The organism is Helicobacter pylori SA37A (genome assembly GCF_000476015.1).
Taxonomy (GTDB): domain Bacteria; phylum Campylobacterota; class Campylobacteria; order Campylobacterales; family Helicobacteraceae; genus Helicobacter; species Helicobacter pylori_DB.
In genome coordinates, this window is the sequence record NZ_CBOO010000008.1 from 1 (window position 1) to 54,161 (window position 54,161).

Sequence of the window (54,161 nt, forward strand, 5' to 3'; positions counted from 1 at the left end):
AATAGATTTTTCTTTGATACAAAGAAACTTCATATTATAAGCAATAAATGGAATTTTATGGCTAATTTTAGCTCTAAATTTTAGAGATTTTGTTTTTTTTTTTTGTAAATTGCGAAAAATAGGGGTTTTGGCCTAACTTTTAAGGCTTAAAAACCGCCCTTAAAAGAAAGACTAATCAGTCTTCTTTCAAGCTATAAGCGATAGGGATTTTTAGATGCACGGTTTCTTCTGGTTTAGGGAATAGATGTGCCGCGCTTTTAATGGCCTCTAAAGCCGCATGGTTTAAAATATCTGTCGTGTTGCTTTTGACGACTTTAATGTCTGTAACGCTCCCATCAGCATTGATCGTAAAGCTCACCAACACTTCGCCCTCAATGCCCCTAATCTGTGCCATTTTAGGGTAGCGGTTTTTAGAAGAAATAGCGGTTTGGATCTTCATTAAAAATTCGTTGCTCACCCCTGGGTTATACGCTTGAGCTTCAGAAGTTGCACCCTCAGAGGTTTTGTTAGACTCTTCTTGCTTGTCTTTTTCTTTGACTACATCTTTAGTCGTTACTTGTTTAGGAGTGCTTTTTTCTTTATCTTCCTCTTTAGCTTCTTCTTTTTTGGGTTCTTCTTTAGGCTCTTCTTTTTTAACCTCTTCAACTTTAGGTTCAGGTTTTGGCTCTGGCTTTGGTTCAGGTTTGGGTTTGGGTTCAGGCTTAGGTTTTGGTTTTGGCTTAGGCTTAGGCTTAGGCTTTGGAATCTCTTTTTTGGGTTCTTCTTTTTTTGGTTCTTCTTTCTTGGGTTTTTCTTTAGGCTCTTCTTTGGGTTTAGCGGATTCGGCATTCGTCTTCACTTTAGAATTGGTGTTAATGCTGGCTAAACTCATGGTAACCTTAGTGGTCCCAGCTTGTGCTAAAGGCTCTGGGGCGTCTTCGCGCAGTAAAAAATAGCCAAACCCTATAGCGTATAGGGCAAAAGAGATTAAAAAGCTAACACTCGTTGAGACTTTACTTAGTTTCTGTGGAGATGGAGAAATTTTCATGATTATGCTCTTTTAAAATATCCATAATGCTGATAAAAGTTTCAAAACGAGAGCTTTTGTCGCTTTTTAAGTCTATAAGGGTTTTAGGGTCTGTTTGTTTGACTACAGCGCTCAAAGCTTCTAAATTCGTCGGTTTGTCATCTACGAAAATATTGTCATGCTCATCCACGGAGATGACCACCACTTTTTGATCGTTTGGTTGGGATTTTTCCGCATTTTTAGCGTTAGGGAGACTGACTTTAATCTTACCTTGCGCGATAAAAGTAGAAATGCTCAACACAATCGCTAGCAAAACGAGCATAATATCAATAAAAGGGACAACATTCAGCCCATCGCCTCTTCTGATGCTTTTCATTTTTTCATGATCCTGAATTTTTCGCTCAAAACATCGGATTTTCTCAATAAGCTATTATAAGCGATCAAAGTGGGAATCGCCACAGCAAGCCCTAGAGCGGTCGCTTTTAAAGCCAAAGACAAACCTACCATGATCGTTTTAGCGTCCATCCCGCCGCTCACACCCATGTCATAGAAAATCACCATGATCCCTAAAACCGTCCCTAATAAGCCCACATAAGGCGCGTTAGAAAAAATCACATAGAGAATGGTTAGATTCTTGGTTAAATCCAAATTCAGGGCATCTATATCGTCATAAGCCTTCAAATCGACTTTAGAATAAAAAATAACCCTTTCAATCACAAACCACAAGGCTAAAAAACTGGCCACGCCAAGCACCGCAAAAACAAATATGTCCACATAATCTTTCAACATTCCCACTGAAAAACCGCCCATAAAAACTCCTTGTCTATGATAAAACAATTCCCTTAAGATTAAAGCAACATGCGATACAGACATACTCTAAAGAGCATGCACTCTTTAAGAAGCATCCGTTCGCATAAACGCTCCAAAATGATAAAGGAATGTTGGTTTGTTGATTATATTGTTTTAATAATAACAAGTCAATGATGATTAAGCTAATAATTACAATCAAATTCAAACGCTCTTATGGCCAACCATTTAAATCCAATCTGTATTATAATTGTTCATTTTAAATTAATTCAATCATACTAGCATGAGCGGCTTTTAACAAACTCATGCCAAAAAGGATTTTCTCAAATGGATACACACAATAAAGACGATTCAATCATCCGCTTTTCGGTTTCTTTGCAACAAAATTTATTGGACGAATTAGACAACCGCATCATTAAAAACGGCTATTCTTCTCGCTCAGAATTGGTGCGCGACATGATTAGAGAAAAATTAGTAGAAGACAATTGGGCAGAAGACAATCCTAGCAATGAAAGCAAGATCGCCGTGCTGGTAGTGATTTATGACCACCACCAAAGAGAATTAAACCAGCGCATGATAGACATTCAGCATGCCAGCGGGACGCATGTTTTATGCACCACGCACATTCATATGGATGCACATAATTGCTTAGAGACCATTATTTTGCAAGGCAATTCGCATGAAATCCAACGCTTGCAATTAGAAATTGGGGGGCTTAGGGGGGTTAAGTTTGCTAAATTGACTAAGGCGTCTAGTTTTGAATACAACGAATAGCGCATTAGGAAGCCAAGAATTAGTGCTCTATGGAGGGAGTTTTGATCCCTTGCACAAGGCTCATTTAGCCATTATTGAGCAAACTTTAGAATTATTGCCATTCGCCGAGCTGATCGTCTTGCCCGCTTATCAAAACCCTTTCAAAAAGCCATGTTTTTTGGACGCACAAACCCGTTTTAAAGAATTAGAATCAGCCTTAAAAGGCATGCCTAGGGTGTTGTTGAGCGATTTTGAAATCAAGCAAGAAAGAGCTGTGCCTACGATAGAAAGCGTTTTGCATTTTCAAAAACTCTATGGTCCTAAAACGCTGTATTTAGTCATAGGGGCGGATTGTTTGAGGCATCTATCTTCTTGGACAAACGCCACAGAGCTTTTAAAAAGGGTGGAACTAGTGGTTTTTGAAAGGATTGGCTATGAAGAGATCCAATTTAAGGGGCGTTATTTCCCTTTAAAAGGCATTGATGCACCGATTTCTTCTAGCGCGATTAGAGCTAGTTTGGGGCTTTAAGCGTGTTTTTTGATGTGGCGATACGCTTCTTGAATGATCGCAAAACGCTTGGCATAAAGAGCCTTTTTTTCTTTCAGATCGCATAAATCAGGGTGGTAGGTTTTAGCCAACTCTAAATAGCGCTTTTTGACTTCGCTGAAATTTTCATGTTTGATAAACCCTAGCGTTTTATAGCATTCTTTTAATTTGCGTTCAGCCATAGTGGTGTAGCTGTCTTTGCCAAAGCCATTAGGGTAGATGAAATCTAAGCATGCGTTATGGACGATTCTATTTTCATTGAGCGTTACAATGAGTTCCCAAAAACGCTCTGAATCGCCTCTTATATGCAATTCATCTTGAGTTTCTAAAAACACACAGCCGCTGAATTTTTGGCGTAAAAACCGCTTGGCGACAGGGTGCTTGGTGATAAAAAGCGCGTATTCTGCCCCAAAGGTTAAAACTTTCACTTCTATCTTTTCTAAAAGCGTGTTTTGATTGATGATTTTGATGCGTATGGGCAAGCGGCTTTTTTGTAAAACCTCTTCTAAAGAATGCATGCTAATATCTTTTTCATGCGTGCATTCAAGGGCATGATAAACCCAATTAAGCAAGTAGTTTTTTTTAAAACATTCTGTGTCGTTTAAGATGAGTAACGATGAAGAGAGCATGTGGCACTGGCTGAAATGTTTTTTAGCGTAGTTTAAAACTTTTTTCAACAAAGGGTGGCTGTTAGGGAGCGCGATTTGCGTGAATTTGGCTAACAATTCAATTTTGGCCATTGCCCTTATTTCTCCATGCGTTTTGATGCGATTTTTAAAAATCTTTAGGTATTTTAGCATGCCAATGGTTAAAAAAAGGTGGTTATGAATGGTTTTTGCGCTAGACTACGAGCCATAACTCATAATGAAAGATTAAAAATGAAAATAGCGGTATTACTCAGTGGGGGGGTGGATAGCTCTTATAGCGCTTATAGCTTAAAAGAGCAAGGGTATGAATTAGTGGGGATTTATTTAAAACTCCATGCGAGTGAAAAAAAACATGATTTATACATCAAAAACGCTCAAAAAGCATGCGAGTTTTTAGGCATTCCTTTAGAGGTGTTGGATTTTCAAAAGGATTTTAAAAGCGCAGTTTATGATGAATTTATCAACGCCTATGAAGAAGGGCAAACCCCTAACCCATGCGCATTGTGCAACCCTTTAATGAAATTTGGGCTAGCTTTGGATCACGCTTTAAAATTAGGGTGTGAAAAGATCGCTACCGGGCATTATGCGAGAGTCAAAGAAATTGACAAAATAAGTTATATTCAAGAGGCTTTGGATAAAACTAAAGATCAGAGTTATTTTTTATACGCTTTAGAGCATGAAGTTATCGCTAAATTGGTGTTCCCTTTAGGGGATTTGTTAAAAAAGGATATTAAGCCTTTAGCCTTGAATGCGATGCCTTTTTTAGGCACTTTAGAGACTTATAAGGAATCTCAAGAAATTTGCTTTGTGGAAAAAAGCTACATTGACACTTTAAAAAAGCATGTTGAAGTGGAAAAAGAGGGCGTGGTGAAGAACCTACAAGGCGAAGTCATTGGCACGCATAAGGGCTATATGCAATACACGATTGGCAAACGCAAAGGCTTTAATATTAAGGGTGCGTTAGAGCCGCATTTTGTGGTGGGGATTGACGCTAAAAAGAACGAGTTGATTGTGGGCAAAAAAGAAGATTTAGCCACGCATTTCCTTAAGGCTCAAAACAAATCTTTAATGAAAGATTTTAAAGATGGCGAATACTTCATCAAGGCTCGTTACAGGAGCGTGCCTGCTAAAGCGTTTGTCAGCTTGAAAGATGAGGTGATTGAAGTGGAATTTAAAGAGCCTTTTTATGGCGTGGCTAAAGGGCAAGCCTTAGTGGTTTATAAAGATGACATCTTGCTTGGCGGGGGCGTGATTGTTTAAAAATTAAAAAACTAAGAGATATGCCTTTTGGCAGTCTCTTAATGTTTTATTGAGTGGCGTTATTGTTGTCGTTTTTTAAAGTGTTGCAATCTAGTGGTTAAATAATCAATATGTTCTTCTAGATCCTCTCTAATATGATTTCCCATAGGATCAAGAGTGAAAATGATGCCTTCAACTCGAGCAAGTTTTGAAGCAGGGACAAAATCGCTATCGCCAGAAATTAAAACGATTTTTTGCACTAATTTTTTCAACGCTAAAGTGGCTATATCAAGTCCTATCTTTATATCAACGCCCTTTTGCTTTGCGTGATAGATAAAATAATCATTTTGAAATTCCTCTATACTTATTATCCTACCAAAAAGTTTCTTTTCTTTTTCTTGGTCACGAATGACCCATCTGGCATTTTTCTCGTCAAGATACCCCAACCTTAACGCCAAGCAAGGTTTAGAAATTAAGTGTTTGTGTAACTCTTCCCTTTCTTTATAGGTTGGGCTTTTGGATAGATTTAGAGCTTTTTTGGTGTATGGATAATGAACCGTTTTCTTTAATGGCTTGCAATCGTAAAAAAATATGCGGTATAATTCTTCACCATTCTTTTTATTGATATGCTTTAGGCAATAAGTATGAATACGGTGTGCTAATTTTTCTGGGTTAAGATCTTCATATTTGTCACCAAACTGCTTTTTAAGATGAGATTTGTAGCATCTTATAAAAAAGTTTCCATCCACAAGTATAGCTACTTTTTTTGACATTCTTAAATCCTAAGTAATATAAGGAAAGCTCCGCCCCTTTCAACCCTTTCAATATTGGGCGACAAGAAACGGATAAAAAATATCTAGGGTTCGCACTTGTATTCTATAGGGTCACAAGGGTCGTGGGATCTCTTGATAAAAGAGATCCTTCCTAGAAGTTATGCCTTTATTTTACTCTAATCTTTTTTGCTTGTCAAGTATTGTCTTACTCCCGCTTAAAATTTTCAAAGCTAGGGAATCCATGCGGATCTAGGCGGATATTTTTAATGGAAGCCTTTTTATCGCTCAAATCACCGCTCAAATTGAAAGGCTTTGGCGTTTTGGCATGCTGTTTGGCTAAAAGGGCTAAAACTCGGGCGTTTAGTGCCATGGTTTCATTCAAAAACGCCATTTGCTTATTTAATTCGCTTAAAAATTCTATATTCAAGGTTTTTAAAGTGTGCTCGTAATTGGCTAAGATTAAAGCATGCTTTTCTTTATTGTTTTTAGCGTCTTTTAATTCTTTGTCCCGCTCTATAAGGGCGTTTTGGTAGCGTTGGTGCAATTCTTTAGCGCATGATTTGAGGTTTTCTTTATCGCATAAAAAATGCGTTTTTAAAGTTTCTAGGCGTTTTTCTAAGGGTAAAAAGGTTTTTAGGGCGTCTTCTTGGGCTTGGATTTGGCTTTGAAGCTTGTTTTTAAATTTTTTCAAACGCATGGCTTTATAGGCTTGAAAATCATGGTTTATGAGAGCGTTGTATTCTAGGGTTTTGTTATGGGATTGTTGGTTATGGGCTTGGTTTTCTAAAACCTGATCGCATAAGGCGTTTAAAGCGCTCATCAAATCCAATTGCGAGAGCAAATGGGCGAGTTTGGGCTCTTTGAGTAAGAAAAGGGCGTTGTTTTGCTCTTGGACTTCTAAAGCGTTTGAAGCCTCTTCTAAATTCTTAACACCGCTCAAATAAGGGCAATGTTCTTGCAAGAAAAGCGTTTGGGATTCTTTGATTAAGCGTTCTTGTTCCATGCTCTCTTTTAAGCGTTTTTCTAAAGCTTGTAATTTTTCTAATTCCAAAGCACTTTGCTTCAATAACGCATCAGTGTCCATAAGGCGGATTTGGCTGGCGTTAAAAAAACGCCTTTGGCTAGTTAGGGTGCTGTTAGCCTTTTTAATTTCTTTAAGTTGATCTTGGTTGTTGGAAAGCACGCTTTGATAGATCCTTAAACTTTCATTGAGTTTATAAAGCATGTCAGAAAGCTGTTCGTTGGAGCGCGAGAGTTTGGCGTTAGTTTGAGAATCAAAAGTCATCATTATCTGCGCGTTTGAAAAGGTTAGAAAAAATAAGAAAAAGCAAAAAAATCTCATGGGGTTATCTTTATTACTATAGTTTCATCGTATTATTTTATCTAAGTTTTGGCATGCGTCAAAACACGCAAAATTATCGCTTTTAAGATAAAATAAGCGTTTTGATGCCATTTTTGGAGCGATCGTGGAATTGAGTTATTATGAAATTTTAGAAGTGGAAAAACACAGCAACCAAGAGACCATTAAAAAGTCTTACAGAAAGCTAGCTTTAAAATACCACCCGGACCGAAACGCTGGCGATAAAGAAGCCGAAGAAAAGTTCAAGCTCATCAATGAAGCCTATGGGGTGTTAAGCGATGAAAAGAAGCGGGCCTTATACGATAGGTATGGCAAAAAAGGCTTAAACCAAGCCGGCTCAAGCCAGAGCGATTTTTCTGATTTTTTTGAAGATTTAGGCTCGTTTTTTGAAGACGCTTTTGGGTTTGGTGCTAGGGGGAGCAAAAGGCAAAAAAGCGCTATCGCACCGGATTATTTGCAAACCATTGAATTGAGTTTTAAAGAAGCGGTTTTTGGCTGTAAAAAAACCATTAAAGCCCAATACCAGAGCGTCTGTGAAAGTTGCGATGGCACGGGCGCTAAAGACAAAGCCCTAGAGACTTGCAAGCAATGCAATGGGCAGGGTCAGGTGTTCATGCGTCAAGGTTTTATGAGTTTTGCACAAACTTGTGGGGCGTGTCAAGGCAAGGGCAAGATCATTAAAACCCCATGCCAAGCGTGCAAGGGTAAAACCTACATTCTTAAAGATGAAGAAATTGATGCGATAATCCCTGAGGGCATTGACGATCAAAACCGCATGGTGCTTAAAAATAAGGGCAATGAATACGAGAAGGGGAAAAGAGGGGATTTGTATTTAGAAGCGCGAGTCAAAGAAGATGAGCATTTCAAGCGCGAAGGCTGTGATTTATTCATTGAAGCGCCGGTGTTTTTCACCACTATCGCTTTGGGGCATACGATTAAAGTGCCGTCTTTAAGAGGAGGCGAATTGGAATTAAAAATCCCTAGAAACGCCAAAGACAGGCAAACTTTTGCGTTTAGAAACGAGGGCGTGAAGCACCCTGAAAGCTCTTATAGGGGGAGTTTGATCGTGGTGTTGCAAGTGATTTATCCTAAAAGCTTGAATAAAGAGCAGCAAGGGTTATTGGAAAAATTGCATGCGAGTTTTGGCTATGAGGGCGAGCCGCATAAAAGCGTTTTAGAAACCTGTATTTCTAAAATTAAAGACTGGTTTAAATAGAGGGTTGTTGATGCATGATTTTCTAAAAGCTTTCAAAGACGCTTTCCCTCATACCATTTCTATCTTTTTAGGGTATTTGCTTATGGGAATGACTTTTGGAATGCTTTTAGTCCAGCAAGGGTATGATTATAAAGTCGCTTTGTTCATGTCGTTATTCATTTATGCTGGGGCGGTGCAATTTGTAGCGATCACGCTTTTAAGCGCGCAAGCGAGTTTGATGAATGTCGTTATTGTGAGCTTGTTAGTGAACGCGAGGCAGACTTGCTATGCGCTTTCCATGCTAGATCGATTTAAAAACACCCAATGGCGTTTGCCCTATTTAGCGCATGCGCTCACGGATGAAACCTTTGCTTTATTGAATTTATACGCTCCTAAAGAGGGGGTTAGTGAAAAAGACTTTATTTTTAGCATTTCCTTACTCAACCACTCTTATTGGATTTTTGGTTCGTTAGTGGGTTCGTTAGTGGGTTCGCATTTTTCTTTTGACACTCAAGGCATGGAATTTGTGATGACAGCGATTTTTATCGTGCTGTTCATGGAGCAATACAAACGCACCACGAACCACAAAAACGCATGGCTTGGGATTTTTATTGCGGTTGTTTGTTTAGCGCTCTTTGGGACTGAATACTTTTTGCTCATCGCCCTAGTTTCAATGCTGCTCGCCCTCATTTTGTTTAGAAAGCAGTTAGAATGTTAATGCATTCTATACTCATTATTTTAGTCATCATAATAACGACTTATTTCACGCGCATTTGGCCTTTTATGGTGTTTAATTCTAAAAACCCGCCTAATGACTTTGTGCGTTATTTGGGTAGGGCTTTATCATGCTCAGTGATAGGCATGCTCGTGATCTATTGTTTTAAAGACATTCACATTTTAAAACCCCCTTACGGGATCAATGAAATCACCGCTTTTTTGTCCGTTATCCTTTTGCACCGCATTTTTAAGGTGTTTGTTTTAAGCATCACGCTCCCTACCATTCTTTATATGGTTTTAGTCCAAAGCCATGCGTTAGAAAAGGCTTTTTTTAATATTCATGTTTCCTAACCCTCGCATTTTTGATCACAAAATACGCCGTAGGGATAATAAAAAGCGTTAAAACAACGCTGCTTATCATTCCCCCTAGCATGGGCGCGGCAATGGATTTCATGATTTCACTTCCTGTGCCATGGCTATACATGATTGGAATGAGTGAAGCTAAAATGCTAAAAAAGGTCATAAGTTTGGGCCTTACCCTAAGCACCGCCCCATGCATGATGGCTTCTTTTAAAGCGGCGCTGTTTTGCTCTTTTAAAGGGGTTTTGATGAATTTTTGAAACGCGTCTTCTAAATAAATAATCATCACAATAGCCGTTTCGCTCGCTACCCCTAAAAGGGCCAAAAAGCCCACTAGCGCTGCCACGCTCATGTTAAAGCCCATGAGATTCATAAAAATTAACCCCCCCAAAAACGCAAAAGGCAGAGTGAAAAAACATAATAAGGAATTAGTGAGATTCTTTAAAGCAAAGACAATTAAAATAAAAATGATAAACACGCTCACCGGCACGATGTATTGTAAGGTTTTAAACGCTTCTTCTAAATACTGGCTTTCGCCGCTAAATTCATAATAATACCCGCTGGGTAATTGGATTTTTTCTAACGCTTTTATTGCTAGTTGTCTGTAAGTGTCAGAGCTGATACCATTTTGCGGCACAATATAAATAAAATTCACGTTCAAGCCCTTTTCGCTCTTTAGCACCGCCGGCGAATTGTCGTAATACACATGGGCTAATTCCCTTAAGGGCATGTAATTGTAAGCGGTTTTGATGTAGAGGTTTTTTAATTTTTCAATGGTGTTTCTATCGGTGTCTTCTAAGCGTAAAGAAATAGGGTAGCTTTCTACGCCTTTAATCATGGTCGTGAGCGTGGCTCCGCCCAGAGCGAATTTGATCGCATCTAACACGGCGTTTTTATTGATGCCATAACGGGCTAAATTTTCATCGTTCAAATCCAGCGTGATGTAGTAGCCATTATTGGATCGCTCGGCAAAGACGGATAAACTCTCTTTTAGGGTTTTGAGCTGTTGCTCCATAAGGATCGCTAATTCTTGTAATTTATCCGTATCGTTACCATAGAGCTTGATGCCTAGGGGCGTTCTAATGCCGGTTAAGAGCATGTCCGTTCTCCCACGAATGGGGTAAGTCCATGAATTGGTCAAGCCTTTTAATTGCAGGGTTTTTTCTAATTTATCCCTAACTTCCTTATAACTGAGCTTTTCTTTCCATTCGTTTTGTGGCTTTAATTCAATGTAGGTTTCTATCATTCCTAATCCGGCGGCATCGGTGCTGGTGTTAGCGCGCCCCACTTTACCAAAAACCTGTTTGACAAAATCCAATCGCTTGATAGCGCTGTTACTTTTTTTCAAATATTCTAAAGCGGTATCAATGCCCACGCCATTAAGCGTTACTGGCATATACATGATTACCCCTTCATTGATTTGGGGGATAAATTCCCAGTTGAGTTTTTTATACGCTACATACAAGCCCCCTAAACCTAAGACGCTCGCTATTAAAAAAGCGTATCTGAACTTAAGCACAAAATCCAAACTCGCGCCATAAATTTTCATGAAAAAAGCGTTAATGGGGTTTTTAGACTCTTCTAAAATCCGCCCTTTAATGAGCCATACCATTAAAACAGGGACTATCGTAATAGAAAGCAGCGCTCCTACTAGCATGGCAAAGGTTTTGGTGTAAGCTAAAGGGGCAAAAAGCTTTTCTTCTTGACCGGTGAGCGCAAAAATTGGTAAGAAAGAAACCACGATAATCATCAAAGCAAAAAATATCGCGCCCCCCACATGCTTAACCCCTTCTATAATGCCATTAACCCTTTGAATATTGTCTTTCGTATCAATGTGTTGCAAGTGCTTGTGAGCGTTCTCCACCATCACAATAGCCGCATCCACCATCGCCCCTATAGCGATCGCAATGCCCCCTAAACTCATGATACTCGCTTCAATATTGAAATAACGCATGAGCAAAAAACTGATGCACACGCTTAAAGGCAGAGTGATAATCACCACTAAAGCGCTCCTGAAATGCAGTAAGAAAATCGCAATAATGACTAGCACAATGACGCTTTCTTCTATGAGCGTGTGGATTAAATTGTCAATGCCTTTTTCAATCAATTCGCTCCTGTCATACACGCTGGTGATTTTCACATCAGGGTTACTCGCTTGTAGGGTGGCGATTTTTTCTTTAATGGCTTTAAGCACCTTATAAGTGTCAGCGTGATAGCGCACCATAACAATCCCCCCCACCACTTCCTTATCGCCATTCAGGTTGGCCGCTCCTCGGCGTGGTTTTGGCACTAGCCTCACGCTGGCTATATCTTTAATCTTTAAAGGGATAGCCCCTTCTTTTTTAACCACAATTTCTTCTAAATCCTTCAAAGATTGGATATAGCCATGCGATCTTATAATTTTTTCAAACCCGTTTTCTAAAATAACGCCCCCACCGGTATCGTTATTGGAATTTTTAATCGCGTTAGCGACTTGTTCCAAACTCAAGTTATAGCGGATCAAAGAATCGTTATTAAGCGTTACTTCATAATCCTTCACAAAGCCCCCCACGCTTGCGACTTCACTCACCCCATCAACCCCTAAAAGCGCATAGCGGTAATAAAAATCTTGCAAGACTTTCAAATCGCTTAAATTCTTGCTATCGCTAGATAAGGCGTATTGATACGCCCAGCCAATAGAAGTGGAATCGCTCCCTATTTCCACTTTAGCGTCCTTGGGGAGGTTACTCACTCGGTTTAATTGCTCTAAAACCCTATCCCTAGCCCAATACAGATTGACGCCGTCTTTAAAAATGATGTAAATCAAGCCGCTTTCATAACTAGAAATCCCCCTAACCGTGTCAATGTTAGCGATGCTCATGAAAGTAGAGACTAATGGGTAAGTAACCTGCTCTTGCACGATTTTAGGGCTTTGATTGGGGTAAGTGATTTGCACGACCACTTGAGCGGGGCTTAAATCCGGCAAAGCGTCTAAACGAACGCTTTTTATCGCCCACAAAGAGGCTAAAAAAATGAGTAGAGTGACTAAAGTGGTAAGGAGTTTGTTTTTAACGCTTAAATCAATGATTTTTTCTATCATTCAATAATCCCCGTTGTTTTGAGCGTCAGCGTCTAGCACGAATAAAGCGTTATTAGCAACTTCTTCGCCCGCTTCTAAACCCTCTAAAATTTCATAACTCCCATCGCTCAAGCGGACGGCTTTAATTTCTAACGGGCTTAAGCCAAAATCGTCTTTTTTAAACACGATAGCTTTCCCCCCCTTAATCAAAACCGCTTCTTTAGGCAAAATCTTCATTTTTTGTGGTTTGTGAAAGATTTCTACTTGAGCGAACATGTTAGGGTAATAAAGAAATTTAAGATTAGGCACATTGAAGCGCGCTTCTAGCATTTTATCTTGTGCATTTATGATGGGGTTGATGTTTTCAAGCGTGATTTCTTGCTTGCCCTTAATCCCTTCTACGAACAAGATCGCTTTATGCGTGTTTTTTAAAAACTCTAAATCCTCTTGATTGACTTTAACAAGCGCCCACAATTGGCTTAAATCTATGATCTGAAACAGCTCTTGCCCTTTTTTAAAAAAGCTCCCCTCATTGAGATCCGGGCTTTTTTTAAAGATAACGCCGTTGAAACGAGAGTAAATAGTGATTGCATTTTGGACTTTATGGCTGCTAATGATTTTTTCAATGCTGGAGTTTTCTAGCCCCAATAGTTTTAATTTTTCTTTAATCGCTCCCACTTGCTGGTTGAATTTCAATGATGATAGCAATTCGCTTTGAACGCTCACTAATTCAGGGGAATACACGCTCAATAGTTTATCGCCCTTTTTAATGGGGGTATAGGTTTTATTCGCATAAAGCTTTTCCACATAGCCATCAAAACGCAAGGTTTGAGAAAAAATCAGCGCTTCATTAGGCTCTAAAATCGCGTAATAGTGCCGGCTTTGGGCGAATTCTTTTTCTATGACCTTAGTGGTGGAAATATTGAAATGGGTTTGGCTTTTAATTTCTTTAGTTTCTTTAATTTCTTGAGCGTTAGCGAATAAGGGGCTAAAAAATAAAATCAAGGCGAACAATAAAAGCCGTTTCATTCTAATCCTTTAAGGTTTTGTAAGGACAAATAAGCGCTATTTAAAGCGCTTAAGGTTTCAAGCTGGGTGATTTGGATAGTGATTTTGTCATTAAAAGCGTTGTAATAAGCGTTGTAATCGCCATTAGATTTCAAATCAAGCGCATAAATTTGCGCGATTTTTTCATTCTGCTTGATGATTTTATTGATCGCTTCCAGGTTTTTTTGCAAGGTTTCTAATTTTTTAAGGAGTTTTAGGGCCAGGTGGTGCGTTTTGTTTTTGGTGTTTTCCACTTCGCTTTTAAACACCAAGCTTTCTTTTTTCTTCTGCTCCACTAATTTAGCCTGCTTGCCATAAAGGGGCAAAGGGATAGACAAAGCGACGCTAAACATGTCGTAGTTGTAGTATTGTTTGGAGCGGAAATAATACACCCCGGTAACATTTACGTCTTCTAAAAAGCTTTTTTTAGCCAAAGTGATGTCTTTTTGCGCTTTTTCTTCATCAAGCCTGGCGATCGCAATATCGTAATTAGTGGCACTAATGTTATACAACTCTTGCTCCTTATTAAATTCAAAATTTTTAGGAGCAATGCTCAAAATCTCGTTTTCTTTAAAAGTCAATTCACCCATGGAATAATGGCTGCTAGACAAGGCTTCTTCTAAATTGTTTTTTTTGATTTCTAATTGCGATTTTAAAATTTCTAGCTTGGCGATCGCTATTAAATCGGGCGAACTGGAATGGTTGGCTTGATAAAGGGTGTTTTCTAAATTTTTAATCGCTGTCTTTAAAAGCTCTATTTCTTGTTGGTTTTTATAATTTTCAATGCCGTTTATCATTAAATTAATCACCAATTGCTGCTTGGTTTTTTTAAGCTCTAATATCTTTTTTTGCTTTTCTAAGTTAATCATTTTAGACTGCGTGAGTTTTTTACCATTTAAATCCACTTTTTGAGACAAACCCAAGCTCATGTTTTGCATTAAGGTGCTATCCAGCCTGAAAAAGTCGCTCACGTTAGCGTTGTTATAGCCTAAATACAAAATAGGGTTATCCCATTTGCTAACGACTTTTTCTTGAGAATTTAAAGCGTCAATTTGCTCTTGTAAGGCTTGTATTTTTTGATTTTTAGAAAGGTATTTAGCCACAAAAGTTTGGATCTCTAAATCTTTAGCCAAACCCAAACTAAAAAGCAGTAACAAGGCTGTTAAAAGACGTATTGAAACGCCCCTTTTATCAAACGCGCTTATAAAAGATAGCATGCACTTATAAATCCAGACTTGTTTTAGCGCGATAAACTTTGCCTTCTTTGGATTTAATATCCACCCTCACCTGCCATGTCCCATTCATAGAAAGATTGGTTTTAGCTTCATAAAGGCCGTTTTTTTCACTCACTTGCGCCATTTCTTTCATCGCTGGCATGCCAGGCATTTCAGGCATCATAAACTGCACCCTAACGATAGCTTTTTCTAAAGCCTTACCTTTTAAAGTGGGGCTAAGCACAAAAGTGTTATCGCCTTTAATGGGGTTACCCACGGATTTGATTTTCACTTCCAAGTCATTGGCTTTTAGGGTTTGCTCCCATGCGTTCAAACTCATAACCCCCAACACGCTCATTAAAAATAAAGCGGCTAACTTCTTCATCGTTTTGACCTTTACATTAAGATAACAAGAAAATTCTTGTTGCGGATTAATGATAACCCTCTTTTGTGTAAAAATTGTGGAAATGGTTTTTAAAAAAATGGGGGTTTTAAGTAGAAGGTATAAGAGTTTATGCTATTTTTTTAAGGTTTTAAAATCAAATTTCAAAGGATTAGTATGCAATTTAGAATTGAACATGACACGATGGGCGAAATCAAAGTAGATGATAGCCAATACTGGGGGGCTCAAACGCAACGCAGTCTTGAAAACTTTAAAATCGGCACTGAAAAAATGCCTAAAGAACTCATTGGCGCGTTTGCCAAACTCAAAAGGAGTCTGGCGGTAGTTAATCACAAGTTAGGGAAATTAAGCCCAGAAAAATCCCAAGCCATTATCAAGGCGTGCGATTGCATTTTAAAAGGCGAGCTGTGCGGCGAATTCCCGTTAGCGATATGGCAAACAGGGAGCGGGACTCAAACGAATATGAATCTCAATGAAGTCATTGCCAATAAGGCTACAGAAATTTTAGGGGGTAATTTCAGGGAGAAAAAACTCATCCACCCTAACGATGATGTGAACATGTCTCAAAGCTCCAACGACACTTTCCCTACCGCAATGCACATTGTGAGCGTGCTAGAAATCACGCATAAGTTACTGCCCAGTTTAGAGAATTTGTTAAAGACCTTTAAAGACAAAAGCCAACAATTTAAAGAGATTGTCAAAATCGGGCGCACGCATTTACAAGACGCTACGCCTTTGACTTTGGGGCAAGAATTTAGCGGGTATGCGAGCATGTTAGAGCATTCTAAACAACAAATTTTAGAGAGTTTGGAGCATTTAAGAGAATTAGCCATAGGCGGGACTGCCGTAGGCACAGGGTTAAACGCTCATAAAGAATTGAGCGAAAAAGTGGCTGAAGAATTGAGCCAGTTTAGCGGCGTGAAATTCATTTCTGCGCCCAATAAATTCCACGCGCTCACTAGCCATGACGCTATCGCTTATGCGCATGGGGCTTTTAAGGCTTTAGCGGCGAATTTAATGAAAATCGCTAACGATATTAGATGGCTTGCGAGCGGGCCGCGCTGTGGTTTGGGCGAGCTTAATATCCCTGAAAACGAGCCGGGTAGCTCTATTATGCCCGGTAAAGTCAATCCCACGCAATGCGAAGCGATGACAATGGTGGCCGTGCAAGTGATGGGGAATGATACCGCTATTGGCATTGCGGCCAGTCAGGGTAATTTTGAATTGAATGTGTTCAAACCGGTGATCATTTATAATTTCTTGCAAAGTTTAAGGCTCTTAAGCGATAGCATGGAAAGTTTTAATACCCATTGCGCAAGCGGTATTGAGCCTAATAGAGAAAAAATTGATTATTACTTGCACCATTCTTTAATGCTAGTAACCGCCCTAAACCCGCATGTAGGCTATGAAAACGCCGCTAAAATCGCTAAAAACGCCCACAAAAAAGGCATTTCTTTAAAAGAAAGCGCGGTGGAATTGAAACTCTTGAGCGCTGAAGATTTTGACAAATTCGTGGTGCCTGAAAAGATGATCGGGCCTAAGGCTTGAAACCTTGGGCGTGCGAGATGAAACCTGAAAAAACCACTCATTTGGTTGCGTATCAATGACTCTAGGCATTGATGAAGCGGGTAGGGGGTGTTTGGCCGGTTCGCTTCTTGTGGCTGGGGTGGTGTGTGATGAAAAAATAGCCTTAGATTTTCTAAAAATGGGCCTTAAGGATAGCAAAAAGCTCAGCCCCAAAAAGCGCTTTTTCTTAGAAAATAAAATCAAATCGCATGATGAGGTGGAATTTTGCATCATTAAAAAGAGCGCAGATGCAATTGATCGCTTGGGCTTGGGGGTGTGTTTGAAACTCGCTGTGCAAGAAATTTTAGAAACGCTAAGCCCTTTAGCTCAAACAATCAAGATAGACGGCAACACGGCGTTTGGCTTCAATAAACGCTACTCTAATTTGCAAACGATCATCAAGGGCGATGAGAAAATCGCTCAAATCGCTATGGCGTCTGTTTTGGCAAAAACTTCCAAAGATAGGGAAATGCTAGGATTGCACGCCTTGTTTAAGGAATACGGCTGGGATAAGAATTGCGGGTATGGGACTAAACAACACATAGAAGCGATTGCTAAGCTAGGGGCTACGCCCTTTCATCGGCATAGCTTTGCGCTTAAAAACCGCTCGCTTTTTTAAACCATTAGATATGGAATAACGCCTTGTTGAGAATGGCGCTGAGATTGGTAGCGCTCGTTGGAGTGAGATTAAGATTTTTCCTTTTAAAGTAAGCGATAAGTTCTTCAGGCTGAATGAAAGGGAATTGCACCATAACATACACACGATGGTTGATGGCATCCACATACCTTTTAGCCAAAATGGATTTAGATGTTAAAAAATCAACAAGCCCAAATAAATGGCTGATAACGTTATTTTTAGCTTGAAGCGCTTTAACAATGCGATTGCACATTTTTGTAGTGATTAAAACGCTTTCTAAAGTGCTGTAAGCGTTCATTCTAGCCCTTAAAAAAGCCACTTTTTTAGCGTTCTCTTCAGGGGGTAATTTGTCATCATAGGGAATATAGTTGGAATAAAAATCGTTTCTTTTACCGGAAATAGAAGCCGATCCGACATATTGATTGGGCGGGTTCTTTTCGTTAAAAAGATTGACTTTAAGCCAACTAGGGTAGTCTGCGATGTCTTGCAAACTCTCAGCATGCGCTGTTTGAGTGAAAAGGCTTAGGGATAACAAGGCGCAAAGACTTAATTTTGTCAATGTTTTCATTATAGCTTCCTTTCTATAAATATTAAAATGCCCTACGCTTTTAGGGTAGGTTGGTATTTCTCAAAAAAGCGAAATACTAGGATAGCTTATAGTGGGTTAGCTTAAGAAAACATAAAAAATATAATAATAATTCGTAAAAATTAGTAATAATAAGTATATAAGTATATAAGTATATAAGTATATAAGTATATAAGTATATAATAACTATTATACCAAAATAGATTGAATATCCAAAGAAAAATCAATGAAATTGAGGTGTTTGTAGGGGGGATTATTGGCTGGAATGGGGGCGTTGATAGAAACCACCACGATATTTAAAAACCCATGCTCATGGCACCATAAAAGCTGTTTTTCTAAAAAATGGGGCGTGGGGAAAGCGTGGGCGATGAGAGCGAGCTTGTTGGTAGGATTTTCGCACAAGATAAAAATCCCGTTATCATGGGAGTAAAGCTCATGGCTGGGGAATTGCTTGTAAAGCTCTAAAAAAACCATGTTTTCAAAAACGCTCAAAAGCGAGGGGCTAGGAGTCAGGCTATAAGGCAAGGCAAAATCGCACAAATACAATTTGGTTTTATTATTTTCAAAACTGGGGACTAAAAAAAGGATGCGTTGTTTTTCTAGCGCGTGTAAAAATTTATAGAGGGTGTCTTTAGAAGTTTTAAGCTCTTTTTTGAATTGCGTATAAAGATAAAAAGCACTCACAAACTTAGATTGATGCGCACAGATTTTAGCCATTAAGGGGGCGTAAGTTTGAAAGGCTAGTTTGATATTTTCTTGTTTTTTTAGGATTTTTTCTTGCTCGTTTTCTGTAAAAAGCGAATCTAAAGCGTTGCCGTCTCTTAAAAAGCGGTTAAACAGGGTGTTTTTAGGGGTGTTGGGCTTGAAAAAGCTAATGTATTCTTTGAAATTCAACCCTAACGCATAGCGCAAGCTAAAATCGGGCGCTGTTATGGGGCTTAAACAATTAGGGATAAGAACGATTTTAGGGAGCTTAGGCAGGCTGAAATCCAACCGCTCTATATTGTCTAAAATGAGCAAATCCATTTTCTTTTCCAAATGCCATTTTAAAAGCCATGAGCTTAGAATGTTTTGGTTCAAACGCATGTCATTGTAATTGAGATACACAGGGTTTTTAAAATCCTTCGCTAGTTTGAGGGCGAAAGTGGTTTTACCGGATTTCATCGGCCCTAAAAGACAGATTTTATCGCTTGAAGGTGGGTTTGAAAGCGGGTTGTTTAAGGCCGGCTCTTTAGGGGTTTCAAAAGGCCCAAAAGGGTGCAAGCAAGAAAGGGGCATGAACTTCCTTTCAAATGAGATTGGATTAAGATAAGCGTAGCGCGTTTTTTTATATTTCCTTATAAAAAGGAAGTAAAAATCTCTAAAAAGCCCTAAAAATAGCAAAAGTTATTGACTAAATGGCGCATTTTGAGTAGTATTTCAGTTTTTATTTTATTGTTTTTATTCTGTTTTGAGTAACGAATAAAACGAGTTCTTTTAGGAGAGTTTATGGAAAAAATCAGGTTGAAGCTCAAAGCTTATGACCATAGAGTGTTGGATCGCTCTGTTGTGGCTATCGTGGAAGCCGTAAAGCGCTCAGGTTCTGAAATTAGAGGGCCTATCCCTTTACCGACTAAGAATAAGCGTTACACCGTTTTACGATCCCCGCATGTCAATAAGGATTCAAGAGAGCAGTTTGAGATTAGGGTTTATAGCCGATTGATTGATATTATTTCGGCCACCCCAGAAACCGTGGATAGCTTGATGAAGTTGGATTTAGCTCCTGAAGTGGATGTAGAAGTAACTTCTATGGAAACGAAGTAGTCCTAACGCATTGAGATCATAAAATAAGGGTTAGATATGGAATTTTTAGTTCAAAAGATAGGCATGAGCCGCACGATTGACGCTAACAGCACGCCTGTAACCTTGCTTAAAGTCTTGCAAGCGAAAGTGTGCCAGCTAGAAAATGGGAAAGCTTTAGTGGCCTATGCGATGCATAAAAAACACAATAAGGCGATTGAAGGCCAGCAAAAGAAATACCAACTCAGCAAAGAGTTTAACCATTTCGCTACCTTAAAAGCTTCCCAACAACAAGAGTTGGGCGATTTGGATTTGAGCGCTTTAGAAACGCTTAAAAGGGTTAAAGCGAGCTTTAAAACGAAGGGGAGAGGCTTTGCGGGGGTGATGAAGCGTTGGAATTTCCAAGGCGGGCCTGCAGCGCATGGGAGCCGATTCCATCGCCGTCCTGGTTCTATTGGTAACCGAGAATGGCCAGGAAGAGTGCAAAAGGGTAGGAAAATGGCAGGGCATTATGGCAATGAGCTAGTTACTTGCCAAAACGAGGTGCTCTCTTTTGATAAAGAAAGTATGGTGTTAGTGCTAAAGGGTTCAGTGGCCGGCTTTTCTGGGGCTTATGGACGCATTAGAGCGGTATAAAACCATACATTGAATATAATATAAAGGGTTTGATATGAGTAAGGCCATCGTTTTAGACAGCCATTTGAAAGAAAAGGGTAGCGTGGAGTTACCTAAAAGATATGAGGGTATCAACAGCCATAACCTCTATCTTTATGTGAAACATTATTTATCTTCTGCGCGCGCTAATACCGCTAAAAGTAAAAACCGCGCTGAAGTGAGCGGGGGCGGTAGGAAGCCTTGGGCGCAAAAAGGGGGCGGAAGGGCTAGAGCAGGGAGCATCACTTCGCCTGTGTTTGTGGGTGGGGGTGTCTCTCATGGGGCTACGAATAAGCGCAACTACAACCTTAAGATCAATAAAAAACAAAAACGCTTGGCTTTAGAATACGCTTTAGAAGAAAAAGCGCAAGCGAATAAGCTTTTTGTGGTGGAAAAGATCGCTATAAAAGGCGTGGTTGAAGACAATAAAAGAAAGCATTTGACTAAAGAAGCCAACCAAATGTTCCAGGCTTTAGATCAACGAGACGCTTTGTTTGTGTGCATGAACATGGACGAATACACCGAGTTAGCCTTTAGTAACCTTAAAAAATGCCTTATTGTTGATGTGAGCGAGTTAAACGCTTATCTTTTAGCGGCGTTTAGCTCTGTGATGATGGAAGAAGCGGCGTTTCAGCATGTGGTGCAAGATAAGACAGAGGAGTAAAAAATGGCAGACATCATGGATATAAAGTCAATTCTTTACACTGAAAAGTCATTAGGATTGCAAGAAAAAGGTGTTTTAGTGGTCCAAACGGCTCAACATGTAACTAAAAACCAGCTCAAAGAAGTGTTTAAAACTTACTTTGGCTTTGAGCCTTTGAAAATCAATTCTTTGAAACAAGAAGGTAAGGTGAAACGCTTTAGAGGGAAGCTTGGACAAAGAAAGTCGTTTAAGAAATTTTATGTGAAAGTTCCAGAGGGCGCTAGCATTGCCGCCCTTGGCGCGTAGAAAGGAGAAAGCGTTATGGCGATTAAAACTTATAAGCCCTACACCCCAAGCAGACGCTTCATGTCGGTGTTGGACTCTAAAGACATTACCGCAAAAAGCAGTGTCAAAGGCTTACTCACTAAGCTTAAAGCAACAGCAGGGAGAAACAATAACGGGCGCATCACCAGCCGCCACAAAGAGAGAGGGGCTAAAAAACTCTATCGCATTATTGATTTCAAACGCAACAAATACAATATTGAAGGGAAAGTGGCTGCGATTGAGTATGATCCTTACAGAAACGCGCGCATCGCTCTTGTAGTCTATCCTGATGGGGACAAACGCTATATTTTACAGCCAAGCGGTTTGAAAGTGGGCGATAGCGTTATCGCTGCTGAAGGCGGTTTGGATATTAAAGTAGGCTTTGCGATGAAGTTAAAAAATATCCCTATAGGAACGGTGGTGCATAACATTGAAATGCATCCGGGGGCTGGCGGGCAATTAGCCAGAAGCGCTGGGATGAGCGCTCAAATCATGGGTAGAGAAAATAAATACACTATCCTTAGGATGCCAAGCTCTGAAATGCGCTACATTCTAAGCGAATGCATGGCGAGTGTTGGCGTGGTAGGGAATGAGGATTTTATCAATGTCTCTATCGGTAAAGCAGGGCGTAACCGCCACAGAGGGATTCGCCCACAAACTCGTGGTAGCGCGATGAACCCAGTGGATCACCCGCATGGTGGGGGTGAGGGTAAAACAGGGACAAGCGGTCATCCTGTATCGCCTTGGGGCACTCCAGCTAAGGGCTATAAAACTAGAAAGAAAAAAGCTAGCGACAAGCTCATCATTTCCAGAAAGAAACATAAATAAAGGGTTAAAGAATGTCTAGGTCAATTAAAAAGGGTCCTTTTATAGACGACCATTTGATGAAAAAAACGCTCAAGGCAAAAGAGGGTAAGGATAACCGCCCGATTAAAACATGGTCTAGAAGAAGCACCATTTTGCCTGAAATGATTGGTTTTACTTATAATGTGCATAACGGAAGGGTTTTTGTCCCTGTGTATATCACAGAAAACCATGTGGGTTATAAGTTAGGGGAATTCGCTCCTACAAGAACTTTTAAAGGGCACAAAGGCAGTGTCCAAAAAAAGATTGGCAAGTAAGGGGGTAGAATGAGTAAAGCGTTATTAAAATTTGTGCGGTTATCTCCTACTAAAGCCAGATTGATTGCAAGACAGATTCAAGGCATGAACGCTGAATTAGCGATCGCTAGTTTGGAATTTACGCCCAATAAAGCGGCTAGAGTGCTTTCAAAAGTAGTGGCTTCTGCGGTCGCTAACGGCTCTTTAGACGCCAAAAGCGCTCTGATTGTTTCTTGCAGAGTGGATGCTGGCCCTGTGCTTAGGCGCTCCATTCCAAGGGCTAAAGGCAGAGCCACAGCCATTAGAAAGCCAACATCTCATGTATTCGTAGAAGTAGCAGAAGGGAAAGAAATGAAATCTTCTAAAAGCCATAAAAAAAATCAAGCAGAAGGTAAGTAGGGCATGGGACAAAAAGTTAATCCGGTAGGTTTAAGATTAGGTATTAATAGGAATTGGACTTCCAGATGGTTCCCTAGCGCTCGCACCGCTCCAAGCAATATTGATGAAGACAATAAGATTAGGAAATTCCTTAAAAAAGAGCTTTATTACGCTGGCGTGAGCGAGATTGTGATTGAAAGGGCGGCTAAAAAACTGCGCGTTACGGTCGTAGCGGCTCGCCCAGGGCTTATCATCGGTAAAAAAGGCGTGGATATTGAAAAAGTCAAAGAAGGCCTAAAAACGCTCATCAAAAAAGAAGTCTCCATTAATATTAAAGAAGTCAAACGCCCCCAAGCTGATGCGCAATTAGCCGCAGAAAATGTGGCCACCCAACTAGAAAAAAGGGTCGCTTTCCGCCGCGCGATGAAAAAGGTCATGCAAGCGGCGTTAAAATCCGGCGCTAAAGGGATCAAGGTGTGCGTTTCTGGCCGTTTAGCAGGGGCTGAAATCGCCCGCACTGAATGGTATATGGAAGGGCGCGTGCCTTTACACACTTTAAGGGCTAAGATTGATTATGGCTTTGCTGAAGCGATGACGGTCTATGGTATTATTGGCGTGAAAGTGTGGATTTTCAAAGGGGAAGTTTTGCAAAAAGGCATCCAATTTGAGAAAAAAGAAGAGGCTAAAGAAGAAAGAGAGCCTAGAAGAAGCAGAAGAGGGAGGCAATAATCATGTTAATGCCAAAAAGAACAAAATACAGAAAGCAAATGAAAGGGCGCAATCGTGGGAAAGCCCATCGTGGTAACTCTATTGCGTTTGGGGATATTGCGATTAAAGCCATAGAGCATGGGAGGATTGATTCACGCCAGATTGAATCCGCAAGGGTGGCTATGACAAGGCACATTAAAAGAGCGGGTAAGGTGTGGATTAGAGTGTTCCCTGATAAGCCTTTGACCGCTAAGCCTTTAGAAACCAGGATGGGTAAAGGTAAAGGCTCTGTGGAAAAATGGGTGATGAATATCAAGCCGGGCAGAATCGTTTATGAAATGCTAGGCATTGAAGAAGGACTAGCGAGAGAAGCTTTAGCGTTAGCTCAGAGCAAACTTCCTTTTAAAACCAAAATTGTAACTTGTGAGAGCGAAAATGAAATATACTGAATTGAAAGATAAGAGTATCAAGGAATTAGAAGAGTTGTTGCATGCTAAGAAAGCGGAGCTTTTTGAGTTGCGCGTTAAGTTAAAGGCTATGCAATTGAGTAATCCTAACGAGATTAAGAAAGCCAGAAGAAATATCGCTCGCATTAACACGGCCATTAATGCGCATTATTCTTCTAGCGTTGAGTAAAAAAGGGTAGGCAATGAATACGAAAGAGCCGCATAAAAGGCTGGTGCAAGGCAAGGTTATCAGCAAGTTTGCTGAAAAAAGCGCTGTGATTCTTGTGGAAAGAAAAGTGGTGCATGAAAAATACCGCAAGATTGTTAAAAAGTTCAAAAAATACACCATCCATGATGAAAACAATCAGGTGAAAGTAGGGGATTTTGTGAGCGCGATTGAATGCAGACCGCTTTCTAAAACCAAGTCCTTCACGCTTAAAGAAATTTTAGTAGTGGGAGTATAAGCATGATACAGAGTTTTACAAGATTGAATGTCGCTGACAATAGCGGCGCTAAAGAAATCATGTGCATTAAGGTGTTAGGAGGCAGCCACAAACGCTATGCGAGCGTGGGTAGCGTGATCGTGGCTTCTGTGAAAAAAGCTATCCCTAATGGCAAGGTGAAACGCGGTCAAGTCGTCAAAGCCGTTGTGGTGAGAACGAAAAAAGAAATCCAAAGGAAAAATGGTTCTTTGGTGCGTTTTGATGACAATGCAGCGGTGATTTTGGACGCTAAAAAAGATCCTGTTGGCACAAGGATTTTTGGGCCAGTGAGCCGAGAAGTGCGTTACGCTAATTTCATGAAAATTATTTCTCTAGCGCCGGAGGTTGTATAATGAAAAGCGAAATCAAAAAAAATGACATGGTGAAAGTCATTGCAGGAGACGATAAGGGTAAGGTCGCTAAGGTTTTAGCGGTGTTGCCTAAGACTTCTCAAGTGGTTGTTGAAGGGTGTAAGGTGGTGAAAAAAGCGATTAAACCCACTGATGATAACCCTAAAGGGGGCTTTATCCATAAAGAAAAGCCCATGCACATTTCTAATGTGAAAAAAGCTTAAGGAGTTAGGTAGTGTTTGGTTTGAAACAATTTTATCAAAGTGAAGTGAGAACAAAACTCGCTCAAGAATTAGACATCAAAAACCCCATGCTTTTACCCAAGCTAGAAAAAATCGTTATCAGCGTGGGCGCTGGGGCTCATGCAAAAGACATGAAAATCATGCAAAATATCGCGCAAACGATTTCTTTGATTGCAGGTCAAAAAGCGGTTATCACTAAAGCGAAAAAATCCGTTGCAGGCTTTAAGATCAGAGAAGGCATGGCGGTAGGGGCGAAAGTTACCTTAAGGAATAAACGCATGTATAATTTCTTAGAAAAGCTGATTGTGATTTCGTTACCCAGAGTGAAAGATTTTAGAGGGATTTCACGAAATGGTTTTGATGGGCGTGGGAATTACACCTTTGGGATCAATGAGCAATTGATTTTCCCGGAAGTGGTTTATGATGATATTATGGTCAGTCATGGCATGAACATCACTATGGTAACTTCTACGGACAACGATAAAGAAGCGTTCAAGTTGTTAGAATTGCTTGGATTGCCTTTTGCAAAAGTGAGATAAGGGGTTAATATGGCTAAAAAATCAATGATCGCAAAAGCTCAAAGGAAACCAAAATTTCAAGTAAGGGCTTATACCAGATGCCGCATTTGTGGGAGACCTCATTCGGTTTATAGGGATTTTGGACTTTGTAGGGTGTGCCTTAGAAAAATGGGCAGTGAGGGACTCATCCCAGGCTTGAGAAAAGCCAGTTGGTAAGGATAAGATATGGTAAATGATATAATTGCAGATTCATTAACTCGTTTGAGAAACGCTTCTATGCGCCGCTTAGAATTCACACAGCTTTATTACGCAAAGATCGTGGTTTCCATTTTAGAGATTTTTAAAGAAAAAGGTTTCATTAAAGATTTCAATGTCAAGGATAAAGACAAGAAGCAATCGGTTTATGTGCAATTGGCTTATGATGAAAAAGGGCATTCAAAAATCAGCGAAGTGAAGCGCTTAAGCAAGCCTGGTCGTCGTGTGTATAAACAAAAAAACGAGTTGAAGCGCTTTAAAAATGGCTATGGCGTGATTGTGGTAAGCACTTCTAAAGGGGTGATCACCAACGAAGAAGCTTACAGACAAAATGTCGGTGGCGAAGTGCTTTGCAGCATTTGGTAAAGGATTAGAAATGTCAAGAATCGGGAAAAGAATCATTGAAATTCCAAGCTCTGTGCAAGCGAGCGTTGAAGGGAGCAAGCTTCTTTTTAAAAACAGCAAAGAAAAGCATGAGTTAGAAACTCACAACCGCGTGAAGATCACGCTTGAAAACAACCAATTGAGCTTCCAGCCTGTGGGCGAAGACGCGCAGTCTAGGGCTTATTGGGGGACCTATGGGGCGTTAGCCAACAACATTGTAACAGGCTTAAGCACTGGTTTCAGTAAGACTTTAGAAGTCAATGGCGTGGGCTATAAGGTGGCTTTGGGCAATAAAACTTTGGATTTGAGTTTGGGTTTTAGCCACCCGGTGAAATACCCCATTCCAGCAGGGATTGAAATGGTGGTGGAAAAAAACACGATCACTATCAAAGGGAGCGATAAGCAAAAAGTAGGGCAAGTCGCCGCTGAAATCAGGAGCTTCAGACCCCCAGAGCCATACAAGGGCAAGGGCGTGAAATACAGCAATGAAGTCATTATTAGAAAAGCTGGTAAAACAGCTAAAAAATAAATAAGGTGGAGTGATGAACGCAAAAGCATTGTATAAAAAGAAAGCCTTAAGGGATCGCCGAAAATTAAGGATTAAAAGCAAACTCTTGGGCGATAAATTAAGGCCTAGGGTGAGCGTTTTTCGTTCGAATCGCTATTTCTATGCGCAAGCGATCGATGATGTTAAACAAAGCACCATAACGCATATTGATGGCAGGAAAATGGGTTTTAAAAACACGCAAGAAGACGCTAAAAAATTAGGCGCTCTCTTTGCTGAAGAATTGAAAAAAGCAGGGATTGAGCGAGCGGTTTATGACAGGAATGGTTATCTCTATCATGGCGTGGTGGCAGCGTTTGCTGAAAGCTTGAGAGAGAACGGGATCGCTCTATGACAGAAAGGAAAGGTATGGAAGAGATTAACAGAGAAGAGTTTCAAGAAGTCGTTGTGAATATTGGCCGTGTAACCAAAGTGGTTAAGGGCGGTAGGCGGTTTCGTTTTAACGCTTTAGTGGTTGTGGGCAATAAAAATGGGCTTGTAGGCTTTGGTTTGGGCAAGGCTAAGGAAGTCCCTGATGCGATTAAAAAAGCGGTAGATGATGCGTTTAAAAACCTGATTCATGTAACGATTAAAGGCACGACTATCGCTCATGATATTGAGCATAAATACAACGCAAGCCGTATTTTACTCAAACCGGCAAGTGAGGGAACGGGAGTGATTGCTGGGGGTTCAACGCGCCCTATCGTGGAATTAGCAGGCATTAAGGATATTCTAACCAAATCTTTAGGCTCCAACAACCCCTATAATGTGGTGCGCGCGACTTTTGACGCTTTAGCAAAAATCAAGGCGTAGTTAAAAAGGATATGATAATGGGATTAGAAAATTTAAAACCGGCTAAAGGTAGCGTTAAAAAAATCAAACGAGTGGGCCGTGGTCAAGGAAGCGGCATGGGAAAAACGGCCACAAGAGGCGGTAAAGGCCAAACCGCAAGGACAGGCTATAAGGCTAAAAGAGGCTTTGAAGGAGGGCAACAACCCTTACAACGCCGTTTGCCTAAAATAGGTTTTAGGACTAAAGATTCTCATATCTATTCTATCAATGTGGAAAAGAATGAAGCGATTAAAAATTTAGAAGAAATCACTTTTTCAAGCTTGCGCGCTTTACACCATTTCCCCCTTTATATTGAAGGCGTGAAATTGATCGGTAAAGACGCTAAAAACCTAGCTTCTAAAATTAAAGATGAGAGAATCAAAACAAGCGGGCAGAAGTAATGCCCTTATCAGCTTGATTTAAGAGGAATAAGTTAATATGAATAAAGCTATTGCTAGTAAGATACTCATCACTTTGGGTTTTTTATTTCTCTACAGAGTCTTAGCTTATATCCCCATTCCTGGCGTAGATTTAGCAGCGATCAAGGCTTTTTTTGACAGCAATTCCAACAACGCTTTGGGGTTGTTTAACATGTTTAGCGGGAATGCGGTTTCTCGCTTGAGCATCATCTCTTTGGGTATCATGCCCTATATCACTTCTTCCATTATCATGGAGCTTTTGAGCGCGACTTTCCCTAACCTGGCTAAAATGAAAAAAGAGCGAGACGGCATGCAAAAATACATGCAAATCGTGCGCTATTTAACCATTTTAATCACCCTAATCCAAGCGGTGAGCGTTTCAGTGGGTTTAAGGAGCATTAGTGGAGGAGCCAATGGAGCGATCATGATTGATATGCAAGTTTTTATGATCGTTTCAGCGTTTTCTATGCTTACAGGGACGATGCTGCTCATGTGGATAGGGGAGCAAATCACGCAAAGGGGCGTGGGGAATGGGATCAGCCTTATTATTTTTGCCGGGATTGTTTCAGGGATCCCATCAGCTATTTCAGGCACATTCAACTTGGTCAATACGGGCGTTATTAATATCTTAATGCTCATCGGTATTGTGCTGATTGTTTTAGCGACGATTTTTGCGATCATCTATGTGGAATTAGCCGAGCGCAGGATCCCTATTTCTTATGCGCGTAAAGTGGTGATGCAAAACCAAAACAAGCGCATCATGAATTACATTCCCATTAAGTTGAATTTAAGCGGGGTGATCCCCCCTATTTTCGCTTCAGCTCTGCTCGTATTCCCTTCTACGATCTTACAGCAAGCCACAAGCAACAAAACCTTGCAAGCGGTTGCAGATTTTTTAAGCCCGCAAGGGTATGCGTATAATATTTTGATGTTCCTACTCATTATCTTTTTCGCTTACTTTTATTCTTCTATCGTGTTCAATTCTAAGGATATTGCGGATAATTTAAGGCGTAATGGTGGGTATATTCCAGGGCTTAGGCCTGGAGAGGGGACTTCATCGTTTTTAAATTCTGTGGCGAGTAAGCTCACTTTGTGGGGTTCGTTGTATTTAGCGCTCATTTCTACCGTGCCTTGGATTTTAGTTAAGGCTATGGGCGTGCCTTTTTATTTTGGAGGCACGGCGGTGCTGATTGTGGTTCAAGTCGCTATTGATACCATGAAAAAGATTGAAGCACAGATTTATATGAGCAAGTATAAAACTTTAAGTGCGGTAGGCTTTTAATGGCGATCTCTATTAAAAGCCCAAAAGAAATCAAAGCTCTAAGAAAAGCCGGGGAATTGACCGCACAAGCGTTAGCCCTTTTAGAGCGAGAAGTAAGGCCTGGGGTTTCACTTTTAGAGTTGGATAAAATGGCTGAAGATTTTATCAAATCCTCTCATGCTAGACCTGCTTTTAAGGGGCTTTATGGTTTCCCTAACTCTGTGTGCATGTCCTTAAACGAGGTGGTCATTCATGGCATTCCTACGGATTATGTTTTACAAGAAGGGGATATTATAGGCTTGGATTTGGGGGTGGAGGTGGATGGCTATTATGGCGATTCAGCCCTCACGCTTCCCATAGGTGCGATAAGCCCGCAAGATGAAAAATTGCTCGCTTGCTCTCAAGAGAGCTTGATGCATGCCATTAGCTCAATTAGAGTGGGCATGCATTTTAAAGAGTTGAGTCAGATTTTAGAGGGCGCTATTGTAGAAAGAGGCTTTGTGCCTTTGAAGGGATTTTGCGGGCATGGCATTGGTAAAAAACCCCATGAAGAGCCAGAAATCCCCAACTACCTAGAAAAAGGCGTCAAAGCTAATAGCGGTCCTAAAATCAAAGAGGGCATGGTATTTTGTTTAGAGCCTATGGTGTGTCAAAAACAGGGCGAGCCTAAAATACTAGCGGATAAGTGGAGCGTGGTTTCAGTGGATGGGCTTAACACAAGCCACCATGAGCATACTATCGCCATAGTTGGCAATAAAGCAGTGATTCTTACGGAGCGTTAATGGCAAGAGATGATGTTATAGAAGTGGATGGGAAAGTGATTGAGGCGTTGCCTAACGCCACTTTTAAGGTGGAGTTAGACAACAAGCATGTGGTGTTGTGCCGTATTTCTGGAAAGATGCGCATGCACTACATTAGGATTGCTTTAGGCGATAGGGTCAAGCTAGAGCTTACGCCCTATAGCTTAGACAAGGGTCGGATAACTTTTAGATATAAATGAATTTAAGGGTTATTTCAATGAAAATATGTTAGTATAAAAGTTTTTAGTAGTGCCTAATTTTTTCAAAGGAGAAAAATCATGAAAGTCAGGCCATCAGTGAAAAAGATGTGCGATAAGTGCAAAATCATTAAAAGAAGGGGCGTTATTAGAGTGATCTGCGCTACCCCTAAACACAAACAAAGACAAGGATAAAGCATGGCAAGGATTGCTGGTGTGGATTTACCAAAAAAGAAGAGAGTAGAGTATGCCCTTACCTATATTTATGGGATTGGGCTTAAGAGTTCTAGAGAGATTTTAGAAGCGGTAGGCATTTCTTTTGACAAGCGCGTGCATGAATTGAGCGAAGATGAAGTGTCTAGTATCGCTAAAAAAATCCAGCAAAGCTACTTAGTAGAGGGCGATTTGCGTAAAAAAGTTCAAATGGATATTAAATCTTTAATGGACTTAGGGAATTATCGTGGGATCAGGCATCGTAAGGGTCTTCCTGTGAGAGGCCAAACCACCAAAAATAACGCTAGGACTCGTAAGGGTAAGAAAAAAACCGTGGGTAGCAAGTAGCGGATAAGGAGATGATGATTTAATGGCTAAGAGAAATGTAACGGCTAAAAAGAAAGTAGTCAAAAAGAATATTGCGAGAGGGGTTGTTTATATTTCAGCGACCTTTAACAACACCAACATCACGATCACTGATGAAATGGGCAATGTGATTTGCTGGAGCACGGCGGGCGGTTTAGGGTTTAAAGGCTCTAAAAAATCCACCCCTTATGCGGCCCAACAAGCTGTAGAAAGCGCTCTAAGCAAGGCTAAAGAGCATGGCGTTAAAGAAGTGGGCATTAAGGTTCAAGGGCCAGGTAGTGGGCGTGAGACCGCTATTAAGAGCGTGGGCGCAATAGAGGGCGTTAAAGTGCTTTGGATTAAAGACATCACCCCGCTCCCTCATAATGGTTGCAGACCCCCTAAAAGAAGAAGAGTGTAAGGAGGCTTTATGGCAAGATATAGAGGTGCAGTAGAGAGACTAGAAAGGCGTTTTGGGGTTTCTTTAGCTTTAAAAGGTGAAAGGCGGTTGAGCGGGAAGAGTGCGTTAGATAAAAGGGCTTATGGGCCAGGCCAGCATGGGCAAAGGCGTGCTAAGACTTCTGATTACGGGTTGCAATTGAAAGAAAAGCAAAAAGCTAAGATGATGTATGGCATTTCTGAAAAGCAATTCAGGAGTATTTTTGTGGAAGCCAATCGCTTGGACGGCAATACAGGTGAAAACCTTATCCGCTTGATTGAAAGAAGATTGGACAATGTCGTCTATCGCATGGGGTTTGCGACCACTAGAAGCTCTGCTAGGCAATTGGTAACGCATGGGCATGTGCTTGTGGATGGTAAGCGTTTGGATATTCCCTCTTATTTCGTGCGTTCAGGACAAAAAATTGAGATCAAAGAAAAAACCAAGAGCAACCCTCAAGTGGTGCACGCGATGGAATTGACAGCTCAAACAGGGATTGTGCCATGGATTGATGTGGAAAAAGATAAAAAATACGGCATCTTCACCCGCTACCCTGAAAGAGAAGAGGTGGTTGTCCCTATTGAAGAAAGACTCATTGTAGAATTGTATTCTAAGTAAGGGGTTAGAGCATGAAAGTTATCAAAACAGCACCTTTGATCCCATCAGAAATTAAGGTGCTAGAGAAAGAGGGCAATCGGGTTAAGATTTCTCTGGCTCCATTTGAGTTTGGTTACGCTGTTACGCTCGCTCACCCTATTAGAAGACTCTTACTTTTAAGCTCTGTGGGGTATGCTCCTGTAGGTTTAAAGATCGAAGGCGTTCATCATGAGTTTGACTCTTTAAGGGGAGTTACTGAAGACGTGTCGCTTTTTATCATGAATTTAAAGAATATCCGCTTTATAGCCAAGGCGTTAGTGGGGCAGGATAGCTCTTTAGAAAACCAATCGGTTGTGGTGGATTATTCTTTTAAAGGGCCTATGGAACTTAGGGCTAGAGATTTGAATTCTGAGCAGATAGAAATCGTCAATCCGGAAATGCCCCTAGCCACGATCAACGAAGACGCTCAATTGAATTTTTCGCTCATTATCTATAAAGGGATGGGGTATGTCCCAAGCGAAAACACAAGGGAATTGATGCCTGAGGGCTACATGCCGCTAGACGGCTCTTTCACGCCGATTAAAAAGGTCGTTTATGAGATTGAAAATGTTTTGGTTGAGGGCGATCCCAACTATGAAAAAATCATTTTTGATATTGAAACAGATGGGCAGATTGACCCTTATAAAGCGTTTTTGTCAGCGGTGAAAGTGATGAGCAAGCAACTAGGCGTTTTTGGCGAAAGGCCCATTGCTAATACGGAGTATTCAGGCGATTACGCTCAAAGAGATGACGCTAAAGATTTGAGCGCTAAGATTGAAAGCATGAATTTGAGCGCTAGGTGTTTTAATTGCTTGGATAAAATCGGCATCAAGTATGTAGGTGAATTGGTTTTGATGAGCGAAGAAGAGCTTAAAGGCGTGAAAAACATGGGCAAAAAATCCTATGATGAAATCGCTGAAAAATTGAATGATTTGGGCTATCCGGTAGGCACAGAATTGAGCCCTGAACAAAGAAAGAGTTTAAAGAAAAGATTAGAAAAATTAGAAGATAAAGGAGGTAACGACTGATGAGACACAAACACGGATACCGCAAGCTTGGGAGAACCAGCTCGCACAGGAAGGCGTTATTAAAGAATTTAGCGATCGCTTTGATTGAGCATAACAAAATTGAAACAGGGATTTATAAGGCTAAGGAATTGCGCAGTTACATTGAGAAATTAACGACAGCAGCTCGTGTGGGCGATTTTAACGCGCACCGCCATGTTTTTGCGTATTTGCAAAACAAAGAAGCCACCCACAAGCTTGTAACTGAAATCGCGCCCAAATACGCGCAAAGGAATGGCGGATACACCAGGATCCAACGCACCACTTTTAGAAGAGGGGACGCTTCCACTCTAGCCACCATTGAATTTGTGTGAAATGCGATGAACCCACTGACTGAGTTTTAGTCTTGGTTGGTGGTTATCGCTTTGATCTTATCCTTTTAAAAGAAGCACTCAAAAGCTTTGACTTTGTTTTATTGATCATGAAATTTAAAAAATCTAAAAAGCATTTTCTGTGATCAAAATATAAAAGAGCTTAGTTAAGCGATAATCTCAAAACGGCAAAAATAAAGTAACTAAAAACCCCATTTTTAAAAAATCAAAATAAACTCAAAACTCACACTGGCTTTTATCCCACCCTTTAATGACCCTGTTATATTCTTGAATCGCCTAAACTTCATCGTTCAAATAGATTTTTCTGTCTTTACTTGAGCGGTATTTCTTGCATTTTTATTAAGGCTTCTAATTTGGTTTGATGGTTTTAAGAAATCAAACTGCTGGAGATTGAGCCAGATGGATTCAAGCGTATTTTGAGACACGCTAGATATTGGCTATTCGTTTATGCTAAACTGCTTTGGATTTTAGCCGATGTAGGTGATGGGTTGATTTGTTCGCTTTGTAGTGGTTTTGTTGAAAAAATATGAACTCCTATTATTGTGTCCGCCACACAATGCATAATGAAAACGCAAAATCCGACCGCCTTTTCCACACAAAGCGAGACTGAATCAATCTTTCTATACCTAACCCTTTCAAATGCTCCTTAACTTCAATATACAGATACTAAAAACTTGCCTAACAAAACCCGCTCATAAGAATTTTTGATACACCAACACCACCGATTTAGGTGTAGAGCTAAGGCTAAAATAACTATCTGTAGCTTCATTGAGCGATCCAGAAAAGAGCGTTTTTAAACGCAAGTCTTTTAAGGGGTATTTGAGGTTTCTAGAAGTGAATCGGGCTTTAAGATCCAAGCTAAAAAGCGAGATTTGTTCCCCTTTAAAACTAGGTAAAGTGAAAGGGGTTTCTAACACCCTAAAAAGACCATAGTCGCTTACGGATTGGATTTTTTGGCAAAATTTAAAATACTCCAACAATAAAAAAGTGTTCGCTAAAGCGTGATCTTCTCGCTTGCCATTCAACCCTAAAAAAATAAAGTCATCAAAGCCTTTATTCAAAGCATAAAAAAAGGCTTTGGACAAATCGTTGCTGTTTTGTTCGCTCACGCATATAGGGTTATACAAGGCTTTCAAATGCGAATCAATGCTATCTAGATCGCCTATAACAACGCTGGGTTTGAATTGAAGCGCATGCAATGATATAACAGCCCCATCGCATGCGATTAAAAAGGGAGCGTTTTTTAGAATGTCTAAGCATTTTTGGGATTTAGGAAATTCCCCATTCGCTAAAATCACTGCTTGCATGACTGGTTCCAGCGGTTAAAATAATACAAGCCAATAAAAAGGTATAGAATCGTTGTGAAGAGTTGCACCAAACTCTCTGTAGAAATTTGAAAAATACAAAACCACACGATAATGGACACGATATTCCCCAAAGTTACTAGCGCATAATTTTCTATATAGCGCAAAACTTGTAAAATAAAAGCAATAATAAAAATGACGAAATTAAAACTCTCTGCCCATAAAAAATTCGTTTTAATCTCTTTAAAAAACAAAGCACTCGCATAAGTTAAAACCCCTATGCCTAAAATGAGCGCAAAACGCCAATTTTTGGGAAGTTTTTGAGCCTTGATAACGCCCTCATGCTGCTCTGTTTTTTTCCATGCGAATAGCCCATAAATCGTTACTGGCATATACAAAAAAAGGCATAAAATCACATCAGCGTTTAATTTCCACTGATAAGCGACATAAGCGTAACTCAAATTATAAACAAGACCAAACACAAAGCAAATCGTTTGCCTTTCTCCGGCAAAAAACGCATACAAAACCCCACTAAGCCCCGCTAAAAGATTGATAAACGAGCCTTTGACAAGGATATTAGTGATGGTTAAAAACACGCAAGAAAGAATGAGTGTGGCGTAAAATCGTTTGGATAGTTGGGTGGTTATTAACATGCTATTCCTTACGCAAGAATTACCTTGACAAGTTCTATGGGTTTGATCTCAGCCTTTTAAAAACTTGAGCGTTTTTAAAAAGCACCCCTTAAATGCTCCTTATTGTAACACAAATCAGTGAGAACGCGCTTTAAAGTTTCTTTAATTTTTTACTCCCCCCTCCATTTAATGACATTTGGGTTAAATCACCACCCTAATTTAGCGCAAAGCCTAGAACAAATCCCAAAAACACACACAAGGCCAAGAATGACCAAACCCTCTACAAGGAAGTTGCTAGGATGCCCGCAATACGCCGAAACCTCATGGATAGCGGCAATAAAGGGCATCGTTAAAAGCATCACATAAAAATCCCTTAGCCTTGATCCTAACACAGCGTTATAAAACGCGCCAAAAAACCTAGCCTTAAAAATGGCTTTGAGAAACCTAGGGTATCTTACTTGGAAAGATTTATAACAATCCCTACCTCGTGGGTCAAATAAAAGGTTAGACAACAAAGCCGCTATTAGACCCACTAGCCACATATAATAGCTATTTTTAGGGTCAAAAATCGAATCGCTAGCTGAACCATCTATGTCATAAAAAATCCTAGCGTTTATGGAGATACATATCGTATAGACTAGAGCCACTGCCCATTGATATTCCCAGTCGCTCAAACGCTTTTTGATGTTCATGCTCTCTCCTTTCTCCCCCAAAGCTACCTATCATACACGAAATGACGATCATAGGTGGGTTCTCTTGGGGCTTGTGGCTCTCTATCAACGCCACGGATAAAATCTTCCACCCTATCGCCTATTTCTCTGCCAAACTCTCTCCCCACAGAACCACCAACTAATCTGCCAGCCCAACCAACCGCAGGACCACCAACGGCTCCCCCCATTGCACCACCAACACCACCCCCAATTGCACCACCAACAGCTCCCCCCCAAAATCTGCCAAATTCACCCCTTGCCTCTATTTTAGGACCAGCTATAGCCACATTAGCCATTGCACCGCATAAAACCACTACACAACTAAATGTTCTTAATCCACTCATAACAAATCCTTTCATCAATTGAGATTCAAGGCATGTTTTGCACACCTTGATAAGAATATTTATACCACAACCCTATTAAAAGCATTGTTACAGATCAGCAAAAGATCACAAAAAAGATAAGTAGACGTTTTGTTTATTCACAAATTACAAGATTAAAGTAAATCATTAGTTTTATGGTTTTAGCATTTTTTAAGCGTTTTAGAGCGTTAAGTTTCAAGCATTAAAGCCTTTAATTGCGTTTTTACACCAACCGCTTAAAAATTGAACGCCTATTTTGAATATATTAGACGCTTTTTTATTTTTATGCTAAACTATTTTGAGTTTTGGTCGATATGACTTCATACAGAGGTTAAACCAATCATAAATAGTAAGGTTGATTCCATCTCGCTCTGTAATAGGTTTGAAACCATGCATCTAAGATTGACTCCTATCTTGTAAGTGCCATACTACAAGTTCCCATAATAAAAACTTCTAAAAATCAAAACCTACAGAGCGAGATGGAATTAACCTTTTTATGATTACAAAGGATGCTAATCTTAAACAACATAAAGGCAATACAAGCCCCATAATATCATTAACCGCTATTCAAAATCACAGATATTTTAATACAGCGTTCAATTTTTGAAAGCAAGAGCCTACTCACAAATCTTTTTAACAACAAATTTTTATACCATGTTGATAGCTTTCGTGTTAGAATGCGTATTGAATTGATTTTAGGAGTGTAAAAATGCAAGTTTCACAATATCTGTATCAAAACGCGCAATCTATTTGGATGGATTGTATTTCCCATCCGTTCGTTCAAGGCATAGGGCGTGGGACTTTAGAAAGAGATAAATTCCGTTTTTATATTATTCAGGATTATCTGTTTCTTTTAGAATACGCTAAGGTGTTTGCTTTGGGCGTGGTTAAAGCTTATGATGAAGCGGTGATGAGGGAGTTTTCTAACGCTATACAGGATATTTTGAATAACGAGATGAGTATCCATAACCATTACATTAGAGAGCTTCAAATCACTCCAAAAGAATTGCAAAACGCGCGCCCCACTCTAGCGAATAAATCCTATACAAGCTACATGCTCGCTGAAGGGTTTAAGGGTTCTATCAAAGAAGTTGCGGCGGCTGTTCTATCCTGTGGTTGGAGCTATTTAGTGATCGCGCAAAATTTAAGCCAAATCCCCAACGCTTTAGAACATGCCTTTTATGGGCATTGGATTAAGGGCTATAGTTCCAAAGAATTTCAAGCGTGCGTAAATTGGAATATCAATTTGCTTGATTCCCTCACCCTCACTTCTTCAAAACAAGAAATTGAAAAATTAAAGGAGATTTTTACCATTACAAGCGAATACGAATACCAGTTTTGGGATATGGCGTATCAAAGTTGAATAAAAGTTTTTGTGCCGTTAGAAAAACGCAAGAGAAGAAAATATCTATCTCTTGCAAAACGATTATTGAGCGTAAGCTTCTAGTTTGAGCTCAATTTTTACCTCATCTCCAACGACAGCATCGTTAAATGTTTTGCCGATACCAAAATCCTTGCGGTTGATTTTGCCTTCAGCTTGTAGCACCATGAATTCTTTTTTATTCATGGGGTTTTGTAAGGGGGCTTGGATTTTGGCTTCTAATACGACAGGCTTGGTTACGCCATGAAGAGTCAAATCCCCATGGATTTTACCATCTTCGTATTTGGTCATTTTAAAGCTCCCTTTGGGGTATTTCATGGCATCAAAAAACTCTGCTGTCCTTAAGTGGTCATCTCTTTTTTTGTTCCTAGTGTTAATGCTTTTAATATCAATTTTGCCTTCAAAAACATTGAGAGCTTTGGTATTAGGATCGGCATCAATTTTGCCATCAAAACTATCAAACACGCCTCTTGTTTCATTGAATTTGAAGTGCTTGACCTCAAACCACACGCTAGAGTTTGCCTTATCAATCGTATAAGGTTTTGCAAACGCCAGACTAACGCCCAAAAGGGTGAACATTAACGCTTTTTTCATTGTTTCCTCACTTCATTTTGAATTAAAAACGCCAACTATACAACAAATTGGTTAATGGTAAAATACTCCTAACCATCTGTTTTAAGGTATAATACAAAAAATCCCCATTAGGTAGGTGTTGTTATGATAAAAAAGACCCTTGCATCAGTTTTATTAGGATTGAGTTTGATGAGTGTGTTAAATGCCAAAGAATGCGTTTCGCCCCTAACAAGAAGCGTTAAGTATCATCAGCAAAGCGCTGAAATTAGAGCCTTGCAATTGCAAAGTTACAAAATGGCAAAAATGGCCCTAGACAATAACCTCAAGCTCGTTAAAGACAAAAAGCCAGCCGTTATCTTGGATTTAGATGAAACCGTTTTAAACACTTTTGATTATGCGGGCTATTTAGTCAAAAACTGCATTAAATACACCCCAGAAACTTGGGATAAATTTGAAAAAGAAGGCTCTCTTACGCTCATTCCTGGAGCGCTAGACTTTTTAGAATACGCTAATTCTAAGGGTGTTAAGATTTTTTACATTTCTAACCGCACCCAAAAAAATAAGGCATTCACTTTAAAAACGCTCAAAAGCTTTAAACTCCCCCAAGTGAGTGAAGAATCCGTTTTATTAAAGGAAAAAGGCAAGCCTAAAGCCGTTAGGCGGGAGTTAGTCGCTAAGAATTATGCGATTGTTTTGCAAGTGGGCGACACTTTGCATGATTTTGACGCGCTTTTTGCTAAAGACGCTAAAAACAGCCAAGAACAACGGGCTAAAGTCTTGCAAAACGCTCAAAAATTCGGCACAGAGTGGATCATTTTACCCAACTCTCTCTATGGCACATGGGAAGATGAGCCTATAAAAGCATGGCAGAATAAAAAATAAAATTTATCCATCGCATAAGAACGATTTTTGCTAACATGACAAAAAATTTGATCTCTTAGGCGGAGTTATGGATTTTGTAGGGTTTGAAGATTTAAAATGCAAAGATAAAGAAAACTCTCAAAAAGTTTTTGTGATCCGTAACGATAAGTTAGGCGATTTTATTTTAGCCATACCCGCCTTAATCGCTCTAAAGCAAGCTTTTTTAGAAAAAGGCAAAGAAGTGTATTTGGGCGTGGTTGTGCCTAGCTATACCACCCCAATAGCCTTAGAATTCCCTTTCATTGATGAAGTCATTATAGAAGATAACCATTTGAGCGCCACTCTCAAAAGTAAATCCATTGACGCTCTTATCTTTTTATTTTCTAATTTTAAAAACGCTAGACTCGCTTTTAGTTTGAGGAAATTTATTCCTTATATCCTAGCCCCAAAGACTAAAATCTATTCTTGGCTGTATCAAAAGAGCGTGCGCCAAAGCCGATCGCTGTGTTTAAAAACCGAATACGAATACAATTTGGATCTCATTCATGTGTTTTGTAAAGATCACAACCTCCCTAACGCTTCAATTAAAAAAATCGCATGGAAGCTTAAAGACAAATCCAAAGAGCGATCCATCATCGCTTCAAAACTCAACGCTGATGTTGGTTTGTTGTGGATTGGCGTGCATATGCATAGCGGAGGCAGTTCGCCCGTATTGCCTGCTTCACACTTTATCAAACTGATTGATTGTTTACACAACAATTTAAGTTGTGAGATCATTCTTATTTGCGGGCCAGGCGAGAGGAAAGCCACAGAAGAACTCCTTAAAAAAGTCCCTTTCGCTCATCTCTATGATACGAGCCATAGTTTAGTGGATTTAGCCAAATTGTGCGCGAATTTGTCCGTCTATATCGGGAACGCTTCAGGCCCTTTGCATGTGAACGCTTTATTTGACAACCAATCTATTGGGTTTTATCCTAACGAACTCAGTGCCTCTATTACCAGATGGCGGCCTTTTAATGAGCGTTTTTTAGGCATCACCCCGCCTAATGGCTCAAACGATATGGGTTTGATTGACATCAAAAAAGAAAGCGAGAATATTATTGAATTTATCGCACCCAATCTTTCTTGCCGCACACAAGAAAGATAACGACAACAAGCGCCACACAAGCAACCTTAACAATACTCAAAAGTTTAATCTGATTAAAGTGGTTTTTCGCATTCCTAATTAAAATTTCTAATTTCCTCATAAATTGAGCCTTGAGAAATCCAATTTGAGTTTAAGTTAGATTAGCCCTTGCAAACTCTAATAGGGATATTAATTTATTGCCCATTTATCTATTTCTTGTAGAATACGAGTTTATTTTTAGTGTAAAGAAATTGATGGTTAGTCTTATAGAAAAAGCCCCTTATATTCCCTATCCCCTAGCTCTTTATGAACAATTAGAGTGCGAGCACACCTTGCTTTTTGAAAGCGCTGAGATTGAGAGCAAAGCACACACCAAATCCCTATTAATGGCTAAAGCCTGTTTGAAGCTAATTTGCAACCACAATATCGTAACTATCACTAGCCTAACGCCTAATGGCGGAGCGTTTTTGCAAAAATTGAGCGCGTTTTTTAAAACGCCCATACAAAACAACACCCTAACTTTAACCTACACCAAAAATAAAAAAGTCCAAGATGAGTTTTTAAAACTCTTTGAGCCTAGCCCTTTTGACGCTTTAAGGGGGCTTTTTAAAAGCGTTAAAACAAAACCTAAACACCCTTTTACGCTTTTTAGCACGGGCGTTTTTTCTTTTGAAATGCTCAATTTTTTTGAAGATTTACCTAACTTAAAAGCGCAAGACAACACCGTGCATGATTTTATATTTTATGTTGCACAAAATTTGATCATCATAGACCATAAAGAAAAAAGCGCTGAAATCTTGGGGGCGTGTTTTGATGAACGCTTTAAAACAGAGATAGCTAAAGAATTACAGGATTTAAAAGAATTGGCTAAAAATATTAAAAGCGACTTTATCCCTAAAAAAGCTAAGCAAAGCACAGGAGTTAGCGTTAGTTGCGATGATAGCGAGTTTGAAAAAAAGGTGCTATCCTTACAAGAAGAAATCAAAAAAGGCGAGATTTTTCAAGCGGTGTTGTCGCGCAGCTTTTATATGGAGTGCTTGGAGGGTTTGAGCGCGTATTATCATTTAAAGCTAACTAACCCTAGCCCCTATATGTTCTATATTAAAGACAGCGATTTTATCCTTTTTGGGGCAAGCCCTGAGAGCGCCTTAAAATACAACGCTTTAACCAACACGGCTGAAATTTATCCCATTGCTGGCACCCGTTTAAGAGGTAAGGACAAACAAGGGAATATTGATTACGATTTAGATAGTAAAATGGAATTTGATTTGCAACACGACTATAAAGAAAGGGCTGAACACATCATGCTAGTGGATTTAGCCAGAAACGACATGGCCAGAGTTTCAAAAAAACGCTATTGCGACAAGCTTTTAAAAGTGGATAAGTATTCCAATGTCATGCATTTAGTCTCAAGGGTTGTGGGGGAATTGAAAAAAGGGTGCGATAGTTTGCATGCTTACAGGAGTTTTATGAACGCCGGCACGCTCAGCGGAGCGCCTAAAATCTCTGCGATCAGGCTCATTTACCAACTAGAAAAGCAAAGGAGAGGCTCTTATGGGGGGAGCGTGGGGTATTTAAATAGCGAGGGTTCTATGGATTCTTGCATCACTATCCGTTCATGTTTTGTTAAAAACAATAGGGCAGTGATCCAAGCAGGAGCCGGTATCGTGTTAGACAGCGTGCCGCAAAACGAAGCGAATGAAACAAGAGCCAAAGCGCAAGCCCTTATTGATGCGATCAGGAAAACAAGCTTATGAAAATCTTTTTTATAGATAATTTTGATTCTTTCTCTTATAACTTGGTGTATGAATTAGAGTGTTTGGGTTATGAAGTGGCTGTTTATCAAAACGATATTGAGCCTGATTACCTTATGGATTTGATGAATGAAGAATCAAAAACCCCTTTATTGTTCATCTCACCTGGGCCTGGTAACCCTAATAGTTCAGGCAATCTTTTAAAAATCATTACAATGGCTAAAAAGAAATTCCCTATTTTAGGGGTTTGTTTAGGCTTACAGGCTTTAGCGCAAAGCTATGGGGCTAAAATCATAAGGAGTAAAGAAATCGTGCATGGCAAAGCGACGACTATCGCGCTCAAAAAGCATGCCGTTTTTAAAGGCTTAGGCGAGAGCATGGTGGTGGGGCGTTACCATTCTTTAATGGCAAGCGGGTTGCCTAAAAATTTAGAAGTGATCGCTGAGCATGACAATATCCCTATGGCTATTATCAATGAAGAAGATAAAATTTTAGCCTATCAATTCCACCCTGAAAGCATCATGACTTTACAAGGGAGGGCGTTGTTAGAGCAAAGCGTGGGGTTTTTAAGAGGGTTATCATGAAAGAGATTTTAAACGCCCTCTATCATCAAAAAGACTTGAACGATGAAGAAGTCCAAAAGTTATTCACCCTTATTATCAACGAAAAAGTAAGCCCGGCTCAACTTGGGGCCATTTTATGCGCTTTAAAAATCAAGGGCGAGAGCTTTAAGGAGATTAGCGTTGCTGCAACCACGCTCTTAGAGCATGCCCCTAAGCCTTTTAACAGCAGTTTGGATTTAATAGATAATTGCGGCACAGGGGGCGATGGGCTAAAAACGATTAACATCAGCACGATTGCTGCACTCATTGCCAGCTCTATGGGATTACCTATGGCTAAACACGGATCAAGGAGCGTGTCCAGCCATAGCGGGAGCGCGGATTTGTTAGAAAATTTAGGCGTGAATATTGAAATGAACCCCACGCAGTTAGAGAATTGCTTCAAACAAACGCATTTTGGGTTTTTATTCGCGCCTTTATACCATCAAAGTTTTAAAAAATCCGCCCCTTTAAGAAAAGAGCTTTTCACTAAAACGATTTTTAATTGCTTAGGGCCTTTAATCAACCCCTTAAGGCCAAAAATCCAGCTTTTAGGTGTGTATGACAAATCCTTGTGCAAGACCATGGCGCTAGCGTTGAAGGCTTTAGGCGTTAAAAGGGCGATGGTGGTTAATGGAGGGGGGACGGATGAAATCGTGTTGCATGATATTACGCATGCGTGTGAATTGAAAAATAATGAAATTTTAGAGTATGACTTGAGCGCTAAAGATTTTGATTTACCCCCCTATGATTTGATAGAATTGCAGATTAAAAACGCACAAGAAAGCGTTCAAGCGTGCTTAGATATTTTAGAAAATAAAGGCAAAGATTCGCATACAATGGTGGTTGTGGCGAATGTGGCGAGTTTGTTGTATTTAAGCCATAGGGCTAAAGATTTAAAAGAGGGCGTGGGCATGACTTTAGAGCATTTAAAAACCAAAGCGCCTTATACGCATTTGCAAAAAATCATAAGGTTAAGCCATGCCTAGCGTGTTAGAAAACATCCTTAAAGACAAGCTCTTAGAAGTTTCTGCACTCAAAAAAAATCACACCTTGCCCGCAAGCATAACCCCAAGCGACAGGGATTTTAAAAAAGCGTTATTGGAAAAAAAAACCAGCTTTATTTTAGAATGCAAAAAAGCATCGCCCTCTAAAGGTTTGATCAGAAAAGATTTTGACTTGTTGGAAATAACGAAAACTTATGAAAAATTTGCCTCTTGCGTTTCAGTTTTAGCCGATTCTAAACATTTTTTAGGCTCTTATGAAAACATTAAGATTGTTTCGCAGCATTCCACTAATCCCATTTTGTGTAAAGATTTTATCATTGATGCTTTCCAGATCAAACTCGCTAGGGTTATGGGATCTAATGCGGTGCTTTTAATGCTAAGCGTGTTAGATGATAAAAACTATTTAGAGCTTTTCAACCTCGCTAAATCCTTAAACATGAGCGTTTTAACTGAAGTTTCCAACCAGCAAGAAATTGAGCGCTTACTCAAACTCCAATACGACATTATAGGCATCAATAACAGGGATTTACACACCCTAACAACCGACATTAACAACACGCTCAAATTACGCCCCCTTTTGCCTAAAGACGCGCTCGTGGTGAGTGAGTCCGGTATTTATTCGCATGCGCAAATCAAAGCCCTAGCCCCTTATGTGAATGGCTTTTTAGTGGGCAGTTCTCTAATGGCACAAAAAGATTTGAAAAAAGCATGCATTAAATTGATTTTAGGCGAAAATAAAGTGTGCGGGCTTACAAAAATTAAAGACGCTAAAGCCGTTTATAAAAACCATTTTATTTATGGGGGCTTGATTTTTGAAAAATCTTCGCCCCGATACATCAAGCCTAAAGAAGCCCTAAAAATCACAAAAGCGGTTAAAAAATTGGATTTTGTGGGCGTGTTTGTGAAAGATAGCGTTAAAAAAATCGCAAAAATAGCCAAAAAACTTGATTTAAAAGCGGTGCAGCTTTATGGCTATTCGCCTAAAGAAATCGCTCAATTAAAAAAAGCACTCCCTAAAACTTGTGCGATTTGGCAAGTAGTGAATGTGATGGACGCTAACGATTTAGCGCCTAAAGCTAAAGAGGCCTCTCTAATCTTATACGACACTAAGGGGGATAAAATGGGAGGCAATGGCGTGAGTTTTGATTGGGAAATTTTAGAAAATGTCAAAACGCCTTTCATGCTAGCTGGTGGGCTTAATTTGGATAACATTCAAAAAGCCTTGAAAGTTAAAGCGTTGGGTTTGGATTTCAATTCCGGTTTGGAAATAAGCCCCGGGATTAAAAATAAGGATAAAATCAAGCAATTATCCCGAATTTTAAGAGAGTATTAAAATGAATCAAAAAGCGTATTTTGGGGAGTTTGGAGGGAGTTTTGTTTCGGAGTTGTTAGTGCCTGCATTAAGAGAATTAGAACAGGCGTTTGATGCGTGTTTGAAAGATGAAAAATTCCAAAAAGAATATTTTCGTCTTTTAAAGGATTTTGTGGGCCGTCCTAGCCCTTTAACCTTGTGTCAAAATATCGTTTCTAACCCTAAAGTTAAGCTTTATTTAAAACGAGAGGATTTAATCCATGGCGGGGCGCACAAGACTAATCAGGCTTTAGGGCAAGCCCTTTTAGCGAAAAAAATGGGTAAAACAAGGATTATTGCTGAAACAGGTGCTGGGCAGCATGGCGTTGCAACGGCTATCGCTTGCGCGTTATTGGATTTAAAATGCGTGATTTTTATGGGAGGCAAAGACATCAAGCGCCAGGAAATGAATGTTTTTAGAATGCGCTTATTGGGCGCTGAAGTGAGAGAGGTTAATTCAGGGAGTGCGACGCTTAAAGACGCTGTGAATGAGGCCTTAAGAGATTGGGCGAGCAGTTACAAGGACACGCATTATTTGCTAGGCACAGCCGCCGGGCCGCACCCTTACCCCACAATGGTCAAAACCTTTCAAAAAATGATAGGCGATGAGGTTAAATGCCAGATTTTAGAAAAAGAAAACCGCTTGCCTGATTATGTGATCGCATGCGTTGGAGGGGGGTCTAACGCTATAGGGATATTCAGCGCGTTTTTAAACAATAAAGAGGTCAAACTCATAGGCGTAGAGCCAGCCGGATTAGGGCTAGAGACTAACAAGCATGGGGCGACTTTGAATAAAGGGCGTGTGGGGATTTTGCATGGGAATAAAACCTATCTTTTACAAGATGATGAAGGCCAGATTGCAGAAAGCCACAGCATTAGCGCCGGGCTTGATTATCCAGGGGTAGGGCCAGAACACAGCTATTTAAAAGAGATTGGGCGCGCGATTTATGAAAGCGCAAGCGATATTGAAGCGCTAGAAGCCTTTAGCTTGTTGTGCCAAAAAGAAGGCATTATCCCGGCATTAGAGAGTTCGCATGCCTTAGCGTATGCCTTAAAACTCGCTCAAAAATGCGTGCAAGAAAGCATTATTGTGGTGAATTTAAGCGGTCGGGGGGATAAGGATTTAAGCACCGTTTATAGCGCTTTAAAAGGGGGTTTAAAATGAGGTATCAAAACATGTTTGAAACCTTAAAAAAACACGAAAAAATGGCGTTTATCCCGTTTGTAACCTTGGGCGATCCCAATTATGAATTGAGTTTTGAAATCATTAAAACCTTAATTATTAGCGGGGTGAGCGCTTTAGAATTGGGTCTTGCTTTTTCTGATCCTGTAGCGGATGGCATTACCATACAAGCGAGCCATTTAAGGGCGTTAAAACACGCTTCTATGGCTAAAAATTTCCAGCTTTTAAAAAAGATTAGAGGTTACAACCATGATATTCCCATAGGGCTTTTAGCGTATGCGAATTTAATTTTTTCTTATGGCGTTGATGGTTTTTACGCTCAAGCTAAAGAATGCGGTATAGATAGCGTTTTAATAGCGGACATGCCCCTAATAGAAAAAGAATTGGTCATCAAATCCGCTCAAAAACACCAAATCAAACAAATCTTTATCGCTAGCCCTAATGCGAGCAGTAAGGATTTAGAACAAACCGCTACGCATTCGCAAGGCTATATCTACACTTTAGCTAGGAGTGGGGTTACAGGGGCGAGCCATACTTTAGAAAATGACGCGAGCGCTATTATTAAAACCCTAAAAACCTTTAGCGCCACCCCTGCGTTATTGGGCTTTGGCATTTCTAAAAAAGAACACATCACAAACGCTAAAGAAATGGGTGCTGATGGCGTGATTTGCGGCTCAGCGTTAGTCAAAATCATAGAAGAAAATTTAAACAATGAAAACGCCATGCTAGAAAAAATTAAAGGGTTTATAGGAGAAATGATTTTTTAAGGTTTTTAGGCTTTGTTGCATGCGCCTTATTATGGCGTTAGTGCAGAAAATACCGCCATAAGCCTAACAACAATATAAGGGCAGCCTTGTAGCGTGGTTGATAGCGGCTAAAATCGCAGGTATTTTGATAATAAAAAAGGCTAGTTTTGATATACCAAGCCATAAGCTCTTTATAATACTTTTAAATAATACTTTTAAAAAGAACTATTGGTTGCTTAGTCCTCTTAATCTTCGGGTTCTATGTCTATTATGTTATTGTCATGGTTGATTGTTTTTAAAGCATTTACGATTTCATCCATCTTTTCTTTTGCTTCAAGTGCCTTTTTATATCCTTCAGCTGCTTGTTTATATCCTTCTTTTTCTTCTTGAGCTATACTCCATAATGCTTTAAAGATTGGTTGCATTTCAGCTTTTTTGCTTGCTTTTGCAAGACCCCCATGTTCCTTTTTCATTTCGTGAGTGAGATGAGAAGCGTTTTTGTTGTTATTTTTGTTGTTATCCATTAAAATCCTTTACGATTAATTTAAAACTTTTCATTATAATAGGCTTAGGCTTAGCTTAAATAGCGTTCAATTTTTGGATAACTAGGGGGCTTACTCACAAATCTTTTTAGAAAGACATGGCTGTTAGCTTTAAGTTATTTTGATCTTTTTTAAAACTTAAAGCGTTTATTAAGCCAAATAAGGCTTAATTGGTATTGACTGGTTTAGAGCCTTATTTCTCTAGCAAATTGAGTAACGCCCTTTTATACTCTAACGCTGTTGTTTCATCCTTGCCTTCAAAGCGGCTGACTAAATAGGGGGTGGTGTTGCTTGCGCGAATAAGCCCAAAACCATGTTCAAAAACCACTCTCACGCCATCAATGCTGATGATTTCTTTGATTGTAGGGAAATGGCTTGGCGGGTTTTTAAGTGCTTTTTGTAGGTTATGAATGATTTCAAATTTTTCTTCTTCGATCACGGCGATTTTTTCTTCAGGCGTGGTGTAGGAATAGGGGAGGTTTTTAATGGTGTTTTCCAAATCGCTTGGACTTTGTTCAAGCAATAACTCCAAAGCCCTTAAACATGCGTAAAGGGCGTCATCATAGCCAAAATAGCGTTCTTTAAAAAAGATATGCCCGCTCATTTCAGCCGCAAAATGCGCGTTGGTTTCTTTGAGTTTGATTTTTAAATTGCTATGCCCGGTTTTATACATGAGCGTCTTACCAAAAGTATTGATCGTGTTATACATCACTTGAGAGCATTTGACTTCGCCGATCACAAAAGGGGTGATGCCTTGAGCATGCAAGCGTTTAGCGAATAAAATCGCTAATTCATCGCCCGCATAAATATGATGAGAGCTTAGCATCGCAATCCTATCCGCATCGCCATCAAAAGCAAAGCCTATAGAAATAGCGTTTTCTTGCATGTGTTTTTCTAAATCTTGTAAGTTTTTCGCTTCGCTGGGGTCTGGGTGGTGGTTAGGGAAATTCCCATCAGGATCGCTATAAAGGCTGCTAAAATCAATGTTCAAAGCCTTTAAAATAGGTTCTAATCCTAACGCTCCCACGCCATTACCAAAATCCAGGGCGATTTTGTATTTAAGGTTTTTCAAATGCTTAAAATCCTTGATCAAATAGCGCTGATAGGCTTCTAGGGCATTGACTTTCTCTGGTGTTTCTTTTAGGGGTTTTATTTCATGCTTTGCGTTTAAAAGCGTGTCTTTTAAAGCCTGAATATCCTTGCCATAAAACGGGTTTTGATTGAGCGTGATTTTAAAGCCGTTGTATTCTTTGGGGTTGTGAGAGCCAGTGATCATGATGGAATTAGGGCATTGAATACCATTGATTCCATTAAAGGCCGCAAAATACGCTACCGGTGTGGGGATTAGCCCTAAATCATACACTTTCAAGCCACTTGATTGCAGCCCCGCACTCAAAGCTTCAAACAAAAAACGCCCATGCACCCTTGCGTCATGCCCTACAAACACGCTTTTATCGCATTCTCGCATGATTTTCCCTAACTCCACGCCGATACTAAAGGCACCCTTTTCGTCTAAAGTGGTGGGGTAAATGCCCCTAATATCGTATTCTCTAAAAATGCTAATGTCCATGTCATGACTCCTTGTTTTTGAATAAATTTAAACCCTGTTCGCATAAATTTTGCCATGCGTTTGTTTGATCTTTTTGTTTTAACTGAACGCATTTTTCTAAACTGGCTCTAGATTTTGTTTTTTGGTTGGTTAAATCCAGTAGGCTTGATTGTAAATACAAGGCTTTTTGGTGATCTTCTAAAGAAAGCCTGCGGTTTAAAAGTTTGTCTAGCGTTTCTAACGCTTTTGAATAATCTTTGGTGGTTCGGTAAGCGTCAATGAGAGCAAATTCGCTAAAGGGCGTGTAAGAATAGTCCTTGTAAGCGTCTTGGAGTTTGAGCAAGCTTGTGGCATAAATTTTGACGCTTTTAGGATCTTTTTCATTCTCTAGCAATTTAAAATAAACCAACGCCATGCGTTTATCGTCTTTGAAATGCTTTTCTAAAAACGCATATAAATTGAGGGCCAATTCTTTTTCATTGCTTTGCATGTAATCTGAAAATAAAACAAAAGCAATATCATAAAATTCTTTTTTGTTCAAGCTTTGAGCGAGAGTTAAAGCGTCTTTAGAAGCCAGAGTGGAATTTTTAAAATCCCCTAAGCGGTAGTAATTGCGCCCCAAACGATAAAGCCATATTAATTTCTCGCTAGGGGTTTTAGCCGCTTTTAAAGCGTTTAGGGCAATGATTTGCGCTTTTTCTTTGAGCGATGCGAAATACAAGCAATCAAAGGCTTGGATTTCTTCTTTGAGGCTGAATGCAAAGGCGGTAATTTGGGATAAATATTTTAAAGCTTCTTCGCAACGATTGTCCTCTAATGGGGCTTTGGCAAGGACATTGAGCGTTTTTTGGATCAAAGGAGAATCTTTAGGCAAATTTTTTTGCATGCCTAACACTTCAGCATAACGCTTATTTTCAAACAATAGTTGGGCTTTCAATTCTAAAGCCTTTAGAGCTTCATCAGAATTAGGGAAATTTTGAATGATTTTATCGTAGTGGGCGATTTTTTCTTGCGTGTTCCCCTCCATGGAAAAAAGGGCTTTTTCATCGCGCGCCCTAACGACAGAAGCTTTATCCAATTCCGCATGATCTTGCAAATATTGCAGATTGTAAAGGTGGGCGTTCTTAAAGTCCTTGATCCTTGCATACAACGCCCCTAAATCATAGAGCGCTTGCTCTTTAGCTTTCAAGTCATCGTCTTGATTAAGGAGCAAGTGAGCGATCTCAATCGCGCTTTCATTCATCTGGTTTTTTTTCAATAACTTGAGCAATTCTAGGGCTGATTCGCTATGCGTAGAAATATAATCAGGGTTGGATTGGACCACCTTATCAATGAGGTATTTAGCGTTATTAAAGTTTTGATAGTTTATCTCTGCTTCAGCCCAATTAAGTGCGATTTCACTCGCGCTCTCTTTGTCTTTGGCGTTAGAAAAAGCTTCTTTAAAAAGCATGTTAGCGTTGCTCAAATCAGAGCCTTCAGCCGCTTCAATGGCTAAACGCATTTGGGCTAAGGGCGCGTAGCGGGAATTTTTGTATTCTAAAAGAATGCGTTTGTAATAGCGCATGGCCTGTTTGTAATTGTTGTTCTCGTCTAAAGCTTTGGCGACATAGTATAACGCTTCAGGGATATTGGGATCGGTCGGGTAATTTTTAATCCACTTGGTGCCAATGTCTATGAGTAAGGATTTTTTAATGCCTAATTGGCCTAATGCGATAATTTCTAATAAATACAGATCTTTTTTAAACATCGTTTGAGGGTAGTTTTTAAACGCGCGGCTGATCGTGCGTAAAGCGTCAAAATAGGCTTGCGAATCCATTTGTTTTTTAGCCTCTAAATAAGCGTTTAAATCATAGCCCTTTGTGGTGAGTAGGGGTTTGTTATTCACATCTAGTTCTTGAATGATAGGGGTTTGAGCGTCTTTAATGACAATGGGGAAATTCAAGCCTTTTTGAGCGTTGTCTTTTTCGCTCAAAAAAGGGATATTTTGATCATAGCCTATGATCTGCCACATTTTGGCTTTAGGATCGTTTTCCACAAAAAGGGGGATCGCTTTTTTATAATCCCTATCAAAAGAAAAAAGGGTGAGTCTTCGCATCACTTTGGGTTTGATGTGTAAAATGAATTGTTGTTGGCGCATGGAATAGGTGATATTGAAAAAAGCGTTTTCTAAAGGGGTAAAACCCTCCTTAGGGATAGAGTCTATCACGCATTCTATGGGGCGTTTAGCGTGTATAATGGATAAAGAGGCTTCAATCCCGCTTGGTGGTTTTTCATTGGTATAAAAACAAGAAAAGGCTTTGTTGTGTCGTAAGGTTAAAACCGAAAAATCTTCCCCCCCTTCCTTGCCTTGCGTGAGCGTGAGGCTTAAGGCGTTGAGCGAATGGGAGAGCAAGCCCATTAAAAGAAAGATTTTTGACTTAAGCCACAAACTCTAAAAGCCCTCGCATCATAAAAACAGAGAACAAGCACGCTAACGCCATAGCAATAATGACCGCATAAATAGGCATGGTAGCGTTTTGGGTGTAAATATCGCTTTGAGCGTAACCTTGGGTTTGTAAGGGCTTATTGAAAAACATCGCCACGAGCCAACGGAAATAATAAAACGCAGCCACCGCGCTATTAACTAACATCACCACCGCTAAAAGAGTATGATTGCTCTCTAACGCGCTTTCAACGGCTAAAAATTTCCCCCAAAACACGCTAAAAGGCGGGATCCCTGCAAGCCCAAAAACAAAAATAGCGCCTAAGATCGCCACTAAAGGGTGGGTTTTGATAAGGCCGTTGAATTTGGAATAGGGGTGATCGTAGCGTTCATCCCATGTTTTTTCCCGGCTTTTTAAGAGCCATAAAAGGCCAAAAGCCCCAATGTAAGTGAAGGCGAACATGAACCAATAAACAAACATCGCTTGTTGGCTATCTTCAGTGTGGATAAACACGCATGCTAAAGCGAACCCAGAATGCGAAATGGAGCTGTAAGCGAGCATCCTTTTGACATCTTCTTGCCATAAAGCAATGAAATTAGGGATGGTGATAGTCATAAGAATCAAAACATAAAAAATGTCTTCTACCCAAGCGATGCGAGTGTCTATAAACGCCCCAAAAAGGCGAGTCGCTACCACAAAGCCAGCGATTTTAGGCACAATGGAAATATAGCTCGCAAAGACTGGGTTATTGCCCTCATACACATCAGGCATCCAGGTATGGAAAGGCACTAAAGAAACCTTAAAGCCAATCGCTCCAATCAAAAAGATAGCACCCATCGCAAAGAGCATGGGGTTTGTAACGCCCTCAGTGTGTAAGTATAGGGTAATGACTTCAAGATTCAAGCTCCCTGTAAGCAAGTAAAAAGCCATAGCCCCCATAGCAAAAAACGCGCTCGCCATCGCCCCCATAGTGAAATACTTGATCCCTGCTTCCAAGCCGTAGCGTTTATCGCTCAACGCCATTAACACACAAAGGGGTAAGGACGCTGTCTCTAACCCAATAAGGATTAACAATAAATGGTTGCTTGAAACCATGAATTGAAAGCCAGCGACAATAAACAAGTATAGGGAATAAAATTCAGCGGTCTGAAATTCGTTGAAGCGCTCTTTGGAAAGGGCTAAGAAAATGAGCAAGAAGGCTGAAATCAAGACAATGCTTTGAGAGATGAGCGAGAGGGTATCCAAGCTCAAAAACCCAAAAAAGGCGTTTTCTTGCTCTTCTAATCCTAAAACCACCAAAAAATCCAAAACCAAAAAGAGCATGCATAAAAACACATTCAAATTGCGTGAAAACCTGGAAGTGAAAGCGTTGATTAATAGCGTGAAAATCCCCCCACACACCAACACCAGCATGGGTAAAATGCTCTCAAAACTAAAGCTATCAAAAGAGATGTGGAGACTATCTATTAACATAAGAGACCTCTTTTATCTTAGTATCCAATGAACCTAAAAAAGGGAGCGAGCGGATTTCTATCACCTCTAAAAGCTGTTTAGAGCCTTGCTCAATCGGTTTTAAAAGCGCTTTAGGATAAATCCCTAAAATTAAAATCAAAGCTAAAATCACGCTTAAAACCCCTACCTCACGAGCGTTTAAATCTTCAAACACGCTGATTTGATTGTTCCCGGTTTTCAAATTGCCAAAGAACACATCTTTATATGAAGTGAGCATGTAAATCGCTGAGAGAATGATGCTTGTTCCGGCAATGATAGCCAAAAGAGGGTAAGTGGCAAAAAACCCCAATAAGCTTAAAAACTCTCCCACAAAGCCAATGCTTAAAGGCATGCCCACATTCGCCATTAAAACGATCATAAAAAAGGCGGCAAAAACAGGAGCGCTTTTAGCGATCGATCCAAAGCGAGCGATTTCTAAACTGCTGGCGCGCTCTTCTAAGATACCAGCGAGTAAAAATAATCCCATGACGATAATACCATGCGCAAACATCATAAACACCGCCCCTGAAATCCCTTCAACATTGAAAGAAAAAACCCCAAGCACCACGACTCCCATGTGCGAGAACGAGCTATAAGCGATGAGGGTTTTTAAATCTTTTTGAGCGTAGGCTAGAAAACCTCCATAAATGATCATGCACAGTGCCACAATGGCTATAGGGGTTAGATAGATTTCTGAAAGATCAGGAAAAAGCGGGAGCAAGAAGCGTAATAAGGCGTAAGTCCCCATTTTAGAAAGCAAGGCCGAAAGCATGACAGAGCCTAAAGTAGGGGCGTTAGAATACGCATAAGGCAGCCATGTGTGTAAGGGAAAGAGCGGGATTTTAACCGCAATCCCTACTAAGAAAGCCACAAAGAGCCAGGTTTTAATCTCGCTAGAAAAGTTCAATTGATACCAGTCTAAAATATCAAAACTCATCATGCCGTAATTATTGGCGTAGTCATACCCGATGTATAAAATGCCTAAAAGCATGCACAACGACGCTAAAAAGGTGTAGAGGAAAAACTTCATGCCAGAATAGATTTTGTTATTACGGCCAAAACGACCGATGAGATATAAAACCGGCAAGAGCGAGATTTCCCAAAAAGCGTAGAAAAAGATCACATTAAGAGAAGAAAACACGCCCATTAAGATCCCTTCTAGCAATAAAAGACAAATCGCAAAGTCTTTACGACGCTCTTTGACATAAATCACGGACAATAACACCACGATAGCGTTTAAGAGCAACAAAAAGAGCGCGATGCCATCAACGCCCACATGGTAATTCACGCCAATTTGATAGACTAATT

The 54,161-nt window shown here is 40.0% G+C and carries 68 protein-coding genes (1 of these 68 running past the window's edge); 46 read left to right on the forward strand and 22 right to left on the reverse strand.

Translation table 11 applies throughout. The features are described from left to right. Positions 1 to 175: 175 nt before the first annotated feature. Genes QT76_RS04805 through exbB form a run of 3 tightly spaced genes read right to left on the reverse strand, consistent with a single transcriptional unit; the run spans position 176 to position 1,816 of the window. Positions 176 to 1,027 (reverse strand): energy transducer TonB family protein, encoded by an 852-nt coding sequence (locus QT76_RS04805; protein WP_033616811.1) that lies wholly within the window; start codon positions 1,025 to 1,027, stop codon positions 176 to 178. Further along, positions 993 to 1,382, reverse strand: a complete 390-nt coding sequence (exbD, locus tag QT76_RS04810) for a TonB system transport protein ExbD (protein WP_026938218.1) — start codon at positions 1,380 to 1,382, stop codon at positions 993 to 995. The genes QT76_RS04805 and exbD overlap by 35 nt, the downstream gene beginning before the upstream one ends. After that, positions 1,379 to 1,816 (reverse strand): TonB-system energizer ExbB, encoded by a 438-nt coding sequence (gene exbB, locus QT76_RS04815; protein ID WP_000508569.1) that lies wholly within the window; start codon positions 1,814 to 1,816, stop codon positions 1,379 to 1,381. Before exbB ends, exbD begins: the two co-directional genes overlap by 4 nt. A gap of 324 nt (positions 1,817 to 2,140) precedes the next feature. Between exbB and nikR the strand changes: the two genes are divergently transcribed. After that, positions 2,141 to 2,587, forward strand: a complete 447-nt coding sequence (gene nikR / locus QT76_RS04820) for a nickel-responsive transcriptional regulator NikR (RefSeq protein ID WP_000379501.1) — start codon at positions 2,141 to 2,143, stop codon at positions 2,585 to 2,587. Then, on the forward strand, positions 2,571 to 3,095 hold the full coding sequence (gene nadD, locus QT76_RS04825; protein WP_033616812.1) for a nicotinate (nicotinamide) nucleotide adenylyltransferase: 525 nt from the start codon (positions 2,571 to 2,573) through the stop codon (positions 3,093 to 3,095). The genes nikR and nadD overlap by 17 nt, the downstream gene beginning before the upstream one ends. Here the strand turns inward: nadD and QT76_RS04830 are convergent. After that, positions 3,092 to 3,853: a J domain-containing protein gene (locus QT76_RS04830; RefSeq protein WP_033616813.1), complete on the reverse strand. Its 762-nt coding sequence runs from the start codon at positions 3,851 to 3,853 to the stop codon at positions 3,092 to 3,094. The two genes, nadD and QT76_RS04830, sit on opposite strands and share 4 nt — an antisense overlap. 138 nt (positions 3,854 to 3,991) lie before the next feature. On the opposite strand from QT76_RS04830, the gene mnmA reads away from it, so the two are divergent. Then, the gene (gene mnmA / locus QT76_RS04835) at positions 3,992 to 5,020 is read left to right on the forward strand and encodes a tRNA 2-thiouridine(34) synthase MnmA (RefSeq protein ID WP_033616814.1); all 1,029 of its coding nucleotides are present in this window, start codon (positions 3,992 to 3,994) and stop codon (positions 5,018 to 5,020) included. Between the two features lie 59 nt (positions 5,021 to 5,079). On the opposite strand, the gene QT76_RS04840 is transcribed toward mnmA, so the two are convergent. Together QT76_RS04840 and QT76_RS04845 are read right to left on the reverse strand one after the other, a co-directional pair. After that, on the reverse strand, positions 5,080 to 5,772 hold the full coding sequence (locus QT76_RS04840; protein ID WP_033616815.1) for an NYN domain-containing protein: 693 nt from the start codon (positions 5,770 to 5,772) through the stop codon (positions 5,080 to 5,082). Positions 5,773 to 5,977: 205 nt separating this feature from the next. Next, entirely contained in the window at positions 5,978 to 7,114 is a 1,137-nt protein-coding gene (locus tag QT76_RS04845; protein WP_033616816.1) for a hypothetical protein, read from the reverse strand. A 124-nt stretch (positions 7,115 to 7,238) separates the two neighbouring features. Between QT76_RS04845 and dnaJ the strand changes: the two genes are divergently transcribed. Genes dnaJ through QT76_RS04860 form a run of 3 tightly spaced genes read left to right on the forward strand, consistent with a single transcriptional unit; the run spans position 7,239 to position 9,395 of the window. After that, the gene (gene dnaJ, locus QT76_RS04850; RefSeq protein WP_033616819.1) at positions 7,239 to 8,348 is read left to right on the forward strand and encodes a molecular chaperone DnaJ; all 1,110 of its coding nucleotides are present in this window, start codon (positions 7,239 to 7,241) and stop codon (positions 8,346 to 8,348) included. A 10-nt stretch (positions 8,349 to 8,358) separates the two neighbouring features. Then, positions 8,359 to 9,045, forward strand: coding sequence for an azaleucine resistance protein AzlC (azlC, locus tag QT76_RS04855; RefSeq protein ID WP_033616822.1), 687 nt, complete (start codon positions 8,359 to 8,361; stop codon positions 9,043 to 9,045). Then, positions 9,039 to 9,395: a branched-chain amino acid transporter permease gene (locus QT76_RS04860; protein ID WP_000928530.1), complete on the forward strand. Its 357-nt coding sequence runs from the start codon at positions 9,039 to 9,041 to the stop codon at positions 9,393 to 9,395. The genes azlC and QT76_RS04860 overlap by 7 nt, the downstream gene beginning before the upstream one ends. Here the strand turns inward: QT76_RS04860 and QT76_RS04865 are convergent. From QT76_RS04865 to crdA, 4 genes are read right to left on the reverse strand one after another with little or no spacing between them, the layout of a single operon-like run. Beyond that, positions 9,376 to 12,483 carry an efflux RND transporter permease subunit gene (locus QT76_RS04865; RefSeq protein WP_033616824.1) on the reverse strand — a complete coding sequence of 1,036 codons (3,108 nt, stop codon included), beginning with the start codon at positions 12,481 to 12,483 and terminating at the stop codon, positions 9,376 to 9,378. The two genes, QT76_RS04860 and QT76_RS04865, sit on opposite strands and share 20 nt — an antisense overlap. Continuing rightward, positions 12,484 to 13,491, reverse strand: a complete 1,008-nt coding sequence (locus tag QT76_RS04870; RefSeq protein WP_033616826.1) for an efflux RND transporter periplasmic adaptor subunit — start codon at positions 13,489 to 13,491, stop codon at positions 12,484 to 12,486. Further along, on the reverse strand, positions 13,488 to 14,726 hold the full coding sequence (crdB, locus tag QT76_RS04875; protein ID WP_033616827.1) for a copper resistance outer membrane protein CrdB: 1,239 nt from the start codon (positions 14,724 to 14,726) through the stop codon (positions 13,488 to 13,490). Before crdB ends, QT76_RS04870 begins: the two co-directional genes overlap by 4 nt. A 4-nt stretch (positions 14,727 to 14,730) precedes the next feature. Next, positions 14,731 to 15,108, reverse strand: coding sequence for a copper resistance determinant CrdA (crdA, locus tag QT76_RS04880; protein WP_033616829.1), 378 nt, complete (start codon positions 15,106 to 15,108; stop codon positions 14,731 to 14,733). Between the two features lie 174 nt (positions 15,109 to 15,282). Between crdA and fumC the strand changes: the two genes are divergently transcribed. Continuing rightward, positions 15,283 to 16,674: a class II fumarate hydratase gene (gene fumC, locus QT76_RS04885; RefSeq protein WP_033616830.1), complete on the forward strand. Its 1,392-nt coding sequence runs from the start codon at positions 15,283 to 15,285 to the stop codon at positions 16,672 to 16,674. 55 nt (positions 16,675 to 16,729) lie between these two features. Next, positions 16,730 to 17,311, forward strand: coding sequence for a ribonuclease HII (locus QT76_RS04890; RefSeq protein WP_033616831.1), 582 nt, complete (start codon positions 16,730 to 16,732; stop codon positions 17,309 to 17,311). 4 nt (positions 17,312 to 17,315) lie between these two features. On the opposite strand, the gene QT76_RS04895 is transcribed toward QT76_RS04890, so the two are convergent. Both QT76_RS04895 and QT76_RS04900 read right to left on the reverse strand, forming a co-directional pair. Then, positions 17,316 to 17,897 (reverse strand): hypothetical protein, encoded by a 582-nt coding sequence (locus QT76_RS04895; RefSeq protein ID WP_033616832.1) that lies wholly within the window; start codon positions 17,895 to 17,897, stop codon positions 17,316 to 17,318. A gap of 207 nt (positions 17,898 to 18,104) precedes the next feature. Beyond that, complete coding sequence (locus tag QT76_RS04900; protein WP_033616833.1) at positions 18,105 to 19,193, reverse strand: ATP-binding protein; 1,089 nt, start codon at positions 19,191 to 19,193, stop codon at positions 18,105 to 18,107. A gap of 210 nt (positions 19,194 to 19,403) precedes the next feature. On the opposite strand from QT76_RS04900, the gene rpsJ reads away from it, so the two are divergent. The 29 genes from rpsJ to rplQ all read left to right on the forward strand — a co-directional run bounded on the left by rpsJ (position 19,404) and on the right by rplQ (position 33,241). Beyond that, a complete protein-coding gene (gene rpsJ, locus QT76_RS04905; protein ID WP_000411561.1) occupies positions 19,404 to 19,718 on the forward strand; it encodes a 30S ribosomal protein S10 in 315 nt (104 codons plus the stop codon). 36 nt (positions 19,719 to 19,754) lie between these two features. Then, positions 19,755 to 20,330: a 50S ribosomal protein L3 gene (gene rplC / locus QT76_RS04910; protein WP_000395323.1), complete on the forward strand. Its 576-nt coding sequence runs from the start codon at positions 19,755 to 19,757 to the stop codon at positions 20,328 to 20,330. 34 nt (positions 20,331 to 20,364) lie between these two features. Beyond that, positions 20,365 to 21,012, forward strand: a complete 648-nt coding sequence (gene rplD, locus QT76_RS04915) for a 50S ribosomal protein L4 (RefSeq protein ID WP_033616834.1) — start codon at positions 20,365 to 20,367, stop codon at positions 21,010 to 21,012. A gap of 3 nt (positions 21,013 to 21,015) precedes the next feature. Then, a complete protein-coding gene (locus QT76_RS04920; RefSeq protein WP_000763611.1) occupies positions 21,016 to 21,297 on the forward strand; it encodes a 50S ribosomal protein L23 in 282 nt (93 codons plus the stop codon). A gap of 15 nt (positions 21,298 to 21,312) precedes the next feature. Further along, a complete protein-coding gene (gene rplB / locus QT76_RS04925) occupies positions 21,313 to 22,143 on the forward strand; it encodes a 50S ribosomal protein L2 (protein WP_000985811.1) in 831 nt (276 codons plus the stop codon). A gap of 11 nt (positions 22,144 to 22,154) precedes the next feature. After that, entirely contained in the window at positions 22,155 to 22,436 is a 282-nt protein-coding gene (rpsS, locus tag QT76_RS04930; RefSeq protein ID WP_000091385.1) for a 30S ribosomal protein S19, read from the forward strand. 9 nt (positions 22,437 to 22,445) lie between these two features. Then, a complete protein-coding gene (rplV, locus tag QT76_RS04935) occupies positions 22,446 to 22,814 on the forward strand; it encodes a 50S ribosomal protein L22 (protein WP_000030349.1) in 369 nt (122 codons plus the stop codon). Positions 22,815 to 22,817: 3 nt separating this feature from the next. After that, on the forward strand, positions 22,818 to 23,522 hold the full coding sequence (rpsC, locus tag QT76_RS04940) for a 30S ribosomal protein S3 (RefSeq protein ID WP_000529967.1): 705 nt from the start codon (positions 22,818 to 22,820) through the stop codon (positions 23,520 to 23,522). Between the two features lie 2 nt (positions 23,523 to 23,524). Beyond that, positions 23,525 to 23,950: a 50S ribosomal protein L16 gene (rplP, locus tag QT76_RS04945; RefSeq protein WP_000928961.1), complete on the forward strand. Its 426-nt coding sequence runs from the start codon at positions 23,525 to 23,527 to the stop codon at positions 23,948 to 23,950. After that, positions 23,937 to 24,137 (forward strand): 50S ribosomal protein L29, encoded by a 201-nt coding sequence (gene rpmC, locus QT76_RS04950; RefSeq protein ID WP_000877884.1) that lies wholly within the window; start codon positions 23,937 to 23,939, stop codon positions 24,135 to 24,137. The genes rplP and rpmC overlap by 14 nt, the downstream gene beginning before the upstream one ends. 13 nt (positions 24,138 to 24,150) lie before the next feature. Then, positions 24,151 to 24,411, forward strand: a complete 261-nt coding sequence (gene rpsQ / locus QT76_RS04955; protein WP_001092746.1) for a 30S ribosomal protein S17 — start codon at positions 24,151 to 24,153, stop codon at positions 24,409 to 24,411. 2 nt (positions 24,412 to 24,413) lie between these two features. Then, entirely contained in the window at positions 24,414 to 24,782 is a 369-nt protein-coding gene (gene rplN / locus QT76_RS04960) for a 50S ribosomal protein L14 (protein ID WP_000616110.1), read from the forward strand. Next, positions 24,782 to 25,003: a 50S ribosomal protein L24 gene (gene rplX / locus QT76_RS04965; RefSeq protein WP_000834238.1), complete on the forward strand. Its 222-nt coding sequence runs from the start codon at positions 24,782 to 24,784 to the stop codon at positions 25,001 to 25,003. Before rplN ends, rplX begins: the two co-directional genes overlap by 1 nt. A gap of 11 nt (positions 25,004 to 25,014) precedes the next feature. Then, the gene (gene rplE, locus QT76_RS04970; protein ID WP_000467400.1) at positions 25,015 to 25,560 is read left to right on the forward strand and encodes a 50S ribosomal protein L5; all 546 of its coding nucleotides are present in this window, start codon (positions 25,015 to 25,017) and stop codon (positions 25,558 to 25,560) included. A gap of 9 nt (positions 25,561 to 25,569) precedes the next feature. Next, positions 25,570 to 25,755: a type Z 30S ribosomal protein S14 gene (locus tag QT76_RS04975; protein ID WP_001085694.1), complete on the forward strand. Its 186-nt coding sequence runs from the start codon at positions 25,570 to 25,572 to the stop codon at positions 25,753 to 25,755. 9 nt (positions 25,756 to 25,764) lie between these two features. Continuing rightward, positions 25,765 to 26,160, forward strand: a complete 396-nt coding sequence (gene rpsH / locus QT76_RS04980) for a 30S ribosomal protein S8 (RefSeq protein WP_000245805.1) — start codon at positions 25,765 to 25,767, stop codon at positions 26,158 to 26,160. 10 nt (positions 26,161 to 26,170) lie between these two features. Then, positions 26,171 to 26,707, forward strand: a complete 537-nt coding sequence (rplF, locus tag QT76_RS04985) for a 50S ribosomal protein L6 (protein ID WP_000086604.1) — start codon at positions 26,171 to 26,173, stop codon at positions 26,705 to 26,707. A 13-nt stretch (positions 26,708 to 26,720) separates the two neighbouring features. Beyond that, positions 26,721 to 27,077: a 50S ribosomal protein L18 gene (gene rplR, locus QT76_RS04990; protein ID WP_000991865.1), complete on the forward strand. Its 357-nt coding sequence runs from the start codon at positions 26,721 to 26,723 to the stop codon at positions 27,075 to 27,077. Between the two features lie 14 nt (positions 27,078 to 27,091). Beyond that, positions 27,092 to 27,535: a 30S ribosomal protein S5 gene (gene rpsE, locus QT76_RS04995; RefSeq protein WP_001860543.1), complete on the forward strand. Its 444-nt coding sequence runs from the start codon at positions 27,092 to 27,094 to the stop codon at positions 27,533 to 27,535. A gap of 17 nt (positions 27,536 to 27,552) precedes the next feature. Further along, positions 27,553 to 27,954: a 50S ribosomal protein L15 gene (gene rplO, locus QT76_RS05000; RefSeq protein ID WP_000522167.1), complete on the forward strand. Its 402-nt coding sequence runs from the start codon at positions 27,553 to 27,555 to the stop codon at positions 27,952 to 27,954. 37 nt (positions 27,955 to 27,991) lie between these two features. Continuing rightward, complete coding sequence (gene secY / locus QT76_RS05005) at positions 27,992 to 29,254, forward strand: preprotein translocase subunit SecY (protein ID WP_001030187.1); 1,263 nt, start codon at positions 27,992 to 27,994, stop codon at positions 29,252 to 29,254. Then, the gene (map, locus tag QT76_RS05010; RefSeq protein WP_001018143.1) at positions 29,254 to 30,015 is read left to right on the forward strand and encodes a type I methionyl aminopeptidase; all 762 of its coding nucleotides are present in this window, start codon (positions 29,254 to 29,256) and stop codon (positions 30,013 to 30,015) included. Before secY ends, map begins: the two co-directional genes overlap by 1 nt. Further along, a complete protein-coding gene (gene infA, locus QT76_RS05015; RefSeq protein ID WP_000090248.1) occupies positions 30,015 to 30,233 on the forward strand; it encodes a translation initiation factor IF-1 in 219 nt (72 codons plus the stop codon). Before map ends, infA begins: the two co-directional genes overlap by 1 nt. A 78-nt stretch (positions 30,234 to 30,311) precedes the next feature. Next, positions 30,312 to 30,425 (forward strand): 50S ribosomal protein L36, encoded by a 114-nt coding sequence (rpmJ, locus tag QT76_RS05020; protein ID WP_000868339.1) that lies wholly within the window; start codon positions 30,312 to 30,314, stop codon positions 30,423 to 30,425. Positions 30,426 to 30,428: 3 nt separating this feature from the next. Continuing rightward, positions 30,429 to 30,791 carry a 30S ribosomal protein S13 gene (gene rpsM, locus QT76_RS05025; protein WP_000090809.1) on the forward strand — a complete coding sequence of 121 codons (363 nt, stop codon included), beginning with the start codon at positions 30,429 to 30,431 and terminating at the stop codon, positions 30,789 to 30,791. 22 nt (positions 30,792 to 30,813) lie between these two features. Then, positions 30,814 to 31,209, forward strand: a complete 396-nt coding sequence (gene rpsK, locus QT76_RS05030) for a 30S ribosomal protein S11 (protein ID WP_001129286.1) — start codon at positions 30,814 to 30,816, stop codon at positions 31,207 to 31,209. A 9-nt stretch (positions 31,210 to 31,218) separates the two neighbouring features. Next, entirely contained in the window at positions 31,219 to 31,845 is a 627-nt protein-coding gene (gene rpsD, locus QT76_RS05035) for a 30S ribosomal protein S4 (RefSeq protein WP_000135243.1), read from the forward strand. Positions 31,846 to 31,856: 11 nt separating this feature from the next. Then, positions 31,857 to 32,891 (forward strand): DNA-directed RNA polymerase subunit alpha, encoded by a 1,035-nt coding sequence (locus tag QT76_RS05040; RefSeq protein ID WP_033616837.1) that lies wholly within the window; start codon positions 31,857 to 31,859, stop codon positions 32,889 to 32,891. Continuing rightward, a complete protein-coding gene (rplQ, locus tag QT76_RS05045) occupies positions 32,891 to 33,241 on the forward strand; it encodes a 50S ribosomal protein L17 (protein ID WP_001216119.1) in 351 nt (116 codons plus the stop codon). The genes QT76_RS05040 and rplQ overlap by 1 nt, the downstream gene beginning before the upstream one ends. A gap of 710 nt (positions 33,242 to 33,951) precedes the next feature. Here the strand turns inward: rplQ and QT76_RS05050 are convergent. From QT76_RS05050 to QT76_RS05065, 4 genes are all read right to left on the reverse strand, one after another. Beyond that, on the reverse strand, positions 33,952 to 34,566 hold the full coding sequence (locus tag QT76_RS05050) for a thiamine diphosphokinase (protein ID WP_033616839.1): 615 nt from the start codon (positions 34,564 to 34,566) through the stop codon (positions 33,952 to 33,954). After that, positions 34,554 to 35,216 (reverse strand): nicotinamide riboside transporter PnuC, encoded by a 663-nt coding sequence (gene pnuC, locus QT76_RS05055; protein ID WP_033616840.1) that lies wholly within the window; start codon positions 35,214 to 35,216, stop codon positions 34,554 to 34,556. Before pnuC ends, QT76_RS05050 begins: the two co-directional genes overlap by 13 nt. 185 nt (positions 35,217 to 35,401) lie before the next feature. Further along, complete coding sequence (locus QT76_RS05060) at positions 35,402 to 35,887, reverse strand: hypothetical protein (RefSeq protein WP_033616841.1); 486 nt, start codon at positions 35,885 to 35,887, stop codon at positions 35,402 to 35,404. 23 nt (positions 35,888 to 35,910) lie between these two features. After that, positions 35,911 to 36,264: a hypothetical protein gene (locus QT76_RS05065; protein WP_033616842.1), complete on the reverse strand. Its 354-nt coding sequence runs from the start codon at positions 36,262 to 36,264 to the stop codon at positions 35,911 to 35,913. Between the two features lie 712 nt (positions 36,265 to 36,976). Here QT76_RS05065 and tenA point away from each other — a divergent pair. Further along, positions 36,977 to 37,630, forward strand: a complete 654-nt coding sequence (tenA, locus tag QT76_RS05070) for a thiaminase II (RefSeq protein ID WP_033616844.1) — start codon at positions 36,977 to 36,979, stop codon at positions 37,628 to 37,630. Positions 37,631 to 37,693: 63 nt separating this feature from the next. Here tenA and QT76_RS05075 read toward each other — a convergent pair whose 3' ends face one another. After that, entirely contained in the window at positions 37,694 to 38,242 is a 549-nt protein-coding gene (locus QT76_RS05075; protein ID WP_001930662.1) for a YceI family protein, read from the reverse strand. 123 nt (positions 38,243 to 38,365) lie between these two features. Between QT76_RS05075 and QT76_RS05080 the strand changes: the two genes are divergently transcribed. The 8 genes from QT76_RS05080 to trpA all read left to right on the forward strand — a co-directional run bounded on the left by QT76_RS05080 (position 38,366) and on the right by trpA (position 46,869). Further along, positions 38,366 to 39,103, forward strand: a complete 738-nt coding sequence (locus tag QT76_RS05080; RefSeq protein ID WP_033616846.1) for a 5'-nucleotidase, lipoprotein e(P4) family — start codon at positions 38,366 to 38,368, stop codon at positions 39,101 to 39,103. 67 nt (positions 39,104 to 39,170) lie between these two features. Continuing rightward, positions 39,171 to 40,229 (forward strand): glycosyltransferase family 9 protein, encoded by a 1,059-nt coding sequence (locus tag QT76_RS05085; RefSeq protein ID WP_033616847.1) that lies wholly within the window; start codon positions 39,171 to 39,173, stop codon positions 40,227 to 40,229. Positions 40,230 to 40,462: 233 nt separating this feature from the next. Next, positions 40,463 to 41,965 (forward strand): anthranilate synthase component I, encoded by a 1,503-nt coding sequence (gene trpE / locus QT76_RS05090; RefSeq protein WP_033616848.1) that lies wholly within the window; start codon positions 40,463 to 40,465, stop codon positions 41,963 to 41,965. Beyond that, positions 41,962 to 42,546, forward strand: a complete 585-nt coding sequence (locus tag QT76_RS05095) for an aminodeoxychorismate/anthranilate synthase component II (protein WP_033616849.1) — start codon at positions 41,962 to 41,964, stop codon at positions 42,544 to 42,546. The genes trpE and QT76_RS05095 overlap by 4 nt, the downstream gene beginning before the upstream one ends. Then, positions 42,543 to 43,550: an anthranilate phosphoribosyltransferase gene (trpD, locus tag QT76_RS05100; RefSeq protein ID WP_033616851.1), complete on the forward strand. Its 1,008-nt coding sequence runs from the start codon at positions 42,543 to 42,545 to the stop codon at positions 43,548 to 43,550. The genes QT76_RS05095 and trpD overlap by 4 nt, the downstream gene beginning before the upstream one ends. Continuing rightward, positions 43,543 to 44,901, forward strand: a complete 1,359-nt coding sequence (trpCF, locus tag QT76_RS05105) for a bifunctional indole-3-glycerol-phosphate synthase TrpC/phosphoribosylanthranilate isomerase TrpF (protein WP_033616852.1) — start codon at positions 43,543 to 43,545, stop codon at positions 44,899 to 44,901. Before trpD ends, trpCF begins: the two co-directional genes overlap by 8 nt. A 1-nt stretch (position 44,902) precedes the next feature. Continuing rightward, entirely contained in the window at positions 44,903 to 46,084 is a 1,182-nt protein-coding gene (gene trpB / locus QT76_RS05110; RefSeq protein WP_033616853.1) for a tryptophan synthase subunit beta, read from the forward strand. Then, positions 46,081 to 46,869: a tryptophan synthase subunit alpha gene (gene trpA, locus QT76_RS05115; protein ID WP_033616854.1), complete on the forward strand. Its 789-nt coding sequence runs from the start codon at positions 46,081 to 46,083 to the stop codon at positions 46,867 to 46,869. Before trpB ends, trpA begins: the two co-directional genes overlap by 4 nt. A 224-nt stretch (positions 46,870 to 47,093) precedes the next feature. Here trpA and QT76_RS05120 read toward each other — a convergent pair whose 3' ends face one another. The 5 genes from QT76_RS05120 to QT76_RS05140 form a co-directional block, all read right to left on the reverse strand. Further along, positions 47,094 to 47,372, reverse strand: a complete 279-nt coding sequence (locus QT76_RS05120) for a hypothetical protein (RefSeq protein WP_033616856.1) — start codon at positions 47,370 to 47,372, stop codon at positions 47,094 to 47,096. Positions 47,373 to 47,583: 211 nt separating this feature from the next. Continuing rightward, positions 47,584 to 48,960, reverse strand: a complete 1,377-nt coding sequence (locus QT76_RS05125) for a phosphomannomutase/phosphoglucomutase (protein ID WP_033616857.1) — start codon at positions 48,958 to 48,960, stop codon at positions 47,584 to 47,586. A 1-nt stretch (position 48,961) separates the two neighbouring features. Further along, entirely contained in the window at positions 48,962 to 51,367 is a 2,406-nt protein-coding gene (locus tag QT76_RS05130) for a DUF7494 domain-containing protein (RefSeq protein ID WP_080242424.1), read from the reverse strand. Beyond that, on the reverse strand, positions 51,357 to 52,835 hold the full coding sequence (gene nuoN / locus QT76_RS05135; RefSeq protein ID WP_033616858.1) for an NADH-quinone oxidoreductase subunit NuoN: 1,479 nt from the start codon (positions 52,833 to 52,835) through the stop codon (positions 51,357 to 51,359). The genes QT76_RS05130 and nuoN overlap by 11 nt, the downstream gene beginning before the upstream one ends. Then, positions 52,822 to 54,161, reverse strand: the 3' portion of a protein-coding gene (locus QT76_RS05140; protein ID WP_033616859.1) for an NADH-quinone oxidoreductase subunit M. 199 nt of this gene lie beyond the right edge of the window; the window shows 1,340 of its 1,539 coding nt (coding positions 200–1,539); its start codon lies beyond the right edge, outside the window; it ends in the stop codon at positions 52,822 to 52,824. Before QT76_RS05140 ends, nuoN begins: the two co-directional genes overlap by 14 nt.

Coding starts and splice junctions, on each gene's coding strand:
- QT76_RS04845 (WP_033616816.1), bottom strand. CDS start 7,114: ATGAGATTTTTTTGCTTTTTCTTATTTTTTCTAACCTTTTCAAACGCG.
- QT76_RS05050 (WP_033616839.1), bottom strand. CDS start 34,566: ATGCAAGCAGTGATTTTAGCGAATGGGGAATTTCCTAAATCCCAAAAA.
- QT76_RS05080 (WP_033616846.1), top strand. CDS start 38,366: ATGATAAAAAAGACCCTTGCATCAGTTTTATTAGGATTGAGTTTGATG.
- rpsE (WP_001860543.1), top strand. CDS start 27,092: ATGGAAGAGATTAACAGAGAAGAGTTTCAAGAAGTCGTTGTGAATATT.
- rplB (WP_000985811.1), top strand. CDS start 21,313: ATGGCGATTAAAACTTATAAGCCCTACACCCCAAGCAGACGCTTCATG.
- QT76_RS04870 (WP_033616826.1), bottom strand. CDS start 13,491: ATGAAACGGCTTTTATTGTTCGCCTTGATTTTATTTTTTAGCCCCTTA.
- QT76_RS05040 (WP_033616837.1), top strand. CDS start 31,857: ATGAAAGTTATCAAAACAGCACCTTTGATCCCATCAGAAATTAAGGTG.
- trpCF (WP_033616852.1), top strand. CDS start 43,543: ATGCCTAGCGTGTTAGAAAACATCCTTAAAGACAAGCTCTTAGAAGTT.
- QT76_RS05060 (WP_033616841.1), bottom strand. CDS start 35,887: ATGAACATCAAAAAGCGTTTGAGCGACTGGGAATATCAATGGGCAGTG.
- trpA (WP_033616854.1), top strand. CDS start 46,081: ATGAGGTATCAAAACATGTTTGAAACCTTAAAAAAACACGAAAAAATG.
- rpmC (WP_000877884.1), top strand. CDS start 23,937: ATGAAATATACTGAATTGAAAGATAAGAGTATCAAGGAATTAGAAGAG.
- map (WP_001018143.1), top strand. CDS start 29,254: ATGGCGATCTCTATTAAAAGCCCAAAAGAAATCAAAGCTCTAAGAAAA.
- rplO (WP_000522167.1), top strand. CDS start 27,553: ATGGGATTAGAAAATTTAAAACCGGCTAAAGGTAGCGTTAAAAAAATC.
- secY (WP_001030187.1), top strand. CDS start 27,992: ATGAATAAAGCTATTGCTAGTAAGATACTCATCACTTTGGGTTTTTTA.
- QT76_RS04860 (WP_000928530.1), top strand. CDS start 9,039: ATGTTAATGCATTCTATACTCATTATTTTAGTCATCATAATAACGACT.
- crdA (WP_033616829.1), bottom strand. CDS start 15,108: ATGAAGAAGTTAGCCGCTTTATTTTTAATGAGCGTGTTGGGGGTTATG.
- rplN (WP_000616110.1), top strand. CDS start 24,414: ATGATACAGAGTTTTACAAGATTGAATGTCGCTGACAATAGCGGCGCT.
- rplQ (WP_001216119.1), top strand. CDS start 32,891: ATGAGACACAAACACGGATACCGCAAGCTTGGGAGAACCAGCTCGCAC.
- nuoN (WP_033616858.1), bottom strand. CDS start 52,835: ATGTTAATAGATAGTCTCCACATCTCTTTTGATAGCTTTAGTTTTGAG.
- trpE (WP_033616848.1), top strand. CDS start 40,463: ATGGTTAGTCTTATAGAAAAAGCCCCTTATATTCCCTATCCCCTAGCT.
- QT76_RS04805 (WP_033616811.1), bottom strand. CDS start 1,027: ATGAAAATTTCTCCATCTCCACAGAAACTAAGTAAAGTCTCAACGAGT.
- nikR (WP_000379501.1), top strand. CDS start 2,141: ATGGATACACACAATAAAGACGATTCAATCATCCGCTTTTCGGTTTCT.
- rplV (WP_000030349.1), top strand. CDS start 22,446: ATGAGTAAAGCGTTATTAAAATTTGTGCGGTTATCTCCTACTAAAGCC.
- exbD (WP_026938218.1), bottom strand. CDS start 1,382: ATGAAAAGCATCAGAAGAGGCGATGGGCTGAATGTTGTCCCTTTTATT.
- rpsJ (WP_000411561.1), top strand. CDS start 19,404: ATGGAAAAAATCAGGTTGAAGCTCAAAGCTTATGACCATAGAGTGTTG.
- rpsK (WP_001129286.1), top strand. CDS start 30,814: ATGGCTAAGAGAAATGTAACGGCTAAAAAGAAAGTAGTCAAAAAGAAT.
- rpsM (WP_000090809.1), top strand. CDS start 30,429: ATGGCAAGGATTGCTGGTGTGGATTTACCAAAAAAGAAGAGAGTAGAG.
- trpD (WP_033616851.1), top strand. CDS start 42,543: ATGAAAGAGATTTTAAACGCCCTCTATCATCAAAAAGACTTGAACGAT.
- mnmA (WP_033616814.1), top strand. CDS start 3,992: ATGAAAATAGCGGTATTACTCAGTGGGGGGGTGGATAGCTCTTATAGC.
- QT76_RS05065 (WP_033616842.1), bottom strand. CDS start 36,264: ATGAAAGGATTTGTTATGAGTGGATTAAGAACATTTAGTTGTGTAGTG.
- rpmJ (WP_000868339.1), top strand. CDS start 30,312: ATGAAAGTCAGGCCATCAGTGAAAAAGATGTGCGATAAGTGCAAAATC.
- rpsD (WP_000135243.1), top strand. CDS start 31,219: ATGGCAAGATATAGAGGTGCAGTAGAGAGACTAGAAAGGCGTTTTGGG.
- QT76_RS04840 (WP_033616815.1), bottom strand. CDS start 5,772: ATGTCAAAAAAAGTAGCTATACTTGTGGATGGAAACTTTTTTATAAGA.
- QT76_RS04920 (WP_000763611.1), top strand. CDS start 21,016: ATGGCAGACATCATGGATATAAAGTCAATTCTTTACACTGAAAAGTCA.
- QT76_RS04975 (WP_001085694.1), top strand. CDS start 25,570: ATGGCTAAAAAATCAATGATCGCAAAAGCTCAAAGGAAACCAAAATTT.
- QT76_RS04890 (WP_033616831.1), top strand. CDS start 16,730: ATGACTCTAGGCATTGATGAAGCGGGTAGGGGGTGTTTGGCCGGTTCG.
- rplX (WP_000834238.1), top strand. CDS start 24,782: ATGAAAAGCGAAATCAAAAAAAATGACATGGTGAAAGTCATTGCAGGA.
- QT76_RS04895 (WP_033616832.1), bottom strand. CDS start 17,897: ATGAAAACATTGACAAAATTAAGTCTTTGCGCCTTGTTATCCCTAAGC.
- rplC (WP_000395323.1), top strand. CDS start 19,755: ATGGAATTTTTAGTTCAAAAGATAGGCATGAGCCGCACGATTGACGCT.
- QT76_RS05085 (WP_033616847.1), top strand. CDS start 39,171: ATGGATTTTGTAGGGTTTGAAGATTTAAAATGCAAAGATAAAGAAAAC.
- rplP (WP_000928961.1), top strand. CDS start 23,525: ATGTTAATGCCAAAAAGAACAAAATACAGAAAGCAAATGAAAGGGCGC.
- rpsC (WP_000529967.1), top strand. CDS start 22,818: ATGGGACAAAAAGTTAATCCGGTAGGTTTAAGATTAGGTATTAATAGG.
- rpsH (WP_000245805.1), top strand. CDS start 25,765: ATGGTAAATGATATAATTGCAGATTCATTAACTCGTTTGAGAAACGCT.
- azlC (WP_033616822.1), top strand. CDS start 8,359: ATGCATGATTTTCTAAAAGCTTTCAAAGACGCTTTCCCTCATACCATT.
- rplF (WP_000086604.1), top strand. CDS start 26,171: ATGTCAAGAATCGGGAAAAGAATCATTGAAATTCCAAGCTCTGTGCAA.
- exbB (WP_000508569.1), bottom strand. CDS start 1,816: ATGGGCGGTTTTTCAGTGGGAATGTTGAAAGATTATGTGGACATATTT.
- QT76_RS05125 (WP_033616857.1), bottom strand. CDS start 48,960: ATGGACATTAGCATTTTTAGAGAATACGATATTAGGGGCATTTACCCC.
- tenA (WP_033616844.1), top strand. CDS start 36,977: ATGCAAGTTTCACAATATCTGTATCAAAACGCGCAATCTATTTGGATG.
- fumC (WP_033616830.1), top strand. CDS start 15,283: ATGCAATTTAGAATTGAACATGACACGATGGGCGAAATCAAAGTAGAT.
- rplD (WP_033616834.1), top strand. CDS start 20,365: ATGAGTAAGGCCATCGTTTTAGACAGCCATTTGAAAGAAAAGGGTAGC.
- pnuC (WP_033616840.1), bottom strand. CDS start 35,216: ATGTTAATAACCACCCAACTATCCAAACGATTTTACGCCACACTCATT.
- QT76_RS05095 (WP_033616849.1), top strand. CDS start 41,962: ATGAAAATCTTTTTTATAGATAATTTTGATTCTTTCTCTTATAACTTG.
- QT76_RS04900 (WP_033616833.1), bottom strand. CDS start 19,193: ATGCCCCTTTCTTGCTTGCACCCTTTTGGGCCTTTTGAAACCCCTAAA.
- rpsS (WP_000091385.1), top strand. CDS start 22,155: ATGTCTAGGTCAATTAAAAAGGGTCCTTTTATAGACGACCATTTGATG.
- QT76_RS04830 (WP_033616813.1), bottom strand. CDS start 3,853: ATGGCCAAAATTGAATTGTTAGCCAAATTCACGCAAATCGCGCTCCCT.
- rpsQ (WP_001092746.1), top strand. CDS start 24,151: ATGAATACGAAAGAGCCGCATAAAAGGCTGGTGCAAGGCAAGGTTATC.
- crdB (WP_033616827.1), bottom strand. CDS start 14,726: ATGCTATCTTTTATAAGCGCGTTTGATAAAAGGGGCGTTTCAATACGT.
- QT76_RS04865 (WP_033616824.1), bottom strand. CDS start 12,483: ATGATAGAAAAAATCATTGATTTAAGCGTTAAAAACAAACTCCTTACC.
- QT76_RS05120 (WP_033616856.1), bottom strand. CDS start 47,372: ATGGATAACAACAAAAATAACAACAAAAACGCTTCTCATCTCACTCAC.
- trpB (WP_033616853.1), top strand. CDS start 44,903: ATGAATCAAAAAGCGTATTTTGGGGAGTTTGGAGGGAGTTTTGTTTCG.
- rplR (WP_000991865.1), top strand. CDS start 26,721: ATGAACGCAAAAGCATTGTATAAAAAGAAAGCCTTAAGGGATCGCCGA.
- QT76_RS05075 (WP_001930662.1), bottom strand. CDS start 38,242: ATGAAAAAAGCGTTAATGTTCACCCTTTTGGGCGTTAGTCTGGCGTTT.
- infA (WP_000090248.1), top strand. CDS start 30,015: ATGGCAAGAGATGATGTTATAGAAGTGGATGGGAAAGTGATTGAGGCG.